The organism is Acrocarpospora corrugata (assembly GCF_009687845.1).
GTDB lineage: Bacteria > Actinomycetota > Actinomycetes > Streptosporangiales > Streptosporangiaceae > Acrocarpospora > Acrocarpospora corrugata.
In genome coordinates this window covers 1-57671 of record NZ_BLAD01000048.1, presented here as the reverse complement: position 1 = coordinate 57671, position 57671 = coordinate 1, and the positions used below count along the sequence as shown (strand labels likewise).

The 57671-nt window shown below is 68.1% G+C and carries 46 protein-coding genes and 2 pseudogenes (1 of these 48 running past the window's edge); 35 read left to right on the top strand and 13 right to left on the bottom strand.

What is annotated here, in order from left to right:
• On the top strand, window positions 1–82 hold the 3' portion of the coding sequence (locus Acor_RS15470) for a cytochrome P450 (RefSeq protein WP_155337341.1). It extends 1190 nt beyond the left edge of the window; only the last 82 of its 1272 coding nucleotides appear in the window; the start codon falls outside the window, past its left edge; the stop codon is at window positions 80–82.
• Here Acor_RS15470 and Acor_RS43275 read toward each other — a convergent pair.
• Window positions 79–1974, bottom strand: a complete 1896-nt coding sequence (locus Acor_RS43275; protein WP_155337340.1) for a PAT1 family protein — start codon at window positions 1972–1974, stop codon at window positions 79–81. The genes Acor_RS15470 and Acor_RS43275 overlap by 4 nt on opposite strands.
• 464 nt (window positions 1975–2438) lie before the next feature.
• On the opposite strand from Acor_RS43275, the gene leuS reads away from it, so the two are divergent.
• Both leuS and Acor_RS15455 read left to right on the top strand, forming a co-directional pair.
• Window positions 2439–4895 carry a leucine--tRNA ligase gene (leuS, locus tag Acor_RS15460; RefSeq protein ID WP_281353226.1) on the top strand — a complete coding sequence of 819 codons (2457 nt, stop codon included), beginning with the start codon at window positions 2439–2441 and terminating at the stop codon, window positions 4893–4895.
• Window positions 4896–5115: 220 nt separating this feature from the next.
• On the top strand, window positions 5116–7302 hold the full coding sequence (locus Acor_RS15455) for a cellulase family glycosylhydrolase (RefSeq protein ID WP_155337338.1): 2187 nt from the start codon (window positions 5116–5118) through the stop codon (window positions 7300–7302).
• An 18-nt stretch (window positions 7303–7320) separates the two neighbouring features.
• Here the strand turns inward: Acor_RS15455 and Acor_RS15450 are convergent, their stop codons facing one another.
• Complete coding sequence (locus Acor_RS15450) at window positions 7321–8457, bottom strand: MalY/PatB family protein (protein WP_155337337.1); 1137 nt, start codon at window positions 8455–8457, stop codon at window positions 7321–7323.
• A gap of 218 nt (window positions 8458–8675) precedes the next feature.
• The gene (gene lexA / locus Acor_RS15445) at window positions 8676–9377 is read right to left on the bottom strand and encodes a transcriptional repressor LexA (RefSeq protein ID WP_155337446.1); all 702 of its coding nucleotides are present in this window, start codon (window positions 9375–9377) and stop codon (window positions 8676–8678) included.
• A 287-nt stretch (window positions 9378–9664) separates the two neighbouring features.
• On the opposite strand from lexA, the gene Acor_RS42215 reads away from it, so the two are divergent.
• The 8 genes from Acor_RS42215 to Acor_RS15405 all read left to right on the top strand — a co-directional run bounded on the left by Acor_RS42215 (window position 9665) and on the right by Acor_RS15405 (window position 19472).
• Entirely contained in the window at window positions 9665–9964 is a 300-nt protein-coding gene (locus tag Acor_RS42215) for a LysM peptidoglycan-binding domain-containing protein (RefSeq protein WP_170316949.1), read from the top strand.
• A gap of 328 nt (window positions 9965–10292) precedes the next feature.
• Window positions 10293–10745 carry a transcriptional regulator NrdR gene (nrdR, locus tag Acor_RS15435; protein WP_155337335.1) on the top strand — a complete coding sequence of 151 codons (453 nt, stop codon included), beginning with the start codon at window positions 10293–10295 and terminating at the stop codon, window positions 10743–10745.
• Window positions 10746–10835: 90 nt separating this feature from the next.
• Entirely contained in the window at window positions 10836–16040 is a 5205-nt protein-coding gene (locus Acor_RS15430; protein WP_155337334.1) for an adenosylcobalamin-dependent ribonucleoside-diphosphate reductase, read from the top strand.
• 219 nt (window positions 16041–16259) lie between these two features.
• A complete protein-coding gene (locus tag Acor_RS15425) occupies window positions 16260–16676 on the top strand; it encodes a prevent-host-death protein (RefSeq protein ID WP_155337333.1) in 417 nt (138 codons plus the stop codon).
• Complete coding sequence (locus Acor_RS44350; RefSeq protein WP_155337332.1) at window positions 16673–17098, top strand: cytotoxic translational repressor of toxin-antitoxin stability system; 426 nt, start codon at window positions 16673–16675, stop codon at window positions 17096–17098. Before Acor_RS15425 ends, Acor_RS44350 begins: the two co-directional genes overlap by 4 nt.
• Window positions 17099–17511: 413 nt before the next feature.
• On the top strand, window positions 17512–17976 hold the full coding sequence (locus tag Acor_RS15415) for a hypothetical protein (protein WP_155337331.1): 465 nt from the start codon (window positions 17512–17514) through the stop codon (window positions 17974–17976).
• Window positions 17977–18109: 133 nt separating this feature from the next.
• Complete coding sequence (locus Acor_RS15410) at window positions 18110–18898, top strand: MBL fold metallo-hydrolase (RefSeq protein WP_155337330.1); 789 nt, start codon at window positions 18110–18112, stop codon at window positions 18896–18898.
• Between the two features lie 217 nt (window positions 18899–19115).
• On the top strand, window positions 19116–19472 hold the full coding sequence (locus Acor_RS15405) for a hypothetical protein (RefSeq protein ID WP_155337329.1): 357 nt from the start codon (window positions 19116–19118) through the stop codon (window positions 19470–19472).
• 826 nt (window positions 19473–20298) lie between these two features.
• Here the strand turns inward: Acor_RS15405 and Acor_RS15400 are convergent.
• Window positions 20299–20733: a YbjN domain-containing protein gene (locus Acor_RS15400; RefSeq protein ID WP_155348673.1), complete on the bottom strand. Its 435-nt coding sequence runs from the start codon at window positions 20731–20733 to the stop codon at window positions 20299–20301.
• 26 nt (window positions 20734–20759) lie between these two features.
• Between Acor_RS15400 and Acor_RS15395 the strand changes: the two genes are divergently transcribed.
• From Acor_RS15395 to Acor_RS15380, 4 genes are all read left to right on the top strand, one after another.
• A complete protein-coding gene (locus tag Acor_RS15395) occupies window positions 20760–21671 on the top strand; it encodes an RNA polymerase sigma-70 factor (RefSeq protein ID WP_246238668.1) in 912 nt (303 codons plus the stop codon).
• A 4-nt stretch (window positions 21672–21675) separates the two neighbouring features.
• Complete coding sequence (locus Acor_RS15390) at window positions 21676–22443, top strand: SDR family oxidoreductase (RefSeq protein ID WP_155337326.1); 768 nt, start codon at window positions 21676–21678, stop codon at window positions 22441–22443.
• A 67-nt stretch (window positions 22444–22510) separates the two neighbouring features.
• The gene (locus tag Acor_RS15385) at window positions 22511–23116 is read left to right on the top strand and encodes a class I SAM-dependent methyltransferase (protein ID WP_170316948.1); all 606 of its coding nucleotides are present in this window, start codon (window positions 22511–22513) and stop codon (window positions 23114–23116) included.
• A complete protein-coding gene (locus tag Acor_RS15380; RefSeq protein ID WP_308805654.1) occupies window positions 23117–25105 on the top strand; it encodes a phosphocholine-specific phospholipase C in 1989 nt (662 codons plus the stop codon).
• A gap of 1 nt (window position 25106) precedes the next feature.
• Here the strand turns inward: Acor_RS15380 and Acor_RS15375 are convergent, their stop codons facing one another.
• A complete protein-coding gene (locus Acor_RS15375) occupies window positions 25107–25253 on the bottom strand; it encodes a hypothetical protein (RefSeq protein ID WP_155337323.1) in 147 nt (48 codons plus the stop codon).
• A gap of 532 nt (window positions 25254–25785) precedes the next feature.
• Window positions 25786–27669: a beta-galactosidase gene (locus Acor_RS15370; RefSeq protein WP_155337322.1), complete on the bottom strand. Its 1884-nt coding sequence runs from the start codon at window positions 27667–27669 to the stop codon at window positions 25786–25788.
• Window positions 27670–27716: 47 nt separating this feature from the next.
• On the opposite strand from Acor_RS15370, the gene Acor_RS15365 reads away from it, so the two are divergent.
• From Acor_RS15365 to Acor_RS15350, 5 genes and pseudogenes are all read left to right on the top strand, one after another.
• On the top strand, window positions 27717–28280 hold the full coding sequence (locus Acor_RS15365; RefSeq protein ID WP_170316947.1) for a glycoside hydrolase N-terminal domain-containing protein: 564 nt from the start codon (window positions 27717–27719) through the stop codon (window positions 28278–28280).
• Between the two features lie 173 nt (window positions 28281–28453).
• Window positions 28454–28591: pseudogene (locus Acor_RS46290) on the top strand (hypothetical protein); the annotation flags it as partial.
• 151 nt (window positions 28592–28742) lie between these two features.
• Window positions 28743–29165 carry a glycoside hydrolase family 95-like protein gene (locus Acor_RS15360; protein WP_155337320.1) on the top strand — a complete coding sequence of 141 codons (423 nt, stop codon included), beginning with the start codon at window positions 28743–28745 and terminating at the stop codon, window positions 29163–29165.
• A gap of 10 nt (window positions 29166–29175) precedes the next feature.
• Window positions 29176–29490 (top strand): PadR family transcriptional regulator, encoded by a 315-nt coding sequence (locus Acor_RS15355; protein ID WP_218034306.1) that lies wholly within the window; start codon window positions 29176–29178, stop codon window positions 29488–29490.
• Entirely contained in the window at window positions 29490–30551 is a 1062-nt protein-coding gene (locus tag Acor_RS15350) for a hypothetical protein (protein ID WP_155337319.1), read from the top strand. Before Acor_RS15355 ends, Acor_RS15350 begins: the two co-directional genes overlap by 1 nt.
• Here the strand turns inward: Acor_RS15350 and Acor_RS15345 are convergent.
• From Acor_RS15345 to Acor_RS15330, 4 genes are read right to left on the bottom strand one after another with little or no spacing between them, the layout of a single operon-like run.
• Window positions 30548–31546: a LacI family DNA-binding transcriptional regulator gene (locus tag Acor_RS15345; RefSeq protein WP_246238667.1), complete on the bottom strand. Its 999-nt coding sequence runs from the start codon at window positions 31544–31546 to the stop codon at window positions 30548–30550. The genes Acor_RS15350 and Acor_RS15345 overlap by 4 nt on opposite strands.
• 29 nt (window positions 31547–31575) lie before the next feature.
• Entirely contained in the window at window positions 31576–32412 is an 837-nt protein-coding gene (locus Acor_RS15340) for a carbohydrate ABC transporter permease (RefSeq protein ID WP_155337318.1), read from the bottom strand.
• Entirely contained in the window at window positions 32409–33299 is an 891-nt protein-coding gene (locus Acor_RS15335; RefSeq protein WP_155337317.1) for a carbohydrate ABC transporter permease, read from the bottom strand. Before Acor_RS15335 ends, Acor_RS15340 begins: the two co-directional genes overlap by 4 nt.
• Window positions 33300–34616 carry an ABC transporter substrate-binding protein gene (locus Acor_RS15330; RefSeq protein ID WP_155337316.1) on the bottom strand — a complete coding sequence of 439 codons (1317 nt, stop codon included), beginning with the start codon at window positions 34614–34616 and terminating at the stop codon, window positions 33300–33302.
• Between the two features lie 171 nt (window positions 34617–34787).
• Here Acor_RS15330 and Acor_RS15325 point away from each other — a divergent pair, with 171 nt between their 5' ends.
• The 4 genes from Acor_RS15325 to Acor_RS43265 all read left to right on the top strand — a co-directional run bounded on the left by Acor_RS15325 (window position 34788) and on the right by Acor_RS43265 (window position 39786).
• Window positions 34788–36767 (top strand): beta-galactosidase, encoded by a 1980-nt coding sequence (locus Acor_RS15325; protein ID WP_246238666.1) that lies wholly within the window; start codon window positions 34788–34790, stop codon window positions 36765–36767.
• 11 nt (window positions 36768–36778) lie between these two features.
• Window positions 36779–37891, top strand: a complete 1113-nt coding sequence (locus tag Acor_RS15320; protein WP_155337314.1) for a glycoside hydrolase family 53 protein — start codon at window positions 36779–36781, stop codon at window positions 37889–37891.
• Entirely contained in the window at window positions 37888–39396 is a 1509-nt protein-coding gene (locus tag Acor_RS15315; RefSeq protein ID WP_155337313.1) for a glycosyl hydrolase 53 family protein, read from the top strand. The genes Acor_RS15320 and Acor_RS15315 overlap by 4 nt, the downstream gene beginning before the upstream one ends.
• 126 nt (window positions 39397–39522) lie before the next feature.
• The gene (locus tag Acor_RS43265; protein WP_218034305.1) at window positions 39523–39786 is read left to right on the top strand and encodes an ATP-binding protein; all 264 of its coding nucleotides are present in this window, start codon (window positions 39523–39525) and stop codon (window positions 39784–39786) included.
• A gap of 109 nt (window positions 39787–39895) precedes the next feature.
• Here Acor_RS43265 and Acor_RS43260 read toward each other — a convergent pair whose 3' ends face one another.
• Window positions 39896–40564, bottom strand: a complete 669-nt coding sequence (locus Acor_RS43260; protein ID WP_218034304.1) for a hypothetical protein — start codon at window positions 40562–40564, stop codon at window positions 39896–39898.
• A 62-nt stretch (window positions 40565–40626) separates the two neighbouring features.
• On the opposite strand from Acor_RS43260, the gene Acor_RS43255 reads away from it, so the two are divergent.
• The 3 genes and pseudogenes from Acor_RS43255 to Acor_RS15295 all read left to right on the top strand — a co-directional run bounded on the left by Acor_RS43255 (window position 40627) and on the right by Acor_RS15295 (window position 43504).
• Window positions 40627–41832: a DUF3696 domain-containing protein gene (locus Acor_RS43255; RefSeq protein ID WP_218034303.1), complete on the top strand. Its 1206-nt coding sequence runs from the start codon at window positions 40627–40629 to the stop codon at window positions 41830–41832.
• A 2-nt stretch (window positions 41833–41834) separates the two neighbouring features.
• Window positions 41835–43033 (top strand): annotated as a pseudogene (locus Acor_RS42795) (DUF262 domain-containing protein).
• 3 nt (window positions 43034–43036) lie between these two features.
• Window positions 43037–43504 carry a hypothetical protein gene (locus Acor_RS15295; protein ID WP_155337310.1) on the top strand — a complete coding sequence of 156 codons (468 nt, stop codon included), beginning with the start codon at window positions 43037–43039 and terminating at the stop codon, window positions 43502–43504.
• Window positions 43505–43512: 8 nt separating this feature from the next.
• On the opposite strand, the gene Acor_RS15290 is transcribed toward Acor_RS15295, so the two are convergent.
• A complete protein-coding gene (locus Acor_RS15290; RefSeq protein WP_155337309.1) occupies window positions 43513–43710 on the bottom strand; it encodes a hypothetical protein in 198 nt (65 codons plus the stop codon).
• A 215-nt stretch (window positions 43711–43925) separates the two neighbouring features.
• Here Acor_RS15290 and yicI point away from each other — a divergent pair, with 215 nt between their 5' ends.
• The 6 genes from yicI (at window position 43926) to Acor_RS15260 (ending at window position 53276) form a co-directional block, all read left to right on the top strand.
• A complete protein-coding gene (gene yicI / locus Acor_RS15285; protein ID WP_246238665.1) occupies window positions 43926–46142 on the top strand; it encodes an alpha-xylosidase in 2217 nt (738 codons plus the stop codon).
• A 9-nt stretch (window positions 46143–46151) separates the two neighbouring features.
• A complete protein-coding gene (locus tag Acor_RS15280; RefSeq protein WP_155337307.1) occupies window positions 46152–47447 on the top strand; it encodes an ABC transporter substrate-binding protein in 1296 nt (431 codons plus the stop codon).
• Window positions 47444–48301, top strand: a complete 858-nt coding sequence (locus tag Acor_RS15275; RefSeq protein WP_155337306.1) for a carbohydrate ABC transporter permease — start codon at window positions 47444–47446, stop codon at window positions 48299–48301. Before Acor_RS15280 ends, Acor_RS15275 begins: the two co-directional genes overlap by 4 nt.
• Window positions 48298–49110: a carbohydrate ABC transporter permease gene (locus tag Acor_RS15270; protein WP_246238664.1), complete on the top strand. Its 813-nt coding sequence runs from the start codon at window positions 48298–48300 to the stop codon at window positions 49108–49110. Before Acor_RS15275 ends, Acor_RS15270 begins: the two co-directional genes overlap by 4 nt.
• A 27-nt stretch (window positions 49111–49137) precedes the next feature.
• Entirely contained in the window at window positions 49138–52053 is a 2916-nt protein-coding gene (locus Acor_RS15265) for a glycoside hydrolase family 3 protein (protein ID WP_155337305.1), read from the top strand.
• An 89-nt stretch (window positions 52054–52142) separates the two neighbouring features.
• Entirely contained in the window at window positions 52143–53276 is a 1134-nt protein-coding gene (locus Acor_RS15260) for an MFS transporter (protein ID WP_155337304.1), read from the top strand.
• A 9-nt stretch (window positions 53277–53285) separates the two neighbouring features.
• Here Acor_RS15260 and Acor_RS15255 read toward each other — a convergent pair whose 3' ends face one another.
• Window positions 53286–54590, bottom strand: coding sequence for a phytase (locus Acor_RS15255; RefSeq protein WP_155337303.1), 1305 nt, complete (start codon window positions 54588–54590; stop codon window positions 53286–53288).
• A 175-nt stretch (window positions 54591–54765) separates the two neighbouring features.
• Between Acor_RS15255 and Acor_RS15250 the strand changes: the two genes are divergently transcribed.
• Both Acor_RS15250 and Acor_RS15245 read left to right on the top strand, forming a co-directional pair.
• A complete protein-coding gene (locus Acor_RS15250) occupies window positions 54766–56250 on the top strand; it encodes a serine/threonine-protein kinase (RefSeq protein WP_170316945.1) in 1485 nt (494 codons plus the stop codon).
• Complete coding sequence (locus Acor_RS15245) at window positions 56250–57593, top strand: serine/threonine-protein kinase (protein WP_170316944.1); 1344 nt, start codon at window positions 56250–56252, stop codon at window positions 57591–57593. The genes Acor_RS15250 and Acor_RS15245 overlap by 1 nt, the downstream gene beginning before the upstream one ends.
• The last annotated feature ends 78 nt before the right edge of the window (window positions 57594–57671 follow it).

Here is a 57671-nt window from a genome sequence, read left to right as displayed (position 1 = left end):
CCCGCAGATCGAGGCCGGTCAGCCGGAACGGCTGTTCTCCAGCTTCATCAACGGGACCAAGCACATGGACTGCACGTTCTAGTTGGCCACCTTGATCGACTTGAACACGGTGTTCACGTCGGGCAGCAGATCGTCCTTGATGTCCGGCACCTGCATGTAGACGATCGACGGCAGCGGCGCGCCCGTGTTCACCGCGGCGACCACCACCAGCGTCGTCCCGCCGTCGTCGCTCACCTTGTACGCGGCCAGCTGGCCGATCCCGCCCTTGAGCTTCTGCTGGCCGACCTTGGCCACCTTGTTGCCCTTGGGGAAGATGTTCTGCCGCGCCTTGAGCACCACCGCGCTCAGCACCGGGCGCAGGTCGTCGGCCGTGGTGAACTTGGCGGCCAGATCCTGGGCCAGCGGTCCCGTCATCACCTGGGCGAACTGCGGCTTGCCCTTCGTGGTGAGGCCCGCGTTCACGAACTGGCGGGTGACGTAGCCGTAGGTGGACTGGATGGTCTGCTCGTCCAGGTCGGCCTTCCACTGGCCGCCGAGCTGCGGCACCGAGACGTGCGCGGCGGCGTCGGTGATCCGGCCCTGCACGGGGGACGGGGTGCCCTCGTAGACCGGGAGCCCCGACTGGGCCGCGGGCTGGGCGGCGCCGGACTTGGACGGGGACGGCTTCGCGGTCGTGGCCGGCTGGCTGGGGGAGGTGTCCTCGCCGGCCAGCGGCCCGGCCAGGAACGCCCACAGCAGCGCGCCGATCAGCGCGAGCAGGACGGAACCGGCGAGCGCGAACAGCCAGATCGGGCGGCCGCGCTCCTCCTCGTCGTCGTACTCGTCGATGGCCTGGTAGTTCTCGCCGAAGACGGTGTTCCAGAGCTCCTGCTGGCGGTGCGCGGGCGGCGTCTTCGGGCCGCTGATCTGGCCCGCCGTCACGAACGGCTTGTACGGATCTTCCCCCGGGGAATGCGGGTGCTGCTGCTGCGGCGGGGCCTGCGGGGGGCGCTGGGCGGCCATCGGGAACTGGGGGACGCCGTGCTCGCCGGTCTGCGGGCCGTTGTACGACGCGGGAGGCGCCTGCTGCGGCGGGGCGGCGGATTCGGCGCGGTAGAGCGGGGTCTCACCGGTGCCGAACGCCTGCGGGCTCACCATGCCGAAGGTCTGCGGATCACGCGGTCCGGGCTGCTGGGGTCCGGGCTGCTGGGGTCCGGGCTGCTGGGGTCCGGGGTGCTGCGGGCCCGTGTGCTGGGGGCCCATGTGCTGAGGGCCGGTTTGCTGCGGACCGGGGTGTTGCGGGCCCATGTGCTGCGGACCGCTTTGCTGCGGACCAGGGTGCTGGGGTCCGGGCTGCTGGGGTCCGGGATATTGCGGGCCGGTGTGCTGGGGGCCGAGGTGTTGCGGGCCGGTCTGCTGAGGTCCCGTGTGTTGCGGGCCGGAGTACTGCGGCTCGGGGTACGGCGGTTCGGGCGGGCGGTTGCCGTGGCGGGGCGGGGCCTGCTCGAACTGGGGGACGCCGAAGGAGCCGGTCGAGAAGGGGTCGGGGGCCGGGTGCTCAGGCTCCCGGGGGCGGCGGTCCGGCGGCTGCCGGAACTGCTGGTCGTGCTGCTGGGGGTCCCGGAACTGCTGCTCACGGGGCTGCTCCCAGGGCTCGCGCATCTGGAAGTCGCGGGGCTGCGGTTCACGCGAGTGCTGCGGCTCCTGCGGGGGGCCGGCCTGCGGGTCCCGATATACCGGCCTTCCGAAGGGGTCGGTGCCGCCGCGCCCCACCCGGGGCTGCTGGTCGTACTCGTTGAGCGGCGGGGGGAGGACCGGGTGCTCGCCGGTGCGGTAGGGGCGCTGCCCGTACGGGTCGGCGGGCGGGGGCTCCTGGAACGGCCGGCCAGGCGGGGGACCCGAGGCCGGCGGGACGTCGGGCCAGGCCGGTGGCACCTCCGGCCAGCCGCCGCCACGAGCAGCGGCTCGCTGCGACTCGTTCTGCTCCGAGGGCATGGTACCTCCCGAGTTCATGCCCGAATTAGGGGCACCTGGCATGATCTCATGCGACCCGGGGGGCACCGCAGCGAAACCCGAGAAAGCCCCCCGGAACTGCTCACCCGTGGGGTCGGTCGGCGGATCCTGCATCGGGAGGTCGGTCTCCCGGAAATCCGGGCCCGATCCCGGGTCGACTGAGTTCGCCACGAGATGAGGGTAAAGGAAAGGGACACCAGCGGTCACAACGGATCTATCACCATCGGGTATCGGCAGTTGACTCCGCGTGTAAGATCGCCTCCCTCCTTCGATAGCATCGGCGATCCCGTTGTCGGCTGCGCTACGCTTGGGGTATGCGTGCGGAGACCCTGCTGCTTACCGGGCCGCATCGAGCGAGCTGAAGTCAAGCCTCGATGCGGCTGCCCCTCGTGCTGAACGCCGGGGGGTTTTCTTATGGGCAGGTGTCGATAAATCAGGAGTGGACCGTGGATGAGCAGGTGTACGACCCGCAGGCGCTGCAGGCCAAATGGCAGCCGCGCTGGGAGCAGATGACGCCCTACGCGGCGAGCGAGGACGAGGCCGACCCCCGGCCGCGTAAGTACGTGCTCGACATGTTCCCGTACCCGTCGGGTGACCTGCACATGGGCCACGGCGAGGTGTTCGCCATCGCCGACGTGGTCGCGCGCTACTGGTTCCAGAAGGGTTGCAACGTCCTGCACCCGATCGGGTGGGACTCCTTCGGCCTGCCCGCCGAGAACGCGGCGATCAAGCGCAACGCGCACCCGTCCGAGTGGACGTACGCCAACATCGAGACCCAGGCGCACTCCTTCAAGCGTTACGGCATCTCCTTCGACTGGACCCGCCGGCTGCACACCAGCGACCCGGAGTACTACCGGTGGAACCAGTGGCTGTTCAACCGGTTCTTCGAGCGTGGCCTGGCGTACCGGAAGGGCGGCCTGGTCAACTGGTGCCCGAACGACCAGACCGTGCTGGCCAACGAGCAGGTCGTGCAGGGCAAGTGCGAGCGCTGCGGCGCGGTCGTGGTGCGCCGCGAGCTGACCCAGTGGTACTTCAAGATCACTGACTACGCGGACCGGCTGCTGGACGACATGGCGCAGCTGGAGGGCGGCTGGCCCGAGCGGGTGCTGACCATGCAGCGCAACTGGATCGGCCGCTCCACCGGCGCCGACGTGCGCTTCCAGATCGAGGGCCGGGACACGCCGGTCACCGTCTACACCACCCGCCCGGACACGCTGTTCGGCGCCACCTTCTTCGTGGTCGCCGCGGACGCGCCGCTGGCCGCCGAGATCTGCGCGCCGGCCGAACTGGGCGCGCTGGAGGCGTACCGGGCCGAGGTGGCCAAGCTGACCGACATCGAGCGGCTGGCCACCGACAAGGAGAAGACCGGCGTCTTCCTGGGCGTGCACGCGATCAACCCGGTCAACGGGGAGCGCATCCCGGTCTGGGCGGCCGACTACGTGCTGGCCGACTACGGGCACGGCGCGATCATGGCGGTGCCCGCGCACGACCAGCGCGACCTGGACTTCGCCCGCAAGTTCGACCTGCCGATCCGGGTCGTCGTGCACACCGGCATGGCCGACCCCGGCGAGACCGGCGTCGCCACCGCGGGCGAGGGCACGCTGGTCAACTCCGGGCCGCTGGACGGCCTGGGCAAGGCCGACGGCATCGCCCGGATCATCGAGGTGCTGGAGGAGCGCGGCACCGGCCGGGCCACCGTCAACTACCGGCTGCGCGACTGGCTGCTGTCCCGGCAGCGGTTCTGGGGCACCCCGATCCCGATCATCCACTGCCCCGACTGCGGCGAGGTCCCGGTCCCCGACGAGCAGCTGCCGGTGGTCCTGCCGGATCTGCGCGGCGAGGCGCTGGCCCCGCGCGGCGTCTCCCCGCTGGCCTCGGCCACCGACTGGGTCAACGTGCCCTGCCCGAAGTGCGCGGGACCGGCCAAGCGCGACACCGACACGATGGACACCTTCGTCGACTCGTCGTGGTACTTCCTGCGGTACGTGGATCCGACGTACGTGGACGGGCCTTTCGATGTGGAGCGGATCCGCAAGTGGGGGCCGATCGACCAGTACGTCGGCGGCGTCGAGCACGCGGTGCTGCACCTGCTGTACAGCCGGTTCTTCACCAAGGTGCTGCACGACATGGGCATGGTCGACTTCGAGGAGCCGTTCCTGCGGCTGCTGAACCAGGGCCAGGTCATCAACGCCGGCAAGGCCATGTCCAAGAACCTGGGCAACGGCGTGGACCTGGGCCAGCAGATCGACGCGTACGGGGTGGACGCCGTCCGGCTGACCATGGTGTTCGCCGGGCCGCCCGAGGACGACATCGACTGGGCCGACGTGTCCCCGTTCGCGTCGCAGAAGTTCCTGGCCCGCGCCTTCCGGGTGATGGCCGAGGTCGCGAGCGAGCCCGGCGTGGACCCGGCCACCGGCGACCTGGCGCTGCGCAAGGTCACCCACCACACCCTGGACGAGGTCACCCGGCTGGTCGAGAGCAACCGGTTCAACGTCGCCGTGGCGCGGATGATGGAGCTGACCTCGGCGGCCCGCAAGGCGATCGACTCCGGGCCAGGCGCGGCCGACCCGGCGGTCCGGGAGGCCGCAGAGACGCTGACGGTCATGCTGTCGCTGGTCGCGCCCTACGTGGCCGAAGAGGGCTGGGAGCGGCTGGGGCACCAGGCTCCGGTGGCGCTGGCCGGGTGGCCGGCGCCGGATCCGGCGCTGCTGGTGCTGGACTCGGTCACCTGCGTGGTGCAGGTGGCGGGCAAGGTCCGGGAGCGGCTGGAAGTTTCACCGGACATTTCGGACGCTGAGCTGGAGGCGCTGGCCCTGGGGTCGGACAAGGTCCAGCAGTACCTGTCCGGGGCTCCGCGCAAGGTCATCGTGCGTGCGCCGAAGCTGGTGAACATCGTTCCGTGAGGGTCGGTCCCGGTGCGGGGGGTTCGCCGGCCGTACCGGGACATTGACCGTGGTGTCGCGCGGCGCTCAAAATTGCGGCGAGCCATACAAAACGAACATCGTATGAGGCGTGCGGTCAGGGCATGCCGCGACCACCGCCGCTCGGCTGAGCGGCGGTTCTTGGGGTGCGCGCTGACCGTCGGCTCATGGCGGCCGTCCCCAGGGTGGAGGGCGGTCTACCTTGTCCAGACTCACTACCTCACGACTCGGCAGAGTCCTGGGGTCGATCGCGGTCAGCGTGGGAATGGTGGCGGCGATGCTCGTCGCGACCAGCTCCCCCGCGAACGCGGCCGGCACCGGCACCGGATATCTGCACACCTCCGGCAACAAGATCGTTGACGCGTCCGGCGCGACGGTCCGCATCACCGGCATCAACTGGTTCGGCATGGAGACCGACAACAAGACCTTCCACGGCCTGTGGGCCAGCGTGACGTGGAAGTCCCAGATCGACCACATGGCGCAGCTCGGGTACAACACCATCCGGGTGCCGTACTCCGACGACGCGCTCAAGGCGGGCGCGGTCGCGACCGGCATCAACGACTTCACCAACCCGGACCTCATCGGGCTCTCACCCCTCCAGATCCTGGACAAGGTGATCGAGTACGCCGGGACCAAGGGCATGCGGATCATCCTGGACCGGCACCGGCCCACCGCGGCCGGGCAGTCCGCGCTCTGGTACACCTCCACCGTCCCCGAGAGCACCTGGATCGCCAACTGGCGGATGCTGGCGCAGCGGTACGCGGGCAACACCACCGTCATCGGCGCCGACCTGCACAACGAGCCGCACGCCGAGGGCACCAACCCGAACGCGACCGGCTCCTGCTGGGGCTGCGGCGTGGAGAGCCGCGACTGGCGGCTGGCCGCCGAGCGCGCCGGCAACGCCATCCTCGCGGTCCAGCCGAACTGGCTGATCTTCGTCGAGGGCGTCAGCTGCCCGAGCGGCGGTCTGTCCAACGTGTGGGACAACGACCCGAGCAACGACGAGGACTGCGGCTGGTGGGGCGGCAACCTCACCAAGGCCGGCGAGTTCCCGGTCCGGCTGAACGTGGCCAACCGGCTGGTCTACTCACCGCACGAGTACGCGACCTCGGTCTTCAACCAGACCTGGTTCAGCGACCCGACCTACCCGGCCAACATGCCGGCGATCTGGGACAAGTACTTCGGTTACATTCACAAGCAGAACATCGCGCCGATCATGATGGGCGAGTTCGGCAGCACGCTGGCCAGCAACGTCGACCGGATCTGGCTGACCGAGCTGATGCGGTACACCGGGACCGGGGTGAACGGCATGTCGTTCACGTACTGGTCGTGGAACCCGAACTCGGGTGACACCGGCGGAATCGTGATGGACGACTGGGTGACCGTCCAGACCGCCAAGCAGAACATCCTCCAGCCGTACCTGATCGCGCCAGTTCCGCCCGGTTCGTCGCCCCCGCCCACGGACACGACCCCGCCGAGCACGCCCGCCGGTCTGGCGGCTTCGGGGACGACGTCCACGGGGACTCAGCTGGCCTGGACCGCCTCCACCGACACCGGCGGCAGCGGCCTGGCCGGATATGACATCCTGCGCGCGCCTGGTGCGAGTGGGGGGACGTTCGCGGTGGTCGGTACTTCGACGACCGCTTCGTTCGCGGCTACCGGTCTTACCGCTGGTACGACCTACCGGTTCCAGGTCCGGGCTCGCGACGGCGCGGGCAACCAGTCCGCGGTGTCGAACACGGTGTCCGTGACCACCACGGCCGCCACCGACACCACGCCGCCCAGCACGCCCGCCGGTCTGGCCGCCTCCGGCACCACGGCCACGGGCACCCAGCTGGCCTGGACCGCCTCCACCGACACCGGCGGCAGCGGCCTGGCCGGATATGACATCCTCCGGGCGCCCGGAGCGAGCGGCGGCACCTTCGCCGTGGTCGGCACCTCGACCACCCCGTCGTTCGCGGCCACCGGCCTCACCGCCTCCACCACCTACCGCTTCCAGGTCCGGGCCCGGGACGGCGCGGGCAACCAGTCCGCGGTGTCCAACACGGTCTCCGTCACCACCACCGGAACCAGCACGGGCGGCTGCTCGGTCACGGCCACCACGCAGACCTCCTGGAACAACGGCTACGTCATCCAGCCCGTCAACGTGACCAACACCGGCACCTCGGGCATCACCGCCTGGACGGTGACCTTCACCCTCCCCGCCGGCCACACCATCACCGGCTCCTGGAACGCGGTCTTCACCGTCAGCGGCCAGACTGTCACAGCCAAGAACACCACCTCCAACGGCACCCTGGCACCCAACGGCACAACCAGCTTCGGCTTCCAGGCCAGCCGCCCCAACAACAACACCTCACTGCCGTCCGGCTACACCTGCACGTCCCCCTGACCCTCCGGGCGTTCCTAACTAACTCAGATCGGCTGAAATTCTGGGCATCGCGGTCCCGATCCTGGTGAGGATCTCTTCCAGGATCGGGGGTGAGGTGCCGAAGTTCAGGCGGGCGAAGCCATCCGGAGCGCCGAAGAGCGGGCCGGGGTTCAGTCGAACCCCGGCCTCGCTTTCGAGGCGGCCGGCGGCGTCGGGGATGCCGAAGTCGAGCCAGCCCAGGTAGGTGGCGGCCGGGATCTGGTAGCGGACGTCCGCGGGGATGCGTTCGGCGATCAGTTTGCGGTTGTGGTCGAGGATCGTCAGGACCTCGGCCAGCCAGGCGTCTCCGTGCCGCCAGGCGGCCACGGTGGCGTCGACGCCGAGGACTCCGGCGGCGCCGTACAGGTGCGGGGGCTGGGCGTCGAGGGCGGCTTTGACGGCCGGATGCCCGAGATGCGCCACCGCGCAGTGCACGCCGCCCATGTTGAACGCCTTGCTGGCGGACGTGAGGGTGATCGTGCGGTCCGGGAGCAGGCTGCCGAAGGAGACATGGGCGCCGGGGGAGTAGGCGAGGTCAGCGTGGATCTCGTCCGCGATCACGATCAAGTCGTGCCGCTCGGCCAGCTCGGCCAGGCCCTGCAGCTCGGCCCGGGTGAAGCAGTGCCCGGTGGGGTTGTGCGGATTGACCAGGAGCAGCACCTTGGCTCCGGCCACATCCGCCGGCTGCTCGAACGTCCAGGTCTCGCCGTTTGGCGTCAGCTTCATGGGAACCGGCGGCCGATTCATCACCCGCAACGTGTCCAGGAACGCGTTGTACGTGGGGGTATGCACCAGCACACCATCGCCCGGCTCAGTCAGCAGATGCAGAATGATCTGCAGGACCTGGTTCAAATCAGTGAACGCCCGCACCAGCGTCGGATCCGCCTGGAACCCGTAACGCGTCTCCATACGCTCCGAGAACGCCTCCGCCAGCGGTCCGACGGTCGCGTCGTCAAGCCAGCCCGGATACCCCAGGTCGGTGGCCACCCGTCGCGCCACAGCCTCCCGCACAGCCTCCGGCGGCGGAAAATCCATGTCAGCGACCCAGGCCGGAATCACCCCAGGCCCGACTTGCGTCCACTTGAGCCCATCCCGCACAGCGACATCGGCCAGGGTCAACTCATCAAGTCTTCGCATCACATTCCAGGATATTTCCCCACAAACGGGCACATTATTATGAATACCGGGTAACGATCATCACGCCCCACCCGTGTCGTTCATCACGCCTGGGGGTGCGAGCCACTGGCGCTCAACCCCGAGCCAGACGACGCCGAGCCGGGCACGCCGAAGCCCCGGCCGCGAAGGCAGCCGGGGCTTGCGTGAGGCATTGGGTGCGGGCGGTTGACGCCCGGTCGTCACAGCTTTCGCAGGACTGCGGTGACCTTGCCGAGGACGGTGGCCTCGTCGCCCGGGATGGGCTCGTAGTTTGAGTTGTGGGGGACCAGCCAGACGTGGCCGTCCTTGCGCTTGAAGGTCTTCACCGTGGCCTCGCCGTCGATCATGGCGGCCACGATGTCGCCGTTGTCGGCGACCGGCTGCTGGCGGACCACGACCCAGTCGCCGTCGGCGATGGCGGCCTCGATCATGGAGTCGCCGCTGACCTGGAGCAGGAACAGGGTTCCCTCGCCGACCAGCTGCTTGGGCAGCGCGAACACGTCTTCGATGCTCTGTTCTGCCAGGATCGGCCCACCGGCCGCGATCCGGCCCACCAGCGGCACGTAGGTGGCCGTCGGGCGGATGAAGCCCGTGTCCTCCTCGGTCGCGTCCGGGTCCACCCACAGCACCGGCTCACCGGGCAGGCGGACCTCCAGGGCGCGGGGGCGATGCGGGTCGCGGCGCAGGTAGCCCTTGCGCTGCAGAGCGGTGAGCTGGTGGGACACGCTGGACGTGCTGGTCAGCTGAACGGCCTCGCCGATCTCGCGCATCGACGGCGGGTAACCGCGCTGCTGGACCGAATCGCGGATCACCTCAAGGATCTTGCGCTGCCGAGGGGTGAGGCCGAGCGAGTCGCGCCGGCGCACCGCCAGATCACTCACGTTCTCGTCGTGCTGGCTCACCAGGCCGTCGTTGCTCACCCGGGCACCTCCCAATCCGTGTTCCCAATGTCGCTCAGAGCGACGGTACCGCGATTCAAGATCAATATCAAACAATTGTTCGATAGTCCTCGAGAATGTCGGTCCCGTGGTGTACAACATCGTACGGGAGTTCGATCGACACCGTGTTCGATTCGGCGATCTTTCTTCCAGATTTTGATCTTCCTCGGTGGCTGGAGGTAACAATGCGAGCCACGAATCCGTCCCTACGTCCCAATCCGGTGCCCAAAGTCCGATACTCCGGTTCGCCCGTGCGCCTGACCCGCCGGGGACGTTTCCTGCTCGTCGCCTTCGTCGCCGCCGTCTCCCTGCTCGTCCTCTGGTATGGCACCCGCTCCCCGGTCACCGCCTCGACCGGCAGGGCTGACCACGCCGGGCTGCCCTGGGTCACCGTCCAGGAGGGCGACACCCTCTGGGAGATCGCCACCGCCGTCAGCGAGGGCGACGACCCCGGGCCGATGGTCCGCCAGATCATGAACATCAACCGGCTGCCCGACCCCCTGATCCGCCCCGGCAGCAAGCTCTACTTACCCAGCGGCGGCGCGGGCTGAGCCCGACCGGACAGTCTGCTCGACACGCCCGACGTTTCGGCGGGTCGAATTCGCCGACCGGGCGCTGAGCTGCCGCTGCTCGCCCGGTGGGCCGCGCGCGGCCCGCCGATTCGGCTGGATCGCCGTGGCTGACTTGCGATCAACCCTGGCTGCTTCTAGGTTTGGACCACAACATCTAGTGGGTCACACCGATGTTGTTCACCACCTATTGTGTTTCCTTATACGCACCGCAGATCATTGTGGGGCGTGCGTGAGCGTCCCATGACATGGCCGGATCAGGGAAGCACAGGTGACGTGGGGGAGTTGAACCGGAAGGAGGCGGAGGGTCATGCATTGCCCATTCTGCCGACATCCCGACACCCGGGTGGTCGACAGCCGTTCGACCGAGGACGGCGGCGCCATCCGGCGCAGGCGGACCTGCCCCGAGTGCGGCCGCCGGTTCACGACCCAGGAGACGGTGCTGCTGATGGTGAGTAAGCGCAGCGGCGTCACCGAGGCCTTCTCCCGCGACAAGGTCGTCGCGGGCGTCCGGCGGGCCTGCCAGGGCCGCCCGGTCAGCGAGGACGCGCTGGCCCAGCTGGGCCAGAAGGTGGAGGAGAGCATCCGGGCCACCGGCGCCGCCGAGATCCCCTCCCACGAGATCGGCCTGTCGATCCTCGGCCCGCTGGGCGAACTGGACGAGGTGGCCTACCTGCGCTTCGCCTCCGTCTACCGCAGCTTCGAGACGCTCGCCGACTTCGAAGCCGAGATCGAACGGCTCCGCGCCGTCGCCGGCGACTAGCTTTCCCGGCGCCTGCCCAGGCGCCAGGACGTCACATTTTCAGACACGGATTGAAATATGAGGGGCATGAAGGCCCATGAAGGGGGAGTCATGACGGAGACCGTCAGCGGCACATCCACACGCGGGGGCAACGGGGGCAAGCGGACGCGGGCCAAGGGCTTGAAGATGAAGCGCATCTTCACCACGGCCGGCGTGCATCCGTACGACCAGATCTCGTGGGAGCGCCGTGACGTCGTCATGACGAACTGGCGGGACGGTTCGATCAACTTCGAGCAGCGCGGGGTCGAGTTCCCCGAGTTCTGGTCCGTGAACGCCGCCAACATCGTCACCACGAAGTACTTCCGCGGCGCCGTCGGCACCCCGCAGCGCGAATGGAGTCTCAAGGCCCTGGTCGACAGGGTCGTCGGCGTCTACACCCGGACCGGGATCGAGCACGGCTACTTCGCCTCCGACGAGGACGCCGAGATCTTCGACCACGAGCTGAAGCACGCCCTGGTCCACCAGCTGTTCAGCTTCAACTCGCCGGTCTGGTTCAACGTCGGCACCCTGTCGCCGCAGCAGGTAAGCGCCTGCCAGCCGTATGACGCCTTGGTGAGCACCCCGGGCGGTCTCATCCCCATCGGCAAGCTCGTCGAGGACGACGCCGTCGGTGCGAAGGTCTACGACGCTCACGGTGTGACCCGCATCCTCGCGACCAAGGCGAATGGCGTAAAGGATGTTCTGAGGGTTCACACCAAGGCCGGATACGCGTTGGATGTGACGGCCGACCACCTGGTCTGGAAGGCGACCGGAGAGGGAACCGGCTCCTTCGTCGCCGCCGGCACGTTGGCCCCCGGGGATCAGCTGGAGTGGCATCGTCGCGACGCCTTCGGTGATGGGGAGATCGACTTCGCCGAAGTAGCGGAGGCAGCACTCGCAGGCTGGCTCCAGTCGGACGGTTTCGTCGGACAGTATGAGGGGACCAACAAGTCGCTCACGATTGAGGCGATGACCGTCACTCCGGCGGAGCTGACGTGGGTGACGAAGGCACTCGATACGGTGTTTCCCGATGTGCACCGCAGGGAGCGTCTGGTCGAGACGCAGGACACCTCTCTGGACTGTCGTCGCACGCGTCTGTACGGCAAAGCCCTTGAGCCGTTCGTCTCGGCATGGGGTCTGCGATCGCGCGGTGCGGAGATGGAAGTCCCCGCGAAGCTGTTCACGGCGCCACTGCCGGTAGTCGCCGCCTATCTGCGGAGCGTGTTCCAGGCAGAAGGTTTCGTCAGCGCGAGAGAGAAGTCGACGCTGGTCGAAGTCGACATGATCTCGGAGAAGCTGATCCGGGGTATGCAGCGGCTCCTTCTTCGTTTCGGGATCTATGCGCGCGTCGGATTCAAGAAGGACGCCCGCGAAGACCGCCTCGGGTGCTGGACTCTCCGGATCCAGTCAGCCGGTGATCGGCGCACGTTCGCCGACGAGATCGGTTTCATCGATCCGATCAAGGCCGAGAAGTTGGACAGCGGCTTCGACAAGCCTGGTCAGCCGACGCGTTCGGTCAAGCGATTGGAGATCGACCGAATCGAGAATCTCGGGCCGATGGAGGTCTACGACATCCAGACCGAGAGCGGTGAATATCTCAGCGGCAACCTGCGGGTCCACAACTGCTTCATCCTGGCCGTCGACGACCAGATGGAGTCCATCCTCGACTGGTACAAGGAAGAGGGCGTGATCTTCAAGGGCGGTTCCGGCTCGGGCGTCAACCTGTCCAGGATCCGGTCCTCCAAGGAGCTGCTCTCCAGCGGCGGCACCGCCAGCGGCCCGGTCTCGTTCATGCGCGGCGCGGACGCCTCGGCCGGCACCATCAAGTCCGGTGGCGCCACCCGCCGGGCCGCCAAGATGGTGGTCCTCGACGTCGATCACCCCGACATCGAGGAGTTCATCGAGACCAAGGCCCGCGAAGAGGACAAGATCCGCGCCCTCCGCGACGCCGGTTTCGACATGGACCTGGGCGGCAAGGACATCGTCTCCGTGCAGTACCAGAACGCCAACAACTCGGTCCGGGTCTCCGACGAGTTCATGCGCGCGGTGGAGAACGGCGAGCAGTTCGGCCTGCGGGCCCGGCTGACCGGCGAAGTGCTGGAGAAGGTGGAGGCGCGTTCGCTCTTCCGCAAGATGGCCGAGGCGGCCTGGGCGTGCGCCGACCCCGGCGTGCAGTACGACGACACCATCAACGACTGGCACACCTGCCCGGAGACCGGCCGGATCACCGCCTCCAACCCGTGCTCGGAGTATGTGCACCTGGACAACTCCTCGTGCAACCTGGCCTCGATCAACCTGCTCAAGTTCCTCAGGGACGACGACACCTTCGACATCCCGAACTTCGTCAAGCTGACCGAGCTGATCATCACCGCGATGGACATCTCGATCACCTTCGCCGACTTCCCGACCGAGAAGATCGCCGAGACCACCCGGGCGTACCGGCAGCTCGGCATCGGTTACGCGAACCTGGGCGCGCTGCTGATGGCCACCGGCCACGCGTACGACTCGGACGGCGGCCGGGCCATCGCCGGGGCGATCACCTCGCTGATGACCGGCGCGTCCTACCGGCGCTCCGCCGAACTGGCCGGCATCGTCGGGCCGTACGACGGGTATGCCCGCAACGCCGAGCCGCACAAGCGGGTCATGCGCAAGCACGCCGCCGCCAACGACGACCTGCGCACGGTCGGCGCGATGGACCGGGAGATCCACACCGAGTCCACCAAGCAGTGGGCGGACTGCCTCCGGCTGGGCGACAAGCACGGCTACCGGAACGCGCAGGCCTCGCTGCTCGCGCCGACCGGCTGCCTGACGGGCGACACCCTGATTACGACGGACCGCGGTCTCGTGCGGCTGTCAGAGATCGGCGATGTGTACGGCGACCGCTGGCAGGACCTGACCATGACGGTTTCAACGGACGAGGGCCCTCGCCAGGCGACGAGGTTCTTCGTCAACGGTGAGGAGCCGACGCGGCTGATCCGCACGAAGGGCGGATACAAGATCCAGGGCACGCTGACGCACCGGGTCAAGGTTGTCGATCAGGACAGCGGCGACTGGGTGTGGAAGCGTCTCGCCGACATCGCCGAGGGTGATGTGCTGCCGCTGCAGACTCGGACATTGGTCGGCGAGCCGCGGCCGGTTGTGCTTCCGGTGCTCGATCAGGCGTACTACGCCGGAGACCGCGCCGTGCGGGTTCCTGATGCGGTGACAGAGGATCTGGCGGAACTGGTCGGCTACTTCATGGGCGATGGCAGTCTGCACGCCAAGGGGATCCGCTTCTGCGTCGCGGACACAGACCTCGACGTGATCGATCGGTTGCGGATTATCTCCAAGGAACTGTTCAACCTGGAGCCGGTGGTCACCCAGCAGGCGGGGTACCAGGAGGTCGTACTTCAGTCCGTACGGCTGGCCCGCTGGTGGCAGGCCTCCGGATTCGCCAAGGATCTGCCGGGCCTTGACCACAGCGGCAAGGGGTGGACCCCTCGCGTGCCATCAGCCATTCTCGAGACGAACAATGCCGTGATCTACGCGGCGTTCCTTCGCGGCCTGTTCGAGGCCGACGGCACCGTGCTCGAAGGCGTGCCGAGCGTTTCGACGGCTTCCGAGTCCTTCGCCGATGAGATCCGTACGCTGCTCCTCTCGCTGGGATTCATCACCACCACCAGAAAGACGGTTTCCGGCTTTGGTGGCGACGTCTTTCAGGTGCGGCTCCGTAACGTGGACCACGCGCTGAACTACGACGAAATCATCGGGTTCATCGGTGAGCGGAAGGCCAAGCTGCTGGCTCCCCTGGAGCCGAGCCGGTCGGCCAAGAAGGACTACGTGTTCCTGCCGCGCGATGTCTGGGAGGAGCTGGTCCCGAACGGCCACGGATCACGTGAGGCCGTGCTTCAGTCGATTCGGAGGACAGGTGGCGTTCCTCGTATGGTCGCCAAGCTGATCTTCGATGAGACGCTCGACAAGCGTGTGGCACGTGTGCTCGACTACGCCTTCGAGACCGTGTCCGTCAATGAGGACGGCGGTGTGCAGCCGACTTACGACCTGTCGGTGCCGGAAAACGTCACCTACGTCGCGAACGGCATGGTGAGCCACAACACCATCGGCTTGATGATGGATTGCGACACCACCGGCATCGAGCCCGACCTGGCTCTGGTCAAGTTCAAGAAGCTGGTCGGCGGCGGCTCCATGCAGATCGTCAACCAGACGATCCCGCGGGCGCTGCGGCAGCTCGGCTACCAGGAGGAGCAGGTCGAGGCGATCGTCGAGTACATCGCCGACAACAGCCACGTGGTCGACGCCCCCGGTCTCCGCCCGGAGCACTACGAGGTGTTCGACTGCGCGATGGGCGAGCGCGCCATCGCCCCGATGGGCCACGTCCGGATGATGGCCGCCACCCAGCCGTTCCTGTCCGGCGCCATCTCCAAGACCGTCAACCTGCCGGAGTCGGCCTCGGTTGACGACATCGAGCAGGTCTACCTGGAGGGCTGGAAGCTGGGCCTGAAGGCCCTGGCCGTCTACCGCGACAACTGCAAGGTGGGCCAGCCGCTCTCGGTCGCGAACAAGAAGGCCGACGAGGCCGCCGCGGTGGCCGAGCCCGAGGTCAAGGTCATCGAGGTGCCGCGGCCGACCCGCCGCCGCATGCCCAACCAGCGCCCCAGCCTGACCACCCGGTTCACGGTCGGCGGCGCGAAGGGCTACATGACCGCCTCCTCCTACCCCGAGGACGGTCTCGGCGAGGTCTTCCTGAAGATGTCCAAGCAGGGCTCCACCCTGGCCGGCGTCATGGACGCCTTCTCGGTGGCCATCTCCATCGGCCTGCAGTACGGCGTTCCGCTGGAGACCTACGCCCAGAAGTTCGTCAACATGCGCTTCGAGCCGGCCGGCATGACCGACGACCCGGACGTCCGGATGGCGCAGTCCGTGATGGACTACATCTTCCGCCGCCTGGCCCTGGACTACCTGCCGTACGAGGACCGGGCCGCCCTGGGCATCTTCTCCGCCGCCGAACGCTCCGCCCAGCAGCGCGGCGAGGACCCCGCCTCCCTGGCCGAACCCGTGGACACCGCCGCCCTGGCCCAGTCCGCACCTATCGAGGAGAAGCCCACTCCCCGCCCTGTCACCCCGCTTCCCGCCCCCACCCGCACCAAGGTCGACCCTCTGGAAAGCCACCAGGGCCGTACGGCCGACGCCCCCCTCTGCATGACCTGCGGCACCAAGATGCGCCCCGCCGGCAGCTGCTACGTCTGCGAAGGCTGCGGCAGCACCAGCGGCTGCAGCTGAAGATGCGCTGTTAAAAGCGTGAATTGCCTGGCCTGAGCAGGGGGCCCACGTATCTTCGGCTCCCTGCTCTTTGCCTCGGCTCGACGTCTATGGCGTCGACCGTAATGTTCCGGGGTGCTCTGCGGGGGCGCCCTGGCCGATCGGTCAAGTACGCCAAGTACTTGACGTACTTGACCGATGGTGGCATGCTGAACGCACGTCTCGCTGGAGGTGCTTGCCATGACCGTCGTTCACTTCGACAGCTATACGGATGCTCGCACGCATCTAAAGGCGCTTCTGGACGCGGCCGAGAGGGGGCGCGTTGCCACGGTGCGCCGCGAGTCGGCCGTGACGGCCCTTGTGGACGTTGAAAGGCTGCGTCACTACCTCACAGTGGTCACCCCTTCTCGCGCGCAGGTGGTTCCTGAAGCTGGTGGTTGGTCGATTTTCATCCCGGGACTACCTGTCGCCGCGGACGGGGCGACCTTTGATCAGGCTGTTGCGGAGATGATCGCAGGGCTGCGTGAGTACGCCGAGGACTGGCAGGACCACCTGCTCGACACGCCGAATCACCGTGAGAACTGGGGGATTGTGCAGTTGATCAGCCTCAGTGATGACGATCAGTTGCGTGAGTGGCTGGTGGGGGCTATCCGGTGAGCTGGCCGCAGCCCACTCGTGACCATCATGATCGTTTCTGTCGAATCGAGGGCTGGCGACAGGTACGGAACGCTCGGGGAGGAACGGGAACTCACCACGTCACCTACGAGCTGGATCTTTCTGACGGCAGGATACTGAGAACCCGGATCTCCCATCCGGTCGATCGCAGCACCTACGGCCCAGGTATCTGGAGTCACATTCTCCGTGATCAACTTCAGGTGGATGGGGCGACCTTCTGGGCATGTGTTCAGAACCAGGTGAAACCCGATCGGGGAGTGCCCGAGCTCCCGTCGGAGGCGCTGCCTGCCGATCTCGTCTTCATGTTGATCTCAAGGGTGGGTCTCGACGAGACGACGGTCGCAGAGATGAGTAAGGATGAGGCCATCGCCAGACTGCAGAAGTACTGGATCGACGGCACCTAATCCGAGGGAATACCGCACCCTCCGAATGAGTGCACTGCCCCAGTATCCACCGAAGTCGTCCGGTCTAGCCGGAACTCAGCGCTTCGGCGAGGTCTTGGTTTTGCGAGGAGGTCCGGCCTTTTGGTCGGGCCTCCTCGCTATTGCCGCAGGGCACTCACCCGCCGGCCTCCGGTTTTTGATCAGCGATGAGGCGGCGCAGTGCGGCGTGCGCGGGTGGGCCCCAGGTGGCAGATCCCGCACCAACTCGGCGGTGATCTCGATCCCGGTGTGCGTCATGCGGATCAACGGTAGCCGGCTGGCAGCCGGCTCGTTCCAGCTGCTCGATGGTTGTCTGGGGTGTCCAGCGAACTAGCTGGTTGAAGATCAGGTAAGTACGCTGGCCTCTGGCTGCCGCGCCGGCGAAAGGGCCGCTAATGATCACCGAGCCGACGTTGACCCAGATCGGCCAGGGGGTGGAGTTGCATCACCACCGGGGTCAGCGGGAAGCCGCTCGCGACCTGTTCGCGCAGATCTGGGACGACATCGGCGGCGAGGAAGGTGACCCGCTGCATGTTTGCGTGCTTGCCCACGCGATGGCCGACGTGCAGGACGACGTGCACCAGGAGTTGGTGTGGGATCTGCGAGCGCTTGCCGCTGTCGGCCTGGTCACTGATGAGCGGGTGGCGCAGGCCGGGGTGACGCTCTCGGTGGCCGGCTTGTATCCGTCGTTGCACCTCAATGTGAGCGAGTGCTATCGGAAGCTGGGCGATCTCGATCGCGCCCGTGAGCACCTGCGGCAGGCGCGGGCCGAGATCGGCGCGCTTGGCGATGACGCATATGGGCAGCTCATTAAGGGTGGCCTGGAGCGGCTGGCCGAACAGTTGGGCGATGTCACCTGACTGCGAGCCCGGCGAATCTTCTGATAGGCGCGATCGTCCCGGGCTACGCCAACGGCGGATTCCCGTCCGGCCGGTACGTCGGCAAGATGGCCGCCGCCGCGCCGAGGGCCTTCGGCGTGCCTAGAATCTCCGGATGGCTGAGGCGTGGTGGGTCGAGGTAGGTGACGGGATCTGGGTCCGGCGGCACACCGAGCTGGATCTCTCCCTCGGGCTGATCATCGGTGAGCGCTCCTGCCTGGTCATCGACACCGGCGGCGACGAGTCCCAGGGCTCCGCCTTCGCGACCGCCATCAGAGAACTCACCGACCTCCCCTGGACAGTCGCGCTGACCCACGCCCATTTCGACCATTCCTTCGGCACCGCCGCCTTCGACGCGGCCACGGTATGGGCCCACCCCGCCTGCCGCCACGAACTCCAGTCGACCGCCGAACACCAACGCCAGGAATGGGCCACCTATTACCAAAACAAAGACAATCAGGAAATATCCGAACAAATACGGCGCGCTCGAATCGTCCTTCCGGTTCCCGCTCCACCGGACACCGACCTGGGCAATCGAATCGTCCGCTTCATCCACCCGGGCCCCGCCCACACCAACCACGACCTGGCAATCCACATCCCAGACGCCCACGTGGTATTCGCCGGCGACCTCCTGGAACAAGGCGCCCCACCCGCCTTCGGCGACGCATTCCCCGCCTCCTGGCCCCAAGCCCTGAACAACATCCTCGCCGTCAACCCCGCCACCCTCGTCCCCGGCCACGGAAACCCGGTGACACCCGCCTTCGCCAGAGCCCAGCAAGCGGAACTCGCCCAAGTAGCCCACCTCTGCCGCCTGTTCCGGGAGGGCACAATCACAGCCGAGGAAGCGATCGAGAGATCCCCCTACCCCGCGGAGTTCACCTCGGAGGCGCTCGATCGGGGCTGAACGTTGGCAGTTCACCCGAGCCGAGGCCACACCCTCTTGCCAGACCGTGGAGCGATCTCGATGGCGAGGTCCCGCCCATGGCGCGCATGGCGAGGGCGAACGCGTGCGCGACCGCCGGAACGCGACCTTGATTCGGATGCTCGTCAAACCCCGGTGACGGTACGACAGTCGCTGAAGAGGGCTTGACCGACCCTGAAGCGGCGGGGATGGTGCTGACTTGGCGACGACCGGCAATTCCCTGGCCAGTGACAAGGCGTTACTGCGTATCTATTCGGCGGCATTGACGCGTGTTCTGCACGACCGCGAAATCCGCGACGCGTTCGACCACGTCTGGGTGAGGCCGCTGCAGATCCGTCTTGAGATGGAACGGGACGCCGCCGAGGTGATGGCGGAGGCGCCGCAGGAGTACAACGCGTACCTTCGCGCCCGTCATCGGCATCGCGGACGATCCGCCACCGTCGTTCTGCCAGACCCGGGCTCGCCAGGACATTCCAGGACCGTCGCCGATATCTCGGCGAAGACAAACATCCCGCGATCGTCACTGACTTTTGTCCTGGTCGCCACCAAGCCTTGACATGCGAAAACCCGACGCTAGGCCGGTCTCCGGCCTGTAAAGCTCGTCCAGTTGTGGAACCTTCATCCATCTAGCGGTTGAAACCGCCATACTTGCCGCGTGAGTGACCTGCTTCCTCTATACACCACAGACAGTGCTCCAGAGCACCCCAACGCTCAGGTGCGATCTGCCTGGTTGGTGTGGGCATCCGGCGGCATCACCGGAAAGCGTCATCCAGTTGAAAAGGCACTAGAGGACCTTTCGGATTATGCGAGGGAAGGCGGCGCTCAAGCCGTCTTGGGCATAAAGGTCGGTTTTATGGGTGAATTCGGGAACCCAGTAGTTTTCGGTACCGCAGTGATATGGGAGCGGTAGACGCGCTATCGGTGTCGGTAGTGGCTGGTTGCCGGTATCGGCCGTCTACGCGGCCGGAGCCGGGGACAGCATGACGTCGCTTTACCTGGAGCGGAAACGAGGCACCGCCGAGTCGTCGGCCTCACCGAGCCCAATATCGCGTTCTGCCACTGCCTGTCCGGCGGGATCCCCCGCGACCTGATCCGGGCGGCCCGCGCGGTCGTCCGTACCGCCCGGACGCAGAGCACGGTCACGCTGGCCACGGCGATCATCCGCGAGAACTCCTCGGCAAAGCCCGCGCCATCTTCGCCGCCTGCGCCTACTTCTGCGCGACCCTCGAAGAGATCTTCAGAGCCGGGCTCTCGGCCGACCGGGTCCGCGACGGCGTCGCCGATTTCGACGCGCTGGCCGCCGCGCGGCACGCCTTCGCGCTGGACACCGGGCTCGCGTGGCGAACGATCTCAGCGGTCCGTCAGTCGTGGGATCTGCCGGTCTAGTCGACCTCGAAGGACAGGCGGTCGCTGAGCCAGCGGTGGAACTTTATGGCGAAGCGGACCCAGTGGGCGACGATGGTGGTGAGGTGTTCGCGGGTGACGCCGGCGCCGATGTAGAGCTGGGCGTCGCCTATGACGCGGATGATGCCGTTGTCGGGGGTGAAGGCGTAGACCTTCGGCCACATCGTGTCGGTGTTCCACTCGTTCAGGGCGGTGAGCAGGAGCGGCTTCTCGTCGATCGAGTAGTGCCGGTCATAGAACGTGCGAATGGTAAAAAGATCGCCTTCCGCACCGAACAGGAAGAAGACCGTGAGCGCGTCGGTGGAGATGGCGAGGTCGCCGTCTGAGTCGAAAGTGAACTCGATATCGAGCTCATTGAGAATCTCGATGATCAGTTCCTGGTCGGGCTGGACCACGGCCGGGGATGGGCTCACCCCTCCATCCTGACAGACTGACGCTCGTGTTTGATGACCCTGACGCGGAGTTCGAAGAACACCGGCCGAGAATGTTCGCCCTCGCGTATCGGATGCTAGGGTCGGCCACAGAGGCGGAGGATGTCGTTCAGGACGTCTACCTGCGGTGGAACGGTGCGACCCGAGAGACGATTCAGGCACCGGGGGCGTGGCTGGCCAAAGTGGTCACCAACATGTGTCTCAACCGGCTCACTTCGGCGCGGGCGCGACGCGAACAATATGTCGGTCCGTGGCTCCCGGAACCGATCCTCACCGACGTCCTAAAACCAGATGAACCGGCCGAAACCGTACTGCTGCACGAGTCGGTTTCGCTGGCTTTCCTGCTCCTGCTGGAACGCCTGACCCCCGCGGAACGCGCCGTCTTCGTCCTCCGTGAGGCCTTCTCGTACGGCTACCGCGACATCTCCGCCGTCCTCGACCTCTCCGAGGCCAACTGCCGCCAGCTCCACCGCCGCGCCCAGCGCCGCCTGGGGGAACAGCGCAGGTTCGACGTCCCCGCGCAGCGACGTGAGTCGATCGTCCGGCGTTTCCTCACGGCCGCGGGCAACGGCGACCTGGCCGCCCTGGAGCAGCTGCTGGCCGCCGACGTGACGGCCTGGTCGGACGGCGGCGGCAAGGCGAGCGCCGCCCGCAAACCGGTCCTCGGGCCCGTCAAGATCGCCCGTTTCGTGCTCGGCCTGGTGACGAACGGCCCGGCCGTCGAGGTGACGTTCACCCAGGTCAACGGCGAACCAGGGTTGGTCGCGACGGCGGGGGGAAGGGTCATAGTCGTGGCAGCGTTCGAAACCGACGGGGAGCGGATCTTCGCTCTACGTTCGGTCCTCAATCCCGACAAACTCCGGTATGTCTCCCGGCAGCTGCAGGACCTGTCACATCCCGGGAGGCCATCCGGTTCTTAGGGCCATGAACGAATCCATACTTGTCACAGGCGGCACCGGAGCCCTGGGGCGCGAGGTCGTCGATCGTCTCAAGAACGGCACGCGCGACGTCCGGGTGCTGAGCCGCAAACCAGGGGTGTACCAGGGGGATCTGCGCACCGGCCAGGGCGTGGCCGAGGCGGTGGCGGGGGTGGGCACGATTGTGCACCTCGCCAGCGATCCGCGGACCAAGGGGGCGGATGTCGAGAGCACTCGTCATCTGCTGGCGGCGGCGGCGCCGGGCACTCACATCGTCTACGTCTCGATCGTGGGGGTCGACCGGCATCCGTACTGGTACTACCAGGAGAAGTACCAGGTCGAGCAGATGATCGAGGCGTCCGGGCTGCCGTACACGATCCTGCGGACGACGCAGTTCCATGATTTCGTGCGGTTCCTGGTTCAGGGCATGACGCGGATGCCGGTCGCGCCCGTCCCGATGGGGTGGAGCGTGCAGCCGATCGACACCGGTGAGGTGGCCGATCGGCTGGTGCAGCTGGCGCTCGGGGCGCCGGCCGGGCATGTGCGCGACATGGGCGGGCCTCAGGTGATCCCGCTGCGGCAGCTGGTCAACATGTATCTGCACGCCTCGGGGCGGCGGCGGGTGCTGGTGCCGATCTGGGTGCCCGGCAAGATGGCCGGCGCCTATCGGGCCGGCCTGCATCTGGCTCCGGCGAACAAGACCGGGCGGATCACCTTCGAGGAGTTCCTCGCCGTCAACGTCAAGCCCGGCAGCCCGCCCAGAAGCTACGGGTGACGGAACGGGCTTCATCCCCATGTCTTGACTTCAAGTCGGCTTTAACCACCAGCCTGAAGGGATGGAAATGAGGGAATTGAAGTCCTGGGCCGTCGAAGGCCCCGTCAGCTCGCCGTTCGCCTTTCCGGAGGGCCGGCGGGGCCGCTGGGCCGGCTGGTTCATGAGCGTCACCAATCGCCAGCGCCAGGTCACCACGCTGCTCGACCGGGGGCAGGACGATCGAATCCTCGAAGTCGGCTACGGACCGGGCAAGCTCGTCGCCCTGCTGGCCCGCTCCGGAACCGTCTACGGGGTGGACCCGTCCGCGGAGATGAAGGTTCAAGCCACTTTCCGCAACCGCAGGAAGGCTCGTGCCGGCCGGGTCGATCTCCGGCTGGGTACGGCTGACGCCACCGGCTTCCCCGACGACTCCTTCGACTACGTGATCAGCGTGAACAACGTCGCCCTCTGGCCCGACCTGGAAGCGGGCCTCCGGGAGCTCCACCGGGTCACCAAGCCCGGTGGCCAGCTGGTGATCGGCTGGCACGGGGGCACCCGTCCCAACCGGATCACCCGCCGTCTCCGCCTGCCGGAATCCATGCTGTCCCGGATCCAGGACGCACTGGCCGACGTGTTCACCAAAGTGGACCGCCACGAACTCCGCTCGCTGACGGTTTTCCGCGCGATCCGCTGACTGAATAGGCTGCCTTCTGCACCGAGCACTACGGCAGAAGGACCCCCCATGCAGCTGTCGGACAGCATCGCCCGCGCCGCCGCGATCCCCGCCGACACCCGCACCGGCACTCTCCAGGATGTCGAGCACATCGTCGTGCTGATGCAGGAGAACCGGTCCTTCGACCAGTATTTCGGGTCGTTGCGCGGGGTGCGCGGCTTCGGCGATCCCCGGCCGGTGGTGCTGCCCAGCGGCAAGCCGGTCTGGTACCAGTCCGACGGCACCCGTGACGTGCTGCCGTTCCGTCCCGAGGGCGGGCCGCTGGGCGGGAGGTTCCTGAAGGATCTCGACCACGAGTGGAACAGCGGTCACGACGCCTTCAACGAGGGGCGATACGACCGCTGGATCCCGGCCAAGACGGCGGGAACCATGGCGTACCTCACCCGGGACGACCTTCCGTTCCATTACGCGCTGGCTGACGCGTTCACCGTCTGCGACGCCTTCCACTGCTCGGTGCTGGGGCCCACGGATCCGAACCGGTTCTACCTGTGGAGCGGTCACACCGGGAACGACGGGACCGGGGGCGGGCCGGTGCTTCGGAACGACCAGCTCGGCTACGGGTGGACGACCTATCCGGAGCGGCTGGAGCGGGCCGGGATCTCCTGGAAGATCTACCAGGACATCGGGGACGGGCTGGACGCCGCCGGGAACTGGGGGTGGACGCACCACGCGCCGTACATCGGCAACTACGCCAGCAACAGTCTGCTGTTCTTCGACGCCTACCGGGACGCGCGGCCGGGCGATCCGCTGTACGAGAAGGCCAGGACCGGGACGAACGCCAAGGCCGGGGAGGGGCTTTTCGACATCTTCAAGGCCGATGTGGTCAACGGGCGGCTGCCGCAGGTCTCCTGGCTGGCCGCGCCGGAGGCGTACAGCGAGCATCCGAACTGGCCGGCCAACTACGGCGCCTGGTACATCGCGCAGACGCTCGACGCGCTGACGGCCGATCCGGACGTGTGGAGCAAGACCGTGCTGCTCATCACGTACGACGAGAATGACGGCTTCTTCGACCACGTCGTCCCGCCCTATCCGGCGGGATCGCCCGAGCGGGGGGCGTCGACCGTGGACGTCACCGGCGAGATCTACACGGGCGGCGGCGACTTCCGCGACGGTCCCTACGGATTGGGCCAGCGGGTCCCGATGATCGTGGTGTCGCCGTGGAGCAAGGGCGGCTGGGTGTGCTCCGAAGTGTTCGACCTGACCTCGATCATCCAGTTCATGGAAGCCCGCTTCGGGGTGGCCGAGCCGGGCATCTCGCCCTGGCGGCGCGCGATCTGCGGGGACCTCACGTCCGCGTTCGACTTCACCACGCCGGACCCGGCCCCGGCGGCGCTCCCCGACACCAGCGGCTACGCCCCGCAGGACCGGCTGCGCCACCCCGACCACGTGACGCCGCTGCCCGCCGATCCGCCGCTGCCCAAGCAGGAGCCGGGACGCAGGCCCGCGCGGGCGCTGCCCTATGACCTGCGGGTGGACGGCCGGACTCGGGCCGACGGCTCCTTCGTGGTCGAGTTCGAGAGCCGGGGTGCGGCGGGCGCGACGTTCTATGTCACGTCGGCGGACGGCCGTGGTCCGTGGACGTACACCGTCGAATCCGGGAAGACGTTGTCGGACACCTGGCCGCCGGGCGAGCACGACCTGTCGGTGCACGGGCCCAACGGATTCCTCCGCACCTTCCGCGGGAACGGCCCCGAGGTCGTCTTCGGGGAGGCGCTGACGATCGTCAACACGGGCGACGTCGCACGCGTGCTCACTGTCACGGACCGCTACGGCGTCGCCGCCGTCTACCCGATGGAGCCGGGCGGTGCCGTGACCCACGCCGTGCCACTGTCGGACGGCTGGTACGACCAGGAGTTCACCTCCGGCGACCCGCAGTACGCCCGCCGCCTGGCGGGGCACGTCGAGAACGGCGAACCCAGCCTGAGCGACCCCGGAATCAGCACCGGATGAATCAGGCCACCGTCGTCGGGTCGGTACGCTTCGGGAAGTGGATGATCTTGGCGGGCCGGTACTGGCTGAGGTGAATGATCTTGGTGTCGTGGTTGACGGACGTGAGTGAGCTGGGCCTCCGGCGCAGAGCGGACCGGATGTCTCTCACTTTGGCTAGCGGTGGCACCACCTTGAGCATCGCTATCCCCCCGGGCGTGACGATTTCGTTACCTAACATGAATTTTCTACAGATGAAGGCATAAAACTGCTGTAAAGCGCCTAGAACGGCAGCAGGCGTCCGGACGGGGATCGGAGGTCGAGGTCATCGGCCTTCGCGCCGCGACGCAAGCGTGACTTGGGAATCCGGATTCGTCGGCGGCTTCCTTGAATGGCCATGATGATCGCCCTCCTTCCGGTGATGTTGAGCAGACTATGCGCCTTCCTGTTTGCCGTCCCCTTGTTTTTTACTGGCAGTTTTTGACCGTTGCCAGGAGAGGACGGCTGCGGGCGCGCGGTGGTTGACACCCTCTGCCGTTCTGGTTGGAATGGGCGCCCCGGCTCGCGCGGGCGTGTGAAAGCCGGGGCGCGTGAGGCGAAGTAGCCTCGGCCGGCCATCGGGACCGGCACGCGGACAGTAGGCCGGTGTGACTCCCGCATGAAAGGCCAACAAGGGCCCGTTAAGCCGCCATTCCTGATCCAGTTCACGTTTGGGCAGGTCGGTGGCAAAGATCGTTGAAGACCGCGAAACCGCCTGGGAGCAGGGGTTCCGGGGCGATGCCCGAGATGGTGTCGGCGGTGTGGTTGATGGCGTAGACGGTTCCGTCGCGATGGCGGACGATCTCGACGCCGGGCGGGGTGATGGCGGCGGGCAGACCGGCGGCGGTGAGCAGCGCGGCGTAGCCGTCGTCGTCGAGGTTGGTGGACAGGTACCAGGCCGTGCCGGCGCCGTGCCGGTTGCGGGTGATCGCCGGGGTTCGGTCGGGGTAGGCGGCGAACGCGTCGGCGCTGGTCAGGCGGATGTGCTCGGTCCAGATCGTCCCGGTCAGCCCCATGGTCAGCGGGACCGGTTCGGTCAGCGGGCAGAACTCGTCGACGGAGATTCCGAGCAGGTCGCGGAGGGCGCCGGGGTGGCCGCCCAGGTGGACCCGGCAGTGCTCGTCGACCAGGCCGCTGAAGTAGGAAACGATCAAGGTGCCGCCGGCGCGGACGAAGCCGGTCAGGTTGGCGGCGGATTCGGCGCTGATTAGGTAGAGGCTGGGGACGAGGATCATTTCATATGGCGAAATATCGTCGGATGGGTGGGCGAAGTCGGGGGTGATTCCGTGCCGCCACAGCACGCGGTGGGCCTGCCGGACCGAATTGAGGTAGTCGAGATCGGGGGCGGGCAGGCCGGGGGATTGTTGGGCCCACCACGCTTCGTAGTCCCAGAGGATCGCCACCTTGGCGGCGATTCCGGGGGTATGCCGGGGGAGTTCGGCAAGCGCCCTCCCTAATGCCGATATTTCGTGGAATGTGCGGGAGTTGGGGCCGGCGTGCGGGACCATGCCGTGGTGCCATTGTTCGGTGCCGCCGCGGGAGGCCCGCCACTGGAAGAACATCGCGCCCTGCGAGCCCCGGGCGATGTGCTGGAGCGAGTGCCGCGCCATCGCGCCGGGCGGTTTGGGGATCATCCGGCCGCCGCTGTACCGCACCCCGGCGGCCTGCTCCATCAGCAGCCAGGGCCGCCCGCGCGCCCACGACCGGGCCAGGTCGGCGGCGAACGCGCTCCCCTCCTCCGGGTTCCCGGACGGGTAGTCGTCGATGGCGACCAGATCCACCTCCTCGGCCCAGCGCCGGTGATCGACCGGCACCCAGCCGCCGAAGACGAAGTTGGTCGTCACGGGCACGCCGGTCGGGCGGAGGATGTCGCGCTGCTCCCGGTAGCAGGCGAGCATCTCGTCGGAGAGGAAGCGGCGGAAGTCCAGGGCCTGCGCGGGGTTGGGGAGGTACTGCGTCTTTCGCGGGGGTGTGATCTGGGACCAGTCGGAGTAGTGCTGGCTCCAGAACGAGGTCGTCCAGGCGTCGTTGAGTGCGGTCAGGGTGCCGTGGCGGTGGGTCAGCCAGGTGCGGAAGGCGGTGGCGACGTGGTCGCAGTGGCACCAGGTGCCGTATTCGTTGTGGACGTGCCAGAGGGCGAGGGCGGGGTGCTTGCCGTACCGGTCGGCCAGGGTGGTGGCGATTCGGCGGGCCGCGGCGCGGTAGGGGGGAGCGCTGGCGCAGTAGGTGTCGCGGCTGCCGTGCGTGAGCCGTACCCCGTCGGCGGTGACGGTGAGCGCGTCGGGGTGGGCGAGGCCGAACCAGGGCGGTGGGGAGGCGGTCGGGGTGGCGAGGTTGACCTGGATGTCGTTGGCGTCGAGCAGGTCGAGGACCCGGTCGAGCCAGCCGAAGTCGTACTCGCCGGGGGCGGGTTCCAGGCGGGACCAGGAGAAGACGCCCACGGTCACGAGGTTGACCGCCGCCTCGCGCATCAGGGCGACGTCCTCCTGCCAGACCTCCTCGGGCCACTGCTCGGGGTTGTAGTCGCCGCCGTAGCGCAGGCCCGCCATCGGCCCCCCTCTTGCCGCCCATTAGGATGGAGGTCAAACTAATTGCCATGATCTCCGGTGTCAACGGCTTCGGCTCGCGTACCTGTACCGACGACTGGGAACATGCCCTGATCACCGGAAACGGCCGTCAGGGCGCGCTGGTGTACGGCGGGCCCCGCGCGTTACGTGTCACGTTCTCCCACGAACGCCTGTTCCTCCCGGTCGGGCCCCCACTCGACCCCCCGAACACGGTCCGCATCCTGCCCGAACTTCGCTCTCTGCTGTACGGCGGCGCGTACCAGCAGGCGGCCGACCGCGTGCTCGACCTGGCCATCGAGGAGAACCCGGCCTACGCGGAACTACGCCAGATCGACCCTTTGGTCCCCTCGGCGACCCTCACCTTCCGCCCGCTGACCAGCAGCTCCCCATATTTCCGGGAATGTGATTTCACCTCCGGTGTCGTCACGCAGGGCTGGCCCGGCTTCGCTCAGGAGGTGTTCGCCTCCCGCGCCGACGACGTGATCGCGATCCGCCTCACCGGCGACATCAACGGCGTTCTCGACCTCGCCCCACCCGAAGACCCCCGCTCGAATGCACGCCCTCGATCACCGACGCCTACACCCTGCGCCTGACCACCCCCTCTACCGCGTCGAATGCCGCGTGAGCGCCCAAGGCGGCCACCTCCGGACCACCGGCATGACCGAAGCCGCGACCTTCTACGAGGACTTCCTGGACCCCCCAGGGCAACTTCGCCCCGTCGTACTCCCCGGAGAACGCCCCACCCGGCGAGACCGCCCAGGCCGCGATCAACGCCACCATGGACCTCGCCGCGGTCCGCGACCTGCTCACCAACCTCGGCAGAGTCGCTCCGAGCTCCCGCTGGGAGACGTTGGCGCGGCGATTGCCCGCCTACCGGACCGCCCCGACCGGCGAACTCGCCGAATGGGCGTGGGACCTCAAGGACAACCACGAACACCGCCACGTATCCCACCTGTATCCCTTCTGGTACGAACCCGACCTCCACCTCGCGGCCCCCGGGGACGCTGGCCGTACGGAAGCGCCTGGACTGGCGGCGAAGCGCCGACTCCGACGAGATGGCCTTCGGCCTGGTCCAGCTCGGGCTGGCCGCGGCCGGACTCGGCCTGACCGCCGAGGCGCACGAGGCCCTGACCCTGCTCAGCACCCGCTACTGGCGCCCCAACCTGGTCTCCACCCACAACCGCGACGCCCTCTTCAACGTGGACATCTGCGGCGGAACCCCCGCCCTGATCGCCGCCATGCTCCTCCGCTCCACCGACGAGGGTCGCATCGACCTGCTCCCCGCCTGCCCCTGGCCATCCGGCGAGGCCACCGGCCTGCTGGCCAGAGCCGGTATCAGGGTCGACCGCCTGTCCTGGTCCCCCGAGAGGATCGAAGTCACGCTGACCGCCCGCGAGACCATCACCGCGACCGTCAACGGCCAGGAGCTCCAACTCCTCGCGGGGATCCCCATAGACGCCTTAGCTCTACCTAGGTAGAGTTCGGCGCGTGGTCAGGAACACGAAACCTTCGGCGCAGACCCTGTCGGTGATGGCGGTGCTGTCTTCAGCGCCATTGGACTGGCGGCACGGCTATGACCTCGCCAAAGAGACCGGCCTGAAATCGGGCACGCTCTACCCGATCCTGATCCGGCTCGCCGGCCGGGGGCTCCTGGAGGCCCGCTGGGAGGACGAACAACCCGCCGGGCGCCCCAGGCGGCACCTGTACCGGCTCACCGCCGAAGGCGTCACCGTCGCGCAGGAATCAGCCGCATCCAGTCCCCGACCGACCGGAATCCGCCTCCTGGGCGTGGAAGGAGCCTGATGGACCGGTTACTGAGCTGGGCGGTCCGGCTGCTGCCGCCGCACCGGCGGGACTGGGGCGAAGCCCTCCAGGCCGAGTCCGGGCACGTTCAGGGCCGGTCGGCGCGACTGCGCTGGCAGGCCGGAGGGCTGTTGCTGGTGGCCAGGGAGGCCGGAATGATCCGCAGCATCGGATACACATTCTCCGCGGTGGTGGCGGGAGCCGCCCTGGTCTGGCTCGACTGGCATCCCGGAACCGAGAACGTGGCCGCGCCGACCAACCGGGCCGCCACGATCGCCGTGGTGACGCTGCTCGCCGTCCTGCCCTGGCTGACGCGCCCGTTCCTCGGCCCGGTCGCCGACAACCGCGCCGCCCGGATCGTCCGCGTCGGCGGCTATCTGGCCATGTACGCGCTGCTCGGCGTCATCGTCGGCCTGTCCCGCTTCGCGGGCAGCAGATTCGACCACTTCGTCGCCTTCGACCAGGCCAACCACGACGCCGAGATGCGCAGCGGCGCCGTGGTCGGCGCGATCCTCGTGCTGACCCTGCTCGGCGGCTACGCCCTGCTGATCCTGACGGCGACCTCCCGGCGCGTGTCCGCCGACCCCGCCACCCTGGCCGCCGGATCGGGCCTCGGCGTCGCCGCCGCGCTGGTCGTCTACACGCTGATGCCGCTGGGCGGCCTCCCGGACTCCGCCGCCTACCTCGGCGTGCTGACCCTGCTTCCGCTGGGCCTGCTCCTGGCCGCCGGCCCGGTCGCCGCCCGGTACACCCGCCGCCCGGCGACCTTCACCGCCACGGCCCGCCGCGGCACCCTGGCCGGCCTCTACGCGGGCACCGCCGCCGCCCTGGTCGTCGCCATCCTGACGATCACCACCATGCTGACGCTGCCGGGCCAGGTCGACCTCAAATGGGCCAACCCCAGCCCCAGCGTCCCGCACGGCACCCCGTTCGAGATCCAGATGAGCGTGGGCGACTCCGCCGCGAAATACGAGGCCGGCCTGATCGCCGGCCCTCTGCTCGGCCTCCTGCTCGGCGCTTTCGGCGGCCTGGTCACCCCGCGCCGCAAGGACGGCTCCTAAGCGGAATCGCGGACGATCAGCATGGTGGGAATCGTCACCGACGGCACGTGTTCCGCGCCGTCGATCAGGTCCAGCAGGATCCGGACGGTCTCCTCGGCGATCTCCGCCAGCGGCTGCCGGATCGTGGTCAGGGCGGGATGGGTGGACATCGCCACCGCGGAGTCGTCGAAGCCGCCCAGCGCCACGTCCTCGGGGACCCGGCGGCCGGCGGCCCGGAGCGTCGACAGCGCCCCGGAGGCCATCACGTCCGAGGCCGCGAAGACCGCGTCGAGGTCGGGGGAGCGCTCCAACAGCCGCGCCATCGCGCTCTCCCCGCTCAGCCGGGTCCAGTCGCCGTGCTCGATGAGCTTCTTGGACGCCTTGCGCCCGAGCACGTCCGCGAACCCCTCCAGCCGCTGGATGCCGCCGGGCGTGTCCATCGGCCCGGTGATCATCGCGATCTTCTTCCGGCCCTGTTCGACCAGGTAGCGCGTCATCTGCTGGGCGCCGCCCCGCTCGTCGCACGCCGCGTACGGGATGACGTTCTCCCGCCCTATCACCGCACCACACGACACGGCCGGAATGCGCATCCCGTCCAGCGCGTCCACCAGCGGATCCCCGGCGTGCGTCGACAGCAGCAGCACCCCGTCCGCGTGGCCGCCCTTCACATACCGCAGCACCCGGTCCCGGTCCCCGGCGTCTCCGGCGATCATCATCACCAGCGACATGTCCCGCTCCGCGAGCCGCCGGATGGAGGTCCGGATCGTCGTGCTGTAGTTCGGGTCCTCGAAGATCTTCTCGTGCGGTTCCGAGAGCACTATCACCACCGAACCGGCCCGCTGGGTGACCAGGCTGCGGGCGTTCCTGTTCACCACGTAGCCGGTCTCGGCGATGGCGCGCTCGATGGCCAGGCGGGCGGAGGTGCTGACGTAGCGGTCCCCGTTGAGCACCCGCGAGACCGTCCCCCGCGAGACCCCCGCGGCCGCCGCCACGTCGTGGATTGTCGGCCTCTTCACACTGGCATTCTCCACTAGCGCCCGGCCTGCTAGCCCTTGAGGGCTCCGCCGGACAGATCGGTCCGCCAGTAGCGCTGCATGGTCAGGAACAGCGCGATCAACGGGATGATCGACAGCAGCGCGCCGGTGATGATCAGGTTGTACAGCGAGGGCTGGTTGGCCCCGGCGGCGAGCAGCGTGTACAGCCCGACGGTGAGCGGGAACTTGCCGTCGTCGCCCAGCATGATGAACGGCAGCAGGAAGTTGTTCCAGATGGCCACGAACTGGAACAGGAAGATCGTCACCATCCCGGGCACCATCAGCGGCATGGCGACCCGCGCCAGCAGCCGCCCTTCCGAAGCGCCGTCGATCCGCCCTGCCTCCAGCAGCGAGTCCGGCACGGCCGCGCTGGCGTACACCCGGGCCAGATAGATGCTGTACGGATGCAGGATCTGCGGCAGCAGAACCGCCCAGTAGGTGTCCGCCATCCCGAGCTTGGAGAACAGCAGGTACTGCGGCACCGCCAGCACCACCGACGGCACCAGAATCCCGCCGATCAGCACATTGAAAATCAGATTCCGCCCCGGAAACGCGTACTTCGCCAGCGCGAACCCGGACACCGCCGACACCAGCGTGGACAGCAGCGCCCCACCCCCGGCGTACACCACCGAGTTCAGCATCCACCGCCAGAACACCCCGTGCCGGTACGCGTTGAGCTCCCGCACGTTCTCCAGCAGCCCGGTCCCCGGCGTCAGCGTCCCCAGCGTGAACAGCTCGCCCGGCGCCTTGCTCGCCGAGATCAGCACCCAGCTCACCGGCAGCAGGCAGTAGATCGCGCCCAGCACCAGCAACCCCGTGGGCAGCGCGCCCACCGGCCGCCGGCTCACCGGCTCTCCCCGAACGCGCGCCCGCGGACCACCCGCAGGAACCCGAACGACAGCACCAGCGACACCGCCGCGATCACCAGCGAGGTCGCCGCCGCCGAGTACAGGTCACCGGTCACGAACGCGTCCCGATACACCTTCATCAACGGACTCCAGGTCGAGCTGATCGTGTTCGAGAACGGCCGCAGCGTGGTCGGCTCGGTGAACACCTGAATGGTGGCGATGATCGAGAACACCGTGGTCAGGATGATCGCCGGCACCAGCATCGGGATCTTCACCCGGAGCGCGATGGCCAGCTCGGAAGCCCCGTCCATGCGCGCCGCCTCGTAGTAACTCCGCGGGATCGCCCGCAGATTCGTGTACAGCACCAGCATGTTGAACCCGGTCCCGCCCCAGACGGCCACGTTCGCCATCGAGTACGTCACCGCCGACGCGCTCAGGAAGTCGATCCCCCCGATCGGCGTCAGGCTCGGCAGGTAGAGGAACCCCCACAACAACGACGCCACCACCCCCGGCACCGCGTACGGCAGGAAGATCGCGATCCGGGAGAACCGGGCCAGCCGCACATACGCGGAGTCCAGCAGCAGGGCGAACAGCAGGGCCAGCCCGAGCATCACGACCAGCACCAGCGCGCCGTAGCCGAGCACCCGCAGCCAGCCGGCCCACAGCTCGCCGTCGGCGACCGCCGCGCGCAGGTTGTCCAGGCCGACGAACACCTCCCGCCGCGACCCCTTGCCCAGGCCGAGCCCGGACACCCGGGTCCGCCGCAGCGCCAGATGCACGGTGTAGCCGATCGGCACCGCCAGGAACAGGAGGAACAGCACGATCGCCGGCGTCAGGAACAGGTAGGGTGCGGAGCTCCGGGGAGCGCCGCCGCGCGTCCTGGCCATCTACTGGGCCAGCGTGAAGCCGGACTTCCGCATGTCCGCCACGGTCGTGTCCTGCATGGTGCCGACCGAGGCGCTGAACGGCGACTTATCCTGCAACGCCTTGTCGAACGCGTCCTTGTACGCGTTGTACGTCACGCCCACGTTCGGCCCGAAGGTGAACCCGCGCGCCGAGGCGCCGATGGTCGCGGCCTGCTGCCAGAAGTCGGGCTGGCTCTCGGCGAAGTACGCCGGGGGAGTGCCCAGCGCGGCCTGGCCCTTGCCGGAGGCCGGATACACGAACGCCTCCTTGACCAGCAGGTCGATCCCCTGCGGGTCGGTGTTCAGCCAGGTCGCGAACTTGACCGCGGCGGCCCGGTTCTTGGAGGTGGCGGAGACCGCGGTCGACGAACCACCCCAGAAGCCGCTGAAGTTCTCGCCGGCGTTCCACTGCGGCAGCGGCGCGATGGCCCACTTGCCCTTGCCCTTGGGCGCGTTGCTCTCCAGCACGCCCGGTCCCCAGACGGCCGACGGCCAGCTCAGCTGGGTGCCGTTGTTGAGCGCCTTGTTCCACTCCGGGGTGAAGTACGGCTGGTCGTCGATCACGCCCTCCTGGACCAGGCCGCCCCAGAAGTCGGCGACCTTGGTGGTGGCGGTGTCGTTGATGCCGACCTTCCACGCCTCCCCGGAGATCGACCACCACTGCGCGCCCGCCTGCTGGGCGAGCCCGGCGAACCAGCCGGGGTCCTTGCTGGAGAAGCTGCCCAGGTAGACCTTCGGGTCGGCCTTGTGCACGATGCGGGCTGCCTCGGCGTACTCGGCCCAGGTCTTGGGGACGGCGATGCCGTACTTCTCGAAGAGGTCCTTGCGGTAGTAGAGCATCATCGGGCCGCTGTCCTGCGGGATCGCGTAGACGGCGTCGGTGCCGAGGGTGACCAGCCCCCAGAGGCCCGCGCTGAACTCCGGCTTGACGGCGGCGGTCTCGGCGGCGATGTCGGCGACCGCGTCGGCGGCGATGAACGACGGCAGGTGCTGGTATTCGGCCTGGACCAGGTCGGGGGCGTTGCCGGCCTTGGCGGCGGTGAGGAACTTGGCGGCCGCGTCGTCGCCGCCGGCCTGCTTGCTCACGGTGACCTGGATATCGGGATTCGCCTGATTCCAGACCGCGACGATCTTGTCCATGTTGGGGGCCCAGGTCCAGTAGATGAGGCTGACCGGGCCCGCGGGGGCCGACGAGGCCGCCGTGGCCGGCGCCGCCTCGGGGGTCTCCGCGGTTCCGCCGCATCCGGCGGCGAACAGGGTCGCGAGAGCCGCCGCTATGGCCAGGCGTTGGGTACGCATAGGTGCCTCCGCTGGGTATCTGTGAACGTTCACAGAGTGGAATCGCCCCGCGAGGGCTGTCAATGCTCGTTACGCTCTCGTTAACTCCCAGGATGTCGGGGATGTATTCCCTCCCTGAAGGTCCTGCATTACTGTGCACGTTCACAGAACAAAATCACGCCTGGGGGGCCTGTGCCTGGATATCCCGCTCTGCCGGAGGGCATCGCGTACGGCGGCGACTACTACCCCGAGCAGTGGCCGCGCGAGGTTCAGGAGGAGGACGTCCGCCTGATGCGCGAGGCCGGGGTGACCCTGGTCAGCCTGGGCATCTTCGCCTGGGTGCTGCTGGAACCCGCCGAGGGGCGGTACGAGTTCGGCTGGCTGGACGAGATCCTGGACCGGCTGCACGCGGCCGGCATCGCGGTGAACCTGGGCACCCCGACCGCGACCCCACCACCATGGTTTTCCCGGAAATATCCGGATTCGCTGCCGGTGACGCGGGAGGGCGTGACCATCGGCCTCGGCAGCCGGGAGAGCGCCTGCTCCAGTCACCCCGCCTTCCTCGCGGCGACCTCCGCCCTGGTCACCCGCCTCGCCGAACGGTACGGAGAGCACCCGGCCGTGGTGATGTGGCACGTGCACAACGAGTACGGCGCCCCCCTCGGCGAGTGCTACTGCCCCGCCAGCGTCAACGCCTGGCGTGACTGGCTCCGCCACGCCTACGAGAGCCTCGACGCGCTCAACGACGCCTGGGGCACCACCTTCTGGGGCCAGCGGTATGGCGACTGGGCCGAGATCGACGCCCCCCGATGGAGCCACACCGTGGTCAACCCGGCCCAGCGCCTCGACTACGCCCGCTTCACCAATGACGCCCATCTGTCGCACTACCGGCTCCAGCGCGACCTGCTGCGCGGCAGCGGCAAACCGGTGACCACCAACTTCGCCGGGACCGTGAACTGCAAGTCGATGGACCTGTGGCGGTGGGCGCCCGAGCTGGACGTGATCGCCAACGACCACTACCTGGCCGGGGAGCGCGCCGACAACCACATCCACCTGGCCATGTCCGCCGACCTCAGCCGCTCACTGGCCGGCGGCGCGCCCTGGATGATCATGGAGCATTCGACCGGGGCGGTCAGCTGGCAGCCGCGCGGCATCGCCAAACGGCCGGGGGAGATGCGGCGCAACAGCCTCGCGCACGTCGCGCGGGGGGCTGACGCGGTCATGTTCTTCCAGTGGCGGGCCTCCCGCTACGGCGCGGAGAAGTTCCACTCGGCGATGGTCCCGCACGCGGGCACCGACTCCCAGATCTGGCGCGACGTGGTCGCCCTCGGCTCCGACCTGGCCGCACTGGCCGAAGTCCGGGGGAGCAGGGTGGCCGCCGAGGTCGCGATCGTGTGGGACTGGGAGTCGTACTGGGCGCTGGAACTGGAATGGCGCCCGTCCGGCGACCTCACCTTCCTGGAACGGATCAGCGCCTTCTACGAAGCCCTCTGGCGCGCCCACATCACCACCGACTTCGTCCACCCTTCAGCCGATATTTCGGGATATCGGGTGGTGGTGGCGCCGTCCTCGTACCTGCTCACCGAAGCCTCGGCCAAGAACCTTCAGCGTTACGTCGAGTCCGGCGGCACCCTCGTCGTGTCGTATTTCTCCGGCATCGTCAACGAGCACGACACCGTGCACCCCGGCGCCCATCCCGGCGCGCTCCGCGACCTGCTCGGCCTGTCCGTCGAGGAGTTCCACCCCCTCCGCGAGCACGAGCGCGTCACGCTCTCCGGCGGGGCCACCGCACGCGTCTGGTCGGAGCGGGTCCGCCTGACCGGGGCCCGCTCCGACCAGAGGTTCACCACCGGCCCCGACGCCGGGCACCCCGCCGTCACCGTCAACGAACTCGGCGCGGGCGCCGCCTGGTATCTGGCCACCGCCCCCGCCGACGGCCTGCGCGACCTGCTCACCCCGATCCTCGACCGGGCCGCCGTCACCCGGCCGCGCGGCCTTCCCGACACGCTCGAACACGTCCTGCGCGGGCGGCACCTCTTCCTGATCAACCACGCCGACACCCCGGCGGCCGTGCCCGGCGTCACCGGAACCGACGTCCTCACCCGAACCCCGTTCGACGGCGAGGTGCCCCCAGGCGCGGTCACCGTCGTCAGGCTCGCCCCCCTTCCCTGACCGGAGGAACAATGAAACGTTTGTTCGCGGCGCTGACGGGCGTCGTGGTCGGCCTCACCCTGGCCGCCCCCGCGCACGCCCATCCCCGCCCCGACCCCCTCTCCATCCGCGGCGCCGACGTCTCCAGCCTGGCCAAATCCGAGGCGTACGGCGGTGTCTACCGGGACCGCGACGGCCGCCGCGGCGACGCCCTGCGCATCCTGGAGAAGGCCGGCCTCAACTACATCCGTCTCAAGGTCTGGGTGAACCCCGCCGACGGCTACAACGACAAGGCCCACGTGCTGGCCGTCGCCCGCCGCGCCAAGGCGGCCGGTCTCAAGCTGCTGGTCGACTTCCACTACTCCGACAGCTGGGCCGACCCCGGCAAGCAGAACAAGCCCGCCGCCTGGGCGGCGTTGCCGTACGAGCAGCTCAAGCGGGCCGTCTACGACCACACCAGGGACGTGCTCAACGGCCTGCGCCGGCAGGGCACCACCGCGGACATGGTGCAGATCGGCAACGAGCTCAACGGCGGCCTGCTCTGGCCGGACGGCCGCTACGACAATTGGCCCAGCATGGCCGGCCTGCTCAACGCCGGCTATGACGCCGTCAAGTCCGTCTCCGCCCGCACAAGGGTGGTCCTGCACCTGGCCAACGGCGGCGACAACGGCCTCTACCGCTGGTGGTTCGACAACGCCGCCGCCAACGGCATCCGCTACGACGTGATCGGCCTGTCCTACTACCCGTACTGGCACGGCACCTTCGAGGCGTTCCAGGCCAACCTCAACGACCTCGCCGTCCGGTACGGCAAGCCGATGATCCTCGCCGAGACCGCCTACCCGTTCACGACGCAGGACAAGGACGGCTGGGAGAACATCATCCTGGCGGCGGAGCCGTACCCCGGCTATCCGGCGACGCCCGAGGGCCAGACCGCCTTCCTGCGCAAGGTCACCGAGATCATGCGCGCGGTGCCGAACAATCTTGGGCTGGGCGTCTTCTACTGGGAGGCGACCTGGACCGGCGTGCCCGGCAACGGCTGGGATCCGGCCGATCCCGCCTCCGGCAACGGCTGGGAGAACCAGGCGCTGTTCGACTTCACCAACCGGCCGCTCCCGGCCATGCGCGAGTTCGGACAAGGCCGATGAGGCGCGTCCTGGGGGTTCTGGCCCTGATGGCTGCCGTACTCGTCGCGTCGCCCGCCCACGCGGCGAGCACGCTCACCAACGCCGGCTTCGAAACCGTCAACCTGGCCGGCTGGAGCACCACCGGCACCGCCGCCGCCGACTTCCATGAAGCGGGTGGGCGCACCGGGAGCTACCGGCTGTCGCACTGGTCGTCCTCGGCGTACACGGTGGAGACCTGGCAGGCGCTGAACGGGCTCGCCAACGGGACCTACACGCTGCGCGCCTGGGTCCGCTCCGGCGCGGCGAGCCAGAGCTGGATCTCGCTCAAGAACTGCGGCGGCGCGGAACGCCGCACCTACGTGCCGGTGTCCGGGAACTGGCTGCGGATCGCGGTCACCCAGACCGTCACGAACACCCAGTGCACCGTCAGCCTCAACTCCAGCGCCGCCGCCGGCGGCTGGGCCAACTTCGACGACGTGACCTTCTCCTCGGGCTCCGCCACGCTGTCGATCAAGGGCGGCGACGTCTCCAGCCTGCCCAAGTCGGAGGCGTTCGGCGGGCGGTACTTCACCGCGGCCGGGGTGCGCGGCGACGCGCTGACCATCCTGCGCGACAACGGCGTCAACTACGCGCGCCTCAAGGTCTGGGTGAACCCCGCCGACGGCTACAACAACAAGGCCAGAGTGCTGGCCATGGCCGCCCGCGCGAAGGCGCTCGGCATGGGCCTGCTGATCGACTTCCACTACTCCGACAGCTGGGCCGACCCCGGTAAGCAGTACAAACCCGCCGCCTGGACGTCGCTCCCGCTCGCGCAGCTCAGAACCGCCGTCTACAACCACACCTACGACGTCCTGAACGCGCTCAAAGCCCAGGGCACCACCGCCGACATGGTGCAGGTCGGCAACGAGATCAACGACGGCATGCTCTGGGAGGACGGCCGCAGCTCCCGCTTCGGGCAACTCGCCCAGCTCATCCGCTCCGGCTACGACGCCGTCAAGGCGGTCTCCAGCTCGACCAAGGTCGTCCTGCACCTGGCCAACGGCGGCGACAACGGCCTCTACCGCTGGTGGTTCGACAGCGCCGCCGCCAACGGCGTCCTGTACGACGTGATCGGCGTCTCCTACTACCCGTACTGGCACGGCACCTTCGCCGCCTTCCAGACCAACATCGACGACATCGCCACCCGCTACGGCAAACCAGTCCTCCTCGCCGAAACCGCCTACCCGTTCACCCCGGGCACCGACGACGCCTTCGGCAACATGGTCAACGCCGCCACACCCGTAACGGGTTACCCATCCTCATCGGCGGGCCAGTCCGCGATGCTCCGCGACATCATGTCCCTGGTCCAGGCGATCCCGAACGGCCGCGGTCTCGGCATCGTCTACTGGGAACCCACCTGGACGGCCGTCACCGGCAACGGCTGGGACCCGACCAACCCCTCATCAGGCAACGAATGGGAAAACCAGGCCCTCTTCGACTTCAACGACCGAGCCCTCCCGGCCCTCACCCAGTTCACCCACCAGTAGGGCCCACTCGACGTGGGTGCGGTGTCCTGCCAGGCGCCGCGCCCACGTCCACACCTCGCGATTCGGGGATCACTGGGAGTGACGATTCGTGGCATGTGGCGTCATGATCCGAACTAGAGTTGCCCCATGCCGCTGGTGCGCTTTTCCATTGAGAACTACCGATGCTTTCCCAAGGCACAGGAGCTCGAACTCAGGGCGATCACGGTGGTTCTTGGGAAGAATCACTCGGGTAAGAGCGCGTTGGTCAGAGCGCCGCTGGTCCTTCAGACCGGGATCCGTACCGACTCACCGATGCCGCTCGATCTCGACCGGTTGGGGGGAGTCCGCCCCGGACTTCCTCAATCTGATCTATGGCGGGAGCCCGCACGGGAGCCTGCGATTGAAGCTTGACTTCCAGCGCGAAGACGCGCCCCTCCACGAGCTGACCGTCGATGTGCAGAACGTTGACGAGTGGGGCCAGCAGGTGGTTCGCGATCTGTCACTCACGGACGGCCGCACGTCAACGCGGGTGGAGTGGTTGTCCGATTCTCCGGGAGAGACAGACGAAGACTGGCCTGAGCAGCATGATCTCGCTGTCGGGCACATGTACGCGGTGTCGAACGAAGGTGAGGTAGGGCAGGGGTTTCTCCCCTTCCGTGGGCTTATGCCCGCCATCCGCTACGACGACGGGTCTCTGTTGCGCGATGACATCGACGCCGACGTGGTGGACGGGACGCTCGATGATGTGGATCTCGTCGGCTTCGTCGAGGCGATGCGAGTGGTGCGAGCAGAGTTCGATGACATTCGTTACCTCGGGCCGTACCGGCAGCGGCCAGAGCGGGTGAATCGACTCCGGTCCCGTACCCCTTCCGTCGTAGGAAGCAGCGGGGAAGCGGCCCTGGACATCCTGGCCAGCGATTCGATCCGGCGCAGAGGCGCGCTGACCGACAAGATCAACGACTATCTCACCGAGAACCTCCCTGGCTGGAAACTCGGTATCACCGATCACGACGATGGCGTCTACGCGGTCGTCCTCCGATCGATCGGGAGTGGCGCTCTCGAGGTCAATCTGGCCGACGCCGGTACGGGGGTCACCCAACTGCTGCCGATCCTCGTGCAGCGTGCCGTCGACGCCGTCACGCCGCCACGCCGCCCCACCCTGGAGATCATCGAAGAACCCGAGCTGCACCTGCACCCTTCGGCGCACGCACTCATGGCTGACCTGCTGCTCCAGGCGATCAAGGTTCCAAGGTGCGTTTCCTGGTCGAAACCCACAGCGAGACCTTCCTGCTGCGCCTCCGCCGGAGGATCGCCGAGGGCAGCGTGGCCGCCGCGGATGTCGCCGTCTACTTCGTCGAGAACGAGGGAGGCTCAGCCAGCGCGCGGAGAATCGAAATCGACTCCATGGGCAACCTCGACTACTGGCCTCGTGGCGTGTTCGCCGAGGACTTCGAGAGACGAGAGCTCTCGCGGCAGCGCAGATCGACCGATCGGCAACGGATGCGAGTTGAGCTTTCCGTCGATCTCTTCGACTCCTCCGACCACGTCGAGGACATCGCCGAACTGATGCGGCTGTTCGGCCGAGGCCGCCGCGACTGGGTCATCAGCGCCGTAGCCGTCGCCTGCGCCGAGACATACTTCCGCCAGCACTTACCCGGCCTTTCTCCGATTTACCAGGAGATGGCGATGAAGGCCGCCACCGCGCAATCCTGGACAGTGGACGAGAGGCCCGCACTTCTCGTCACCGCGCAGACGGCCGCGGCGGACGTCGCGGACCTGCGGCAAGCCGCCCTGCTGTTCGTCGAGGACGCGATATCGGACCGATGCTTCGTGCTCGGCCTGGCCCACGCCCTCGACGAGGCCGATGTCGTGCAAGCGATCGAGGATGGGCTGCTGGAGATCCGTCATGGCGGTGGAAAGAGCCGCACTTTCACCCTGGCTGCCGCGGAACTCACGCGGTTCGCGAGAACTCATCGGGTGGCAGCGCTCGTGGACAGCGATCGGATGACCCCGAGCGAGCGACCCGGATGCGAGAAGTCCGCGGACAGCCTTCGTTCCCGCGGCGGGCTGGTTCATGTCCTGATGTTCCGCGAGGCGGAAAACTACGTCCCGAACAAGGTCCTCGCGGCGATCCGGCCCTACCGGGAGTCTTCCAAGAAGCTGGTGGCCCTCAAAGAGTTGACCTGCGAACAGCGCGCCCATTTCGATATGAAGCGGGGCTTTCCGGAAAGAAGATCAGGAGAGCCTCCGGTGCCGAAGGCTCACGGCACGTTGTACGACGGGGTCAGCGGCCAGACGATCGATAGGCTGCGAGCAGGTTTCGGGACCGATCTCACCGAGCGTCTGAGACGGGAGGCGGAGCAGGGCGGGCTGGCCGAATCGCACTTCCTCTGCTTGGGGGAAGGGGTCGTACCGGAGCTGCGAGAGCTTCTCGCGATGCTTCGTAAGATCATATAGAGGTGCACGTGTTCGATCGCGACGAAGAGATCACCGCCGTTCCGGAGATCCACTACCTGGAGGAGATCCTCGCCAGGATCTCGAGCGGTGAGCTTCGTGTGCCCCGATTTCAGCGCCCCTTCGCCTGGGGGCCCGAGCAGATGCTCGATCTGTTCGACAGCATCGAACGGGGTATCCCATCGGGAGCATTCTCATCTGGGAGACCGATCGGGAAATCGCCAGCCTGGATGAGATCGCCGGCTTGAAGTTGCCTCCGGTCAGGCCTGGAAGCTCGGTCTCCTACATCTTGGACGGTCACCAGCGGCTTTCCACGCTCTACGGGTGCCTGCGGCGACCTGCCAACGCACGCAGGTCGACCGAACAGCGGGACTGGATGTGGTGGGTCTATCGGACTCTGGACTCTTCGGGCAGAGGCACCGCTGGCTCCAGTCGCTACCGTCATTGGAATTCGGATGGTGCCCCGCCCGCAGAGCATCTTCCGGTGCGGTCGATCCTCCGCACCATGGACTACCTCGCTTATGAGCGGAACCTGTCGAAGCACGTTCATGGATCAACGCTCGATCGCATGCTGCATGAGGCCGAGCAGCTGGCCCAGCGCATCAAGTCATACAAGCTTGCGGTCGTCCGACTATCGGGCGGATCGCTGAACCAGGCGGTCGAGGTCTTCTCGCGACTGAACAGTGGTCGGCAATCCACTGACCGCCTGGCCTCTGCCCTGACGCATGCGACCGTCGCGTCGGAGAGCTTGGCTGATCGCGTGACCGAGATCCAGGAGCGAACCGTCGTGTCGGGGTTCGGCGACATACCGGCGCTGACGATCTTTCAAGCCATTCTCGCAGTCTCCGGAGAAGAGGATATTCAGGGCGTGCGCCGGGAAGCCCTCACCGAGCGCGCGGAGGGAAGAATTCGCAACTCGGTCGAGAACGCAGACGTCGCCTTGGAGAAGGCGGTCGATTTCCTGCGTCAGCGGATCGGTGTGCCGCACGTGAGGTTGGTTCCCTACAACCTTCAGATCGTGCTGCTGACCTTGTTCTTCCATGTGGACAGAAGACTGGATGAGGGAAAGCTGTCCGTTCTGCTGAGGTGGTTCTGGAACACGTCGTTGGCGGGCTACTTCGCCGGTGCGGATCCATCTCTAGTCCAGGACTCGCTGCGTGAGATGAAGGACTTTGCCGCAGGACGCGGTTATCTTCGATCATGAGGCATGCAGGCGCGGCCGTTCCCGGCACGTTTCGACACCCGGAGCGCCCGGGTTCGAGCTTTCATCCTGTGGGAACTGCGCGAGTATCCGCAGCGCAAGGATCTCGACGGATCCATTGTCGACGCGGCCGCGATGCTGTCCCGAGCTTCAGTGGACAGTTACCGGCAAGTTGTGACCGAGCGAGGAGTATTGGCGGCATCGAGCCCTGGCAACAGGCTGATGTTGTCCACGCCTGGTGGGGTGTCCCTCAGGCAGGCGTTGCTGTCGATTACCCCTGACCTGGCCATTCATGTGCTGGCTGATCATGTGATCCCGTATTCGGCCTATCAAGCTCTCCGGCACGGTGATGACGCGGCGTTCATCGCCATCAGGACCGAGGCGCTGGCTGTGCGCGAGCGGCGCTTCATGGCTCAGTTTCACGTCCAAGAGGCCGACGAACTGCTGGGCGAGACCGACATCGACACCGAGTAGCCCCCGGCTTACATGATTTCGGGGGAGGCTTCCCAGTTGCGGCAGGGGACGACCGCGTAGTGGCGGTAGAGGACGGCGACGGGGCCCTGGCCGGTGAGGTTGCCGCGTAGTTCGATGGACTGACTGTAAGGGCCGCAGACGCAGTCGGGTGTGCCCTCGTGGGGGATGACGTCGTCAGTTGGCAGGACGTGCACGAATTTAGACATCTCATTTCCCACTTTGCTTCGGCTAAGTTCTCAAGTTACCCATAGCGGGACAAATCAGGCAAGTGTCTTGGGGTGGGCTTGGCGTTGACGTTTGTTGGGATGGACGGCAAACTAATTCGCGAAGTGGTCGTCCGTAGGGGTGGGGAGTTGGCATGCCGTACCGTCCGCCGTTGGTGGCTCGTGAGTATTTTGTTGCGGATCCTCCGGAGTTGCCGGTGCGGGAGCACGGTGAAGAGGGGCTTTCCGCGCTGACGCGGGCCGAAGTGGTGACCGTCGACTGGGCGGGGGTGACGTTCAAGGGGTCCACGTCGGCGGACGAGACGCTGGTGGTGCGGATCTGCGCGGCCGGTGAGGGGGTCATCCGGGTCCGCCTGATGCAGGACATGGACGCCAGGACGCGGTCGGCGCGGGCGATCTCGATGGTGACGCCGGGGAGCTACCACGCGGTGGTGACGGCCGATGAGAGCCGGGTGGTGCTGAACGCGGGCGGGCTGCGGGTGGAGATCCGGCTCAATCCGTGGAACATGCGGTTCGTCGACGAGAGCGGGAAGGTGCTGGCCGAGCAGGATCCGGGGCGGCCCGACATCAGCGGGCGGCTGCGGACGCTGCCGTTCGGGCGGTCGACGGTGGACGGGACGCCGGTGGCCTACCACGAGACGTTCCTGGTGCCGGCGGACGAGGCGTTCGGCGGGTTCGGGGAGTCGTTCACGCCGGTGGACAAGCGCGGGCAGCGGCCGTTGATGTGGAACTTCGACGCTTTCGGGGCGGAGTCCCAGCGGGCGTACAAGAACGTGCCTTTCTATCTGTCCAGCCGGGGTTACGGGATCCTGGTGGACAGTGGGATGCCGGTGGAGTTCGACATGTGCCAGTCGACCCACAGTGACGTGCAGATCGTGGTGCCGGACGATCTGATCGACTACTACGTGCTGGCGGGGCCGACGCCGGAGCGGGTGCTGGAGCGGTTCGGGTGGCTGACCGGGAAGCCGGTGCTGCCGCCGAAGTGGGCGTTCGGGGCGTGGATCTCGTCGGGGTTCTTCCGGGACAGCCAGGAGCGGGTGCTGGAGCGGGCGCGGACCATCCGGACCAAGGGGATTCCGTGTGACGTGCTGCATCTGGACACGTTCTGGCAGACCGAGGGGCACTGGTCGGATCTGCGGTGGGATCCGGTGGCGTTCCCGGACCCGGCGGGCATGCTGGCCGAACTGGCCGGGCAGGGGTTCCACGTCTGCCTCTGGATGAATCCGTATATTTCCCACTTAAGCCCGGCGTTCGCCGAGGCCGCCGACGCCGGATATTTCCTGAAGAAGCGGGACGGCGAGGCGTACGTCGCGGACGTCTGGCATGGCTCTTACCCGGCCTCCGGGATCGTCGACTTCACCAATCCGGACGCCGCCGCCTGGTTCCGCGGGCTGCTCAAGCCGCTGCTCGAGCAGGGCGTCGCCGCGTTCAAGACCGACTTCGCCGAAGGCGTGCCCGCCGACTCGGTCGCCTTCAACGGCATGACCGGCGTCGAACTCCACAACGTCTACACGCTGCTCTTCAACGACCTGGTCGCCGACGTCACCCGGGAGGTCGCCGGGCACGGCATGGTCTGGGCGCGTTCGTCCTACCTGGGCGGGCAGCGGCACCCCGCGCAGTGGAGCGGCGACGTCGACGCCACCTACCCGGCCATGGGCAGCACCATCCGCGGCGGCCTCTCGCACGGCCTGTCCGGCATCCCGTTCTGGAGCCACGACGCCGGCGGCTTCACCGGCACCCCCACCCCCGACCTGTACATCCGCTGGTCCCAGTTCGGGGCGCTCTCCCCGCTGGTGCGGTTCCACGGCACCTCCAGCCGCGAGCCGTGGGAGTTCCCCGAGCACGCCGAGAACGGCGCGATCGACGCGCTGCGGCTGCGGTATCGGCTGATGCCGTACATCTATTCGGCGGCCGTGGTCGCGGCCGAGACGGGCGCGCCGATGATGCGCGCGCTCTGCGTGGACTATCCGGACGATCCGGTGGCCTGGCAGGCCGACCTGGAGTACCTGTTCGGGAAGGACCTGCTGGTCGCGCCGATGATCTCGGCGGACGGCACCCGGAGCGTCTACCTGCCCGCGGGGTCGTGGGTGGACTACTGGACCGGCGAAATCCTGACCGGCGGCCGGTATCTCACCGTCTCACCGCATCTCGACCGCATCCCGCTGTACGTCCGGTACGGCGCCCTCATCCCCACGACCACCCCGGGCGACACGGTGGCCGAAGACCCGGACATCACCCTGGTCGTGTACGGCCTGCCTGACGGCGTCAGCCGTACCGAAATCAGGGACATGGACGGAACCACCACCGTGACCGCGACGGTGGACGGGGACCGGCTGGTGGTCGCGGCCGACGGTCCCAAGCGGATCTCCCACGTCGAACTCGTCGGCGCCGCCGCAGAGTTCGTCATTCTCTAGGAGTCTGTAATGCGCAAATATCCCCTCATCGTGCTCATGGCGGCCGTGCTGGCCGCCTGTGGGGGCACCGATACCCCGGCCCCGCAGGCGTCCGGCGGAACCCAGGCCAGGACGCTCACGCTCTGGCACTACGAAGGCGCGGACAGCGCGATGGGCAAGGCCTGGGCCGAGTCGATCAAGAAGTTCGAGGCGTCGCACCCCGGGGTCACGGTGAAGTTCGAGGAGAAGGGCTTCGAGCAGATCCAGAAGACGGCCGGGATGGTCCTCAACTCCGATGAGGCGCCCGACCTGATGGAGTACAACAAGGGCAACGCGACCGCCGGGCTGCTGTCCAAGCAGGGGCTGCTGACCGACCTGTCGGCGCAGGCGGCGCAGCGCGGCTGGGACAAGGCGCTGTCGGCGTCCCTACAGACCACCGCGAAATACGACGAGCGCGGCATCATGGGCTCCGGCAAGTGGTTCGGCATCCCGAACTACGCCGAATACGTGATGGTCTACTACAACAAGGACCTCTTCGCGGAGCACAAGGTCGAGGTGCCGGCCACGTACGAGCAGTTCACGGCCGCGCTGGACACCTTCGTCAAGGCCGGCGTGACGCCGATCGCCAACGCCGGCGCCGAGTACCCGGCCCAGCAGATCTTCTACCTGCTCGCGCTCAGCAAGGCGCAGCGGACCTGGGTGGACAGCTACCAGCTTTACCAGGGCAAAATCGACTTCCACGGGCCCGAACTGACCTACGCCGCGACCACCTACGCGGACTGGGTGAAGAAGGGCTACCTGGACAAGGACTCGGCCGGGATCAAGGCCGAGGACATGGGCGTCGCGTTCATGAGCGGCAAGTTCCCGATCATGGTGTCCGGCTCCTGGTGGTACGGCCGGGTGCAGTCCACGGTCAAGGACTTCGAGTGGGGGTCCTTCCTCTGGCCGGGCAACCAAATGGCGCCCGGTTCCTCGGGCAACATCTGGGTGGTGCCGGAGAAGGCCAAGAACAAGGACCTGGCCTACGACTTCATCGACATCACGATGAGCAAGGAGATCCAGAACCTGCTCGGCAACTCGGGCGGGCTGCCGGTGGCGGCCGACCCGGCGGCGATCACCGACGCCAAGAGCAAGGAGCTGGTGGAGAACTTCAACAAGCTGTCCGCCCAGGACGGCCTGGCGTTCTACCCCGACTGGCCCGCGCCCGGCTACTACGACGTGCTGGTCGCCGGCGTCCAGGGCCTGATCAACGGGACCGCGCCGGACGCCGTGCTGGACGAGATCGCCGGGCCCTACAACGAGAATCTGGCGGATATCGGCGGATGAGGTCCCGGGGATACTGGCTCTATCTGATCCCCAGCCTCGTGTTGTTCGTCGGTGTGATCGTGGCGCCGTTCCTGATGAACGTCGCCACGAGTTTCACCCGCTGGTCCGGGGTGGGCACGCCGGAGTGGATCGGTTTCGAGAACTACGCCAGGCTGCTGAAGGACGAGCGGTTCTGGACGTCCTTCCAGCACAACGTCGCGTTGATCCTGGCGATGGCGGTGGTCCCCACCCTGCTCGGGCTGGTGCTCGCCGCCGCGCTGTTCGACTACATCGCCAAGAAGTTCGGGCCGCGTACGGCGTCCGCGTTGCGTGCGGCCTTCTACCTGCCGCAGGTGCTGCCGGTGGCGATCGCGGGCGTGGTGTGGGGGTGGCTGCTGCACCCCTCCTACGGCGCGGTGAACGAGATCTTCGGGATCGACGTCAACTGGCTGGGCGATCCGTCGCTCGCGCTGGCCACGGTGATGGCGATCATGGTGTGGTTCCAGCTGGGCTACCCGGTGGTGATCTTCATGGCCGGGCTCCAGCGGGTGGATCCCGCCCTCTACGAGGCCGCCGAGATCGACGGCGCGTCCTGGTGGCGGCGGTTCTGGCACATCACCGTGCCGCAGATCCGCCCCGAGTTCTTCGTGGTGCTGCTGACCTGTACGATCGCCGCCCTCAAGGTGTTCGGCCCGATCTTCGTGCTGACCCGCGGCGGCCCGGCCGGAGCGACCATGGTCCCGTCCTACTTCTCCTACCTGAACTTCTTCCAGCGGGTGAACGTCGGGTACGGCTCCGCCATCGCCACCGTCCTCGCGCTCATCATCGTCGTGGTCACCTTCCTGTTCCTGCGCGTCCAGGAGCGTGACGCGTGAGGCGCTACTCGCTGCTGGCGGCGCTGGTCGTGCTGGCGTTCGTGATGCTCTTCCCGTTCCTGCTGGTCGCGCTCAACGCGTTCAAGTCGCCGGCGGAGTACTCCTCGGGCGGGCCGCTGGCGCTACCAGAAGGGCTCTATCTGGACGGTCTTGTGGAGTTCTGGAACCGGGTCGACTTCACCCGCAAGCTCTGGAACAGCCTGCTGATCAGCGGGTGCGTCGCGGCGGGCGCGGTGGTGCTGTCGGTGCTCAACGCGTACGCGCTGGGGATCGGGCGGGTGCGGGGGAGGCTCTGGATCCTGGTCGTCTTCCTGGTGGCGAACACGCTGCCGCAGGAGGCGCTCGTCTATCCGCTGTACTACCTGGCCAAACAGGTCGGCCTCTACGACAGCCGCCTCTTCGTGATCCTGATATTTACCGTCATCCAGGCGGCTTTCGGGACATATCTGCTTTCGGCGGTGCTCGGGCGGTTTCCGGCCGAGATCCTGGAGGCCGCCGCGATCGACGGCGCGGGGAAGTGGCGGGCGCTGTGGCTGATCGTCGTCCCGATCAGCCGGCCGACCCTGTCCGTGCTGCTCATCTTCTTCTTCATCTGGACCTGGAACGAGTTCTTCCTGCCGCTCGTCTTCCTGATCTCCAACGACAACCAGACCGTGCCGGTCGCGCTCGGCGTGCTGCAGGGCGACCGGCTGATGGACGCGACCATGTCCAGCGCCTCCGCGCTGCTCGGCATCGTGCCCGCCGTCGCGTTCTTCCTGATCTTCCAGCGGACCCTCACCCGCGGGATCACCGTGGGTGCCATCAAATAGCCGCCAACCTGACCTGGAGGCTTTCCCATGTTCCGACGACCACTATTGGCGCTGGCCGCGCTGGCCCTGGCCCTCGGGCTGGGGACCGTTCCCGCGCAGGCCGCCGACGACTATCCGTTCCGCGATCCCGGGTTGCCGCTCGGCCAGCGGATCGACGACCTGCTCGGCCGGCTCACCCTGGCCGAGAAGATCTCCTGGCTGCACCAGTACCAGCCCGCCGTGGCGCGGCTCGGCATCGCCTCGTTCAAGACGGGCACCGAGGCGCTGCACGGCGTCGCCTGGTCCACCGACGTGTCCGCGGGCGGAGCCGTGCGCACCGCGGCGGGGACGGTGTTCCCGCAGGCAGTCGGGCTGGCCAGCACTTGGGATCCGGCCCTGATCAAGCGCGTCGGCGCGGCCGTCGGCACCGAGGCGCGCGGTTACCACGCGGAGAACCCCGCCGTGTGGGGGCTCCAGTTGTGGGCGCCCGTGGTGAACCTGCTGCGGGATCCGCGCTGGGGGCGGAACGAGGAGGGATACTCCGAGGATCCGCTGCTGACCGGGGCGATCTCCACCGCCTACGGGAAGGGCGTCACCGGCGACGATCCCGACCACCTGCGGGCCGCGCCGGTGCTCAAGCACTTCCTGGCCAACAACAACGAGGTCAACCGGACCACCACCAACTCCAGCCTGCCGCCGCGCGTTCTCAAGGAGTACGAGGAGCCCGCCTTCCGCGCCGCCATCTCCGCCGGCGCGGCCACCGGGGTCATGACCTCCTACAACGTCGTCAACGGACGCCCGGCCACGGTCACCGACCTGTCCGGGGTGCGGAGCTGGAGCACCCGTGACCTGTTCAACGTTACCGACGCGCACGCGCCCAACAACCTGGTGGACTCGCAGCGGTACTACCCGAACCTGGCGGCGGCCGACGCGGCCACGCTGAAGGCCGGGGTGGACAGCTTCACCACCGACGACACCAACTCGCCGCGGACCATCGCCGCCGTCACCGACGCGCTCAACCAGGGGCTGATCACCGAGGGGGACGTGAACACCGCCGTCCGGCACATCCTGAGCATCCGGTTCCGGCTCGGCGAGTTCGACCCGGGCGGCGGGCCGTACGGGAACATCACCAAGGCTGTGGTGGACTCGCCGGCCCATCGCGCGCTCAACCGGGAGACGGCGGGCAAGGCAGCCGTGCTGCTGAAGAACTCCGGGCTGCTTCCGCTCGCGCCCAACCGCAAGGTCGCCGTCATCGGGCCGCTGGGGGACACCCTGTACACCGACTGGTACGGCGGCAGCCTGCCGTATCGGGTGACTCCGCTCGACGGCATCAGGGAACGCGCCACGGCGACCGAAACCGAGGGCGTGGATCGGGTCGCGTTCCGGCATGTGGCGTCCGGGGGGTACATCACGGCGACCGGCACGACGGACGCCGACACCGTCGGGACCGCGCCCGCGCTCTCCGCCGCCGGCCAGTGGGACCTCACGGACTGGGGCGAAGGGGTCGTGACCTTGCGTAACGCCGGTAACGGGCGGTATCTCGGCTGGAACTTCGCGCCGTTCATCACCCGGGACGATCAGCCCAACGGGTGGTTCGTGCAGCAGCAGTTCAAGCTGGAAGCCGCCGGGGACGGGACCTTCCTGATCAAGTATGTCGGGTATGAGGTTACGCAGCCGTGGTTCTGGCTGCCGGAGACGTACGTGCAGGTGGACGCCGATGGCAAACTCTCCGTCGGCGCGAAGGCCAGCGCCGCCAAGTTCGCCAAGGAGGTCGTGACCGACGGCGTCGCCACCGCCGTCGCCGCCGCGAAGGCCGCCGACGTGGCCGTGGTCGTCGTCGGCAGCATGCCGTTCATCAACGGCCGCGAAGACCACGACCGTACCTCCACCAAGCTGGCCGAAGGCCAGGAAGCCCTGGTCAAGGCCGTCCGCGCGGCCAACCCGAAGACGGTCGTGGTGCTCCAGAACAGCTACCCGGCCACGATCGACTGGCTCCAGGACAACGTCCCCGCCATCCTCTGGACCACCCACGCGGGCGCCGAAACCGGCCACGCCCTCGCCGACGTCCTCTACGGCAACGTGAACCCCGCCGGACGCCTCACCCAGACCTGGCACCGGGGCAACGCCACCCTGCCCCCGATCACCGACTACGACATCATCAAAACCGGCTCCACCTACCTGTACTACTCCGGCACCCCCCTCTACCCCTTCGGCCACGGCCTCTCCTACACCACGTTCGGCTACCAGGGCCTGACCGTCACCCCCAAGGGCACCAGCTACGAAATTTCCGTCAAAGTCACGAACACGGGCAGCCGGGCCGGCGACGAAGTCGTCCAGCTCTACACCCACCAGCAGCGCTCCCGCGTGAAGCAGCCCGTCAGACAACTCCGCGGCTTCCAGCGCGTCACCCTCACCCCCGGCGCCGCCAGCACCGTCCGCTTCACCGTCCCCCGCGCCGACCTCGCCCTCTGGGACGTCACCCGCAACCGCTTCGTCACCGAAGCCGCCACCCACGACATCCTCGTCGGCGCCTCCGCCACCGCCATCCGCCAGCGCACCACCGTCCAGGTCCCCGGCGAGACCATCCCCCGCCGCGACCTGACCCGCCCCACCCGCGCCGCCGACTTCGACGACTACTCCGGCATCGAACTCGTCGACGAGAACAAACCCACCGGCACCGCTGTCGGCGCCACCTCCACCGGCGACTGGATCGCCTTCAAAGACGCCGACCTACGCGCCCCGGCCACCGCCACCGCCGGCGTCTCCTCCGTGACGGGCGGCTCGATCCAAGTCCGCCTCGGCTCCCCGACCGGCCGCCTGATCGGCACCATCCAGGTCCAGGCCACCGGCGACGTCTACTCCTGGACCACGGCCACCGCACCCCTGACCAGAACAGTCGGCGCCCAGGACGTCTACCTCGTCTTCGGCGGCGACCTCCGAATCCGCTCACTCACCCTCAACTGACGACCCGCCCGACGCCTGCCGCCCTGTCCACCCGGGGTGGCAGGCTGGTCCCCTCGCGGTCGCAAGGTCGCTGACTAAGGGGGGTACGGGTGCTCAGCGGTTTGGAGCGGGTCAACGGGGTCGGCTTGCGGCTGGTGGTCGTCTGCGCGGGGTGGGGGGTTTTCTGGGGGGCCTGGTCGGGCCTGCTGCCTGCGATCAAGGATCAGCTGGGGGCCTCCACCGCGGATCTCGGGCTCGCGCTCGTCGCCATCTCGGTCGGGGCGATTCCTGCCATGCCGGTCGCCGGGCGGCTGGCCCGGGGGCGCGAGAGCCTGGTGCTGGCGGTGTCCATGGCCGGGCTCGCCGCCACGGCGGTGGTGCTCGGCTTCATCAGCGAGCCGTGGCTGTTCGCGGCGATGCTGCTGGTGCTCGGCGTCGCCAGCGGCAGTGTGGACGTCGCGCTCAACATGGCCACCGCGCGCGGCGAACGGGTGACCGGCTCGCGGCTGTTCCAGCCGGTGCACGCGGCGTTCCCGGTCGCGGTGATCGTCGCCGCTCCCGCCGCGGGTTTCGCGCGCGATCTGGGCCTGTCCACCGCCGCCGTCCTCGGCTGCGCCGCCGCCTTGGTCCTGGCCGCGGGAGCCGCCGTGGTACGGCTACCGCTGGGCGACACCGTCCCCGACCCCGACAAGAAGGCGCGCCCCGGCCGGTGGGGGATCGGCGTGGTCCTCGGCCTGCTCGGCGCGTGCCTGCTGATCGTGGAGAACGCGGTCGAACAGTGGTCGGCCATCCTGCTGGAGGACTACCTCAGCGCCGGCCCCGTCCTGGCCGCCGCCGCCCCCGCGACGTACATGGCCGCCCTCACCATCGGCCGCCTGATCGCCCAAGCGCTCCCCGCTTTGACGATGCGAACGTTGTTCCTGATCGCCGGCTTGGGCGGTTCGGCGGGAATTGTCGTTGCGGGACTGGCCACCACCCCTTGGGTCAGCCTGGCCGGCTTCGGCCTGTCGGGCCTGACCTTCGCCCCGCTCATGCCCGCCATCCTCAGCGACGCCGGAACCCGCGACACGACGGGCGCGGTGGTGACCACCGTCTCGGTCGTGTCATACGCCGGATTCGTCATCAGCCCGCTGGCCGTCGCCGCGCTGACCCTCAGACTCCCGCTCTCCACCGCACTGGCCTGCCTCGGCGTCCTCGGCCTGCCCCTGCTCATCCCGGCCCTCCGCCGATCGAGGGCCGGGTGAAAGCGAGTACTAGGACTTGCGGGGGTCCCAGCCGCGCGTCTCCACGCGGAGGTTCAGCTTGCGGGCGATGTCCTCCCACTTCACGAACTTGAAGTTGGTGTTCTCGCGGAGTTCGCCGTCGGCGTTCTTCGCCTCGGGCGTGTTGATCCCGTCGTGGGTGACGAACAGGCCGCTGCTGAACGTGTCGCCGAGGGGGACGTTCATCGCCATCGCGCCGTCGCTGGTCTGCGCGCCGTCCACGCGGCGCGGGCCGACCCGGAACTGCCCGATGTAGTCGTTGCCGCCCTCGCGGCGGTACACGGCGAAGGTGTCGTCGCCCTGGCTGGAGGCGAGCAGGTAGCCCAGGCCGTCCTTGCGGTAGTAGATCGTCAGGCCCTCGGCGTCGGCGGACAGGTGGGATCCGCCGAAGCCGTGGTCCAGGCCCGGGTCGCATTCCTCGGTGGCCGGGTCGTAGGTGCCGGGGACGCCGTACTCGCGGACCTTGTCGATCAGGACCGGCTGGCCCTTGAGGTCGGCGGGGATGCGCCAGATGCCGACGTCCTCCTGGGCGGCGTAGAGCACGTCCCGGCCGCCGTCCACGACCATGCCCTCGACCTGCGGCAGCTCGCCGGGCTCCAGGCAGGGGGTCCAGGTGGTGCCGTCAGGGAGCTTGAAGGAGGACGGGAGGGTGATGGTGCGGATCAGGTGGTAGCCGACCTTGCCGCCGGGGGCGGGGGTGAGGCGGACCAGGCCGATGCTGGTCTGGTGGCGGCGGCTGACCAGGGCGTACACGCCGGTCTTGTCCTGCCAGGTGGCCAGGCCGTAGGCGGTCGTGGCGTCGTTGACCCCGTCCTGGTCGTCGTTGAAGACGAACGGGACGTTCGGGTCGGTGATGTCGGTCAGGGGGGCACCGGAGGTGGCGGCCTTGGCCGGGTCGACGGCGTAGAAGCGGAGCTTGTCGTGGCCGCGGTCGGTGACGACGGCGAGGTCGCGGCCGGCGAAGCCGTACACCAGGTCGACGTTGTTGAAGCGGCCGGGCTCGTCGTCCTCGCCCGGCGGGGGCGGGGCCGGGATGTGCTGGAGCTGGGCGCCCTTCAGGTCGTAGGCGTACAGGCCGCCTTCCTTGGCGGTGGTGACGACGACGCTCTTGCCCGGCTTGGCCGGGTGGACCCAGATCGCCGGGTCGTCGCCGTTGGCGTTGCCGCCGTCGCCGTCGTCGTACAGCGCGGGGGTCTCGACCTTGGCGGTGACGGTCGGCGCCTCGTCGGCCACGGCGGGCGTGGCGACCAGGGAAAGGGTCAGAATGGCGAGTGGCGCTAAGGTCAGCGGGCGCATGGCGGATCCTTGTTCTGAGGGGTTCAGCCGCCCGATCCTGCCGTGGCCAGAAGAACGCCAAGCGAACAGCGCGCCACACCGAACACAACGATCTCCCGGTCCGGAAAGCGACAAAACCATCCCGGACATAGCCGACGCAGGTAAGCACCCGAACGGATTTCGCTATCCTCCCGCTATGGCCGAATCGATCGGGGAAAGACTGGCCTCTCGGTACCTCCTGCTCCGCCCCCTCGGCTCCGGCGGCATGGGCACGGTCTGGCTGGCGAGGGACGAGACGCTGGACCGCGAAGTCGCGGTCAAGGAACTGCGCTACCCCGATGGGCTCGACGGGAGCAAGCGGGCGGAACTGGTCGCCCGGGTGATGCGCGAGGCGGAAGTGACCGCGCGGCTGCGGCATCCGTCGATCGTGGGCGTGCACGACGTGCTCGTCGAGGGCGGCAAGCCGTGGATCGTGATGGAGCGGCTGCACGGCCACACCCTCGCCGACGAGGTCAGGACGCACGGGCCGCCGGCCCCGGCCCGGGTGGCCGAGATCGGGGCGCGCATGCTGGAGGCGCTCGCCGCCGCGCACGCCCTCGGCGTCCAGCACCGGGACGTGAAACCCGGCAACATCTTCCTGACGATCGACGGACGGGTCGTCCTCACCGACTTCGGCATCGCCAGGCCCGCCGACACGACCGCCCTGACCGGCGACGGCCTGCTGATCGGATCCCCCGGCTACATCGCCCCCGAACGCCTCTCCGGCGACCCCGGCGGGCCGCAGTCCGACCTCTGGTCGCTGGGCGCGACCCTCTACCTGGCGCTGGAGGGCACGCCCCCGTTCAAGGGCTCCCAGGTGGAGGTCCTCTACGCGACCATCTCCAACGACGTGCCGCCACCGAGCACCCCGGGCCCGCTCGGCCCGCTCTTACGCTGGATGCTCTCCCGCGACCCCGGCGCCCGCCCGGAACCGGCCGCCGCGCTCGACCTGTTCCGCCAGATCTCCCGTGGCGGCATGCCCGACATCACCATGCCGATGGCGTCCCGCCGCCGTACCCGCCGCGGCCTGATCGCCGCGGCGGCCGCGGTCCCGCTCCTGGTCGGGGCCGCCTTCGTCGTCCCCTGGGGCAGCCAGGAACCGCCCACCCGCCGCCCCGCGCCGACCTTCGCCACCGCAGTCGACCTGTGTACGGCCCTGCCCGCCGCCGACGTCACCGCCGCCCTCGGCAAATCCGCACCCGGCCGGAAGGTCGAAAAAGGCTGCCAGTGGACGGTCGACCGCACCGGCCTCCGCATCGACCCGCAGACCGACTCCGACACCCCCGACCCGTGGGCCCTGACCACGGACTCGGCCCGCACCCTCTTCACCGCCGTACGCCGCCAGTTCGACAACGGCCTCCGCGAAGGCGAATTCATCTGGTACGAGATCGGCGCCGACCGCAAACAGCAGGTCGTGATCTCCCAGCCCCGGAGCGTCCCCGGCATCGGCGAGGAGGCCTTCGCCGCCGACGTGAGCTCCACCGACGGCCGGGTCCTCGGCAACCTGATCTACTTCCGGCTGGGCGACCTGGTCGGCAAGGTCGAGTACTCCGATCTGGGCACCCGCACCGGCGAGCAGATCCGCGCCGCCGCCGCCAAAGCCGCCGCCGTGGCCGCCGACACGTTGTGGAGCCGGGCGTAGTGGACCTGCTCGCCGGGCGATATCGGCTTGTCGAACCCCTGGGCCAGGGCGGCGAGGGGACGGTCTGGCGCGCCCAGGACGAGCTGCTGCGGCGCGAGGTCGCGGTCAAGCAGATGCGGGTGCCTTCCCGGTTGAACGCGGCCGACCTCGCCGAATACGCCGACCGCGCCCTCCAGGAGGCTCGCGCGGCCGGTCGTCTCAGCCATCCGTCCATCGTCATGATCCACGACGTGGTTCCGCACCAGGGACAGCCCTGGATCATCATGGATCTGGTGCCGGGAACCTCCCTCGACAAGGCGCTCCCGCTGGCCTCGTCCCGGGTGGCCGAGATCGGCCTGTCGATCCTGGACGCGCTCGACCTGGCCCACCGCGACGGCATCCTGCACCGTGACGTGAAACCCGCCAACGTCCTGATCGGCGAGGACGGCCGGGCCATGCTCGGCGACTTCGGCATCGCCGCCCCCCTGGGCGCCGATCCGGCGGACAGTTCGGGCTCCCCGGCGTACATGGCTCCCGAACGATTCCGGCACGAGTCCGCCGGTCCGCCGTCGGACCTGTGGTCGCTCGGCGCCACCCTCTACACCGCCGTCGAAGGCCGCGGTCCCTTCCATCGTGAGATCCCGGCCGCCGTGGTCGCCGCCGTCCTCATGCACGAACCGCCGCCGATGATCCGCGCCACCCCCGGACTGGCCCGCGTGATCCTCGCCCTGCTCGCCAAGGACCCCGCCCACCGGCCGCCCGCGCAGGCCGCGCGCCACCTGCTCCAGGCGCTGCTGCCGCCTCCTGTCGTGGTACGGCCCCGCCGTACCGGACGATGGATCGTGATCGGCGCGCTCACTGTGGCCGTCGGCGTCGCGGCCGGGCTCGTGGCCTGGAACCTGGGCACCGGCGGCGGCGACATCCCTGGGCGGTTCACCACCATGCCCGACCCCTGCGAGGGCCTCACCTCCCGGCAGGCCAACCAACTCCTCGGCGACGGCGCGGACCGCGGCGAGCCGAACGGACCCAGCTGTAGCTGGGCGCAGCACCGCACCAGAACCGAGTTGACCGTGACCTACCACTTCAACCCCGGCGAGGTGGGGGAGAACCATGCGGCTCGCGCATTCGACGGCTACCGCGACACCGGTCCCGACGAGAGCTACACCCTCGCTCACGGCGCGTTCACCCGGAACATCAGCGAGCCCGGCGTCACCGGCACCTCCGTCTGGTTCCGGCAGAGCAACCTGATCGTCGAAGTCGTCTACCGGCAGTCGGGCGTCACCCCGCCCCCGCCCGCCGAGCGATCACCCACCTGGCAGGCCGCCACCCACGCCGCCACCCTCGTCAGCGTCGGCCTCGGCTAGCCACCTCCCACCCTCCAGGAGCCCCTCATGACCCCACCCCCCAACACGCCATGGGACCCCTTCAGCCCGCCCCCACGC

Bases quoted from the DNA above. Each gene is read 5' to 3' on its own strand.
- Acor_RS43275 (WP_155337340.1), bottom strand. From the start codon at position 1,974: ATGCCCTCGGAGCAGAACGAGTCGCAGCGAGCCGCTGCTCGTGGCGGC.
- Acor_RS15450 (WP_155337337.1), bottom strand. From the start codon at position 8,457: ATGCGAAGACTTGATGAGTTGACCCTGGCCGATGTCGCTGTGCGGGAT.
- nrdR (WP_155337335.1), top strand. From the start codon at position 10,293: ATGCATTGCCCATTCTGCCGACATCCCGACACCCGGGTGGTCGACAGC.
- Acor_RS15430 (WP_155337334.1), top strand. From the start codon at position 10,836: ATGACGGAGACCGTCAGCGGCACATCCACACGCGGGGGCAACGGGGGC.
- Acor_RS15425 (WP_155337333.1), top strand. From the start codon at position 16,260: ATGACCGTCGTTCACTTCGACAGCTATACGGATGCTCGCACGCATCTA.
- Acor_RS15415 (WP_155337331.1), top strand. From the start codon at position 17,512: ATGATCACCGAGCCGACGTTGACCCAGATCGGCCAGGGGGTGGAGTTG.
- Acor_RS15410 (WP_155337330.1), top strand. From the start codon at position 18,110: ATGGCTGAGGCGTGGTGGGTCGAGGTAGGTGACGGGATCTGGGTCCGG.
- Acor_RS15390 (WP_155337326.1), top strand. From the start codon at position 21,676: ATGAACGAATCCATACTTGTCACAGGCGGCACCGGAGCCCTGGGGCGC.
- Acor_RS15385 (WP_170316948.1), top strand. From the start codon at position 22,511: ATGAGGGAATTGAAGTCCTGGGCCGTCGAAGGCCCCGTCAGCTCGCCG.
- Acor_RS15370 (WP_155337322.1), bottom strand. From the start codon at position 27,669: ATGGCGGGCCTGCGCTACGGCGGCGACTACAACCCCGAGCAGTGGCCC.
- Acor_RS15365 (WP_170316947.1), top strand. From the start codon at position 27,717: ATGATCTCCGGTGTCAACGGCTTCGGCTCGCGTACCTGTACCGACGAC.
- Acor_RS15360 (WP_155337320.1), top strand. From the start codon at position 28,743: ATGGCCTTCGGCCTGGTCCAGCTCGGGCTGGCCGCGGCCGGACTCGGC.
- Acor_RS15350 (WP_155337319.1), top strand. From the start codon at position 29,490: ATGGACCGGTTACTGAGCTGGGCGGTCCGGCTGCTGCCGCCGCACCGG.
- Acor_RS15335 (WP_155337317.1), bottom strand. From the start codon at position 33,299: ATGGCCAGGACGCGCGGCGGCGCTCCCCGGAGCTCCGCACCCTACCTG.
- Acor_RS15330 (WP_155337316.1), bottom strand. From the start codon at position 34,616: ATGCGTACCCAACGCCTGGCCATAGCGGCGGCTCTCGCGACCCTGTTC.
- Acor_RS15320 (WP_155337314.1), top strand. From the start codon at position 36,779: ATGAAACGTTTGTTCGCGGCGCTGACGGGCGTCGTGGTCGGCCTCACC.
- Acor_RS15315 (WP_155337313.1), top strand. From the start codon at position 37,888: ATGAGGCGCGTCCTGGGGGTTCTGGCCCTGATGGCTGCCGTACTCGTC.
- Acor_RS43265 (WP_218034305.1), top strand. From the start codon at position 39,523: ATGCCGCTGGTGCGCTTTTCCATTGAGAACTACCGATGCTTTCCCAAG.
- Acor_RS15295 (WP_155337310.1), top strand. From the start codon at position 43,037: ATGCAGGCGCGGCCGTTCCCGGCACGTTTCGACACCCGGAGCGCCCGG.
- Acor_RS15290 (WP_155337309.1), bottom strand. From the start codon at position 43,710: ATGTCTAAATTCGTGCACGTCCTGCCAACTGACGACGTCATCCCCCAC.
- Acor_RS15280 (WP_155337307.1), top strand. From the start codon at position 46,152: ATGCGCAAATATCCCCTCATCGTGCTCATGGCGGCCGTGCTGGCCGCC.
- Acor_RS15275 (WP_155337306.1), top strand. From the start codon at position 47,444: ATGAGGTCCCGGGGATACTGGCTCTATCTGATCCCCAGCCTCGTGTTG.
- Acor_RS15265 (WP_155337305.1), top strand. From the start codon at position 49,138: ATGTTCCGACGACCACTATTGGCGCTGGCCGCGCTGGCCCTGGCCCTC.
- Acor_RS15255 (WP_155337303.1), bottom strand. From the start codon at position 54,590: ATGCGCCCGCTGACCTTAGCGCCACTCGCCATTCTGACCCTTTCCCTG.
- Acor_RS15250 (WP_170316945.1), top strand. From the start codon at position 54,766: ATGGCCGAATCGATCGGGGAAAGACTGGCCTCTCGGTACCTCCTGCTC.